Raw genomic sequence first — 57671 nt, forward strand, 5'->3', positions numbered from 1 at the left:
ACTTTGAAGGGAGCATTTCACTTCGCATTAGCTAAGGCTTTTATTTTATTTTTCGCATCTTCTTTAGCTTTCACTAAATCTTTGATGTCTTGTAATGCTTGTGCTAAACGCTCTTTTGCTTGCTCAATCTCTTCTTTAGTCATCGCATTGTTAATGCCGTTATGACCTTGTTGCAAGATTTGATTTATTCGATCTTTGAGTGCTTGTTTTTCCTTATCTGTTAGATTTGGATTTCGATCGATTTCGTCAATTAAAGCTTGTACACGTTTATCAACATCTTGCTTCGTATCTTCTTTAGCTTTCACTAAATCTTTGATGCCTTGTAATGCTTGTGCTAAACGCTCTTTTGCCTGTTCAATTCCTTCTTTAGTCATCGCATTGTTAATGTCGTTATGACCTTGTTGAAGTATTTGATTAATACGGTCTTTAAGTGCTTGTTTTTCCTTATCTGTTAGATTTGGATTTCGATCAATTTCATCAATTAATGCTTGAACTTGTTTATCAACATCTTGTTTCGCATCTTCTTTAGCTTTCACTAAATCTTTGATTTCTTGTAATGCTTGTGCAAGTTGTGCTATTGCCTGCTCAATTTCTTCTTTAGTCAGCGCATTGTTAATGTCGTTATGACCTTGTTGAAGCATTTGATTAATACGGTCTTTAAGTGCTTGTTTTTCCTTATCTGTTAGATTTGGATTTCGATCAATTTCGTCAATTAATGCTTGAACTTGCTTATCAACATCTTTATTTGCATCAATTTTAGCTTTCGGTATTTCATTGGCATGCACTTGTTCAATCGCTTGGTTGCCAGCTGTTTGAACTTGAGATACATCCTGATTACTTGTTGCTTTATTAATGTTATTAATGATGTTGTTTGCCAGTTCTTCTGCTTTATTTTTCGCAATAAGCTTGTCTTGATCCGTCGCATTTGAAGCTTCGATTTCTTTTAGCTTATTAGCTAAAGCTTGATTAATCGATTGAATTGCCTTGTCTTTAGCATCTTGTAGTCGTTGATCACCATTAAGATTTTGGATTGCATCATTGACTGATTGAATTGCGCCATTGATATCATTCACATTTGTATTATCACTATTTAGCAATGTATTTGCTAGACGTTTAGCATCATCGAAGTTTGTTTTAGCATTATCGTCAGCGTTTTGGTAATTGACAGTTTGCTCTGCATTTGGAATTTCATTGTCAACTAAATGTTTCAATGTTTCCATTGCATTATTTAAGTCAATTTGATTATTAACAATATCTGTTACATCTGATACAGTATCGGCATTGTTAATTGCATTATGTGCAAGATCTTGTTGCTGTTTATTTAATCCATTTAACGAATTAACAAACGCATTTGCTTTATCTTTGGCATTTGCAAGGTTTTGGTCTCCATTTAATGCATTTTGAGCATCGATAATATTTTGTTTCAATTGCTCTGCTTCAGCTTTTGCAATTGCATTACCTTGCACTTTATCTAACTCATGTGCTGCATTCGCAATTGCATTATCATAATTTGCTTTCAAATTATCATCTGCATTGATGTAATTTGTGCTGCTGATAACACCAAGGTGCTGTTCGTCAATATATTGTTGTACTGCACCCATTGCATTATCTAATTTAGTTGCTCTATTAATTGCTCGAGATGCTTTATTTAGCGTTTCAGCATTATTAATTTGTTGGGTTGCCAATTGTCTTTGAGCATTGTTTAGATGTGTTAATTGATCCAATCTTTGTAATGCTTCAGACTTACGATTATTAAGTCTTTCTTCACCATTTAATGCTTGCTTAGCTGCAGTGACTGCATCATTTAATTTGATAACTTGTTCTGCAGTTAAGTTTTGACCTGTCGATTTATCAAGTGCTTGTTTCGCTTTATCAACCGCTTCATCATACACTTGTTTAACTTGTGTATCTGCATTGACATAGTTCGTGCTACCTTTCGTGCGTCCTTCATTGCCAGTGATTTCTTGTGACAATTGATCCATTGCACGATTAAGTGCCTTAGCCTCATCTACAATTTGTTGGATTTGATTTAAATCGTTTGATTGATCGATGCGACCTTTAAATCCATCTTGTTGAGCATTGTTTAATGCATTCAATTGGTCGATGTCATGTTTACCATTTGTTTTAGCAAGTGCTACACGTTCATCTCCATTTAATGCTTGTTTTACATTTAAAATGTTTTGAAGTGCTTGATCCACTTGTTGCTTATTCGAATTTTGTTTTAATACATTTTCAGCTTCTGCAATAGCTTGTTTATAAGCATTTTGCTTATCTGAATCTGCTTGCGTGTAATCTACAGTTTGCTCAACGTTAGCATGTTCATTAACTGCTTGCTGTAATTGATCCATAGATTGATTCAATTGCGTTGCTTGATCTACTAATTCAGCAATTGGTTGAAGTTTCGTCGCTTGATCAATATTTTGTTTAGCAGTTGCAATTTGTTCAGCATTTAAATGTGTTAATTGGTCAATAGTTTGTTTCGCTTGTGTTTTAGCTTCAGCGACTCTCTCATTACCATTTAACTCATTTACTTTTTCTTGAAGCTTAGTTAATGCTTGTTCTACAGCGTCTTTATTCGCATTTGAACCATTAGTTGGATCTGTAATGCTTTCTGCAGCTTGTAACGCTTGATCTACTGCTTCTTTTTTATCAGTTGACGCTTCAGTGTAATTTGGTTGAGCCTTATCTGTATTCACTTGATCAACTTTATTTTTCAATGTTTCCATCGCGTGATCAAGTTCAGTAGCAGTTTGAACATGTTGTGCAACCTCTGTTCTTGTAGGCGCTGCATTTATAGCATCAGTTAAAGCTTGTTGTTGCGCATGATTTAAGTTTGGTAATGCATTAACAGTCGTTACTGCTTGTTGTTGATCACGAGCAAGTTTTTGATCACCATGTAGGTTATCTTTTGCAGTTGTTACTGCTTGTGTTAATTGTTCCACTTGTGATTTGTCGAGTGTTGGATTACCTGTTTGGTTAATTAAATCTTTGGCATGTTGTACTGCTGCTTGGTATGCATCTTTTTGTGGCTTATCTTCATTGATAAACTTGCTACCAGATTCTGTTTGTTGTTGATCTTGAATACTATTACGTAATGCTTGCATTGCTTGATCAAGCGCTTGTGCTTCAGCTAATTTTTGCGCTACTTCATCACGAGTTGCTGCGTTGTTTATTTGACTTTCAAGAGCTTGACGTTGCGGATTATTTAAACTATTTAATTGATTTAAATCAGTAACTGCATGTTGTTTATCGTCTGCAAGTTTTTGATCACCATGTAGGTTATCTTTAGCTTGGTTAACACCTTGTGTCAATTGTTCAACTTGTGCTTTATCAAGCGTTGGATTGCTAGTTTGATTAATCAAATCTTTGGCATGTTGTACTGCTGCTTGGTATGCATCTTTTTGTGGCTTATCTTCATTGATAAACTTGCTACCCGCTTCTGTTTGCTGTTGATCTTGAATGCTATTACGTAATGCTTCCATTGCTTGGTTAAGTGCTTGTGCCTCAGTTAATTTTTGTGCTACTTCGCCACGAGTTGCTGCATTATTGATTTGATTTTCAAGTGCTTGACGTTGTGGTGTATTCAAGTTAGACAAGTTATTTAACGTTTCTGTTGCACGTTGCTTATCTTGAGCTAATTTTTGATCACCATGTAAGTTGTTTTTAGCATCAGTCACTGCCTGTGTCGCTTGATCAATGATTGATTTAGCTAATGTAGGATCAGTTGTTTTGTTAATCAAATCTTTCGCGTGTTGTACTGCTTGCGTATAAGCATCTTTTTGCGCTTGATCCTCGTTAATAAATTTACTACTTGCTTCAGTTTGTGGTTGATCTTTAATACTTTCTTTTAATGCTTTCATCGCTTCATTTAATGCTTGCGCTTGTGCAATGATTTCAGCCACTTTATCACGAGTTGTTGCATTATTAATTTGATTTTCTAACGCTTGTTGTTGAGCTGGTGTTAATTGATCTAAATGATTCAGAGAATTTCCAGCTGTTTGCTTATCTTGAGCTAATCGTTCAACACCATCTAAACCATTTTTAGATGTTGTCACTGCTTGTGTCGCACTTGATACATTTCCTTTATTGATAGTCGGATTATTTAATCCTGCAATGATAGACTCAGCATTTTGAACTGCTTCATCATATGCTTGTTTTTTATTCGGTTCTGCATTGACATATGCACTACTCGCACGTGTTGCATCTTTGTCAGCAATACTTTGTTGTAATGCATCCATAAGTTGATCTAATGCTTGTGCTTCAGTCAAATCTTGCTTAACTGCTGTTCTAGTTGTTTCGTTATCAATTAACGTGTCTTCCATATGTTTTTGTGCATTGTTTAGATGTGCTAATTGACTAACCGTTTGTTTCGCATGATCTTTATCATTTTGTAACTTCACATCACCATGTAATGCTGCTTTCGTTGTATTCACAGTTGTCGCTGCTTGATTAATCACATTGTTATCTAATGTCGCTGTTTGCTCATTGATAATGTTATTTGCAGCTTGCACTGCTTGATCGTAGTTTTGTTGCTCTGGTTGATCTTCGTTGATATATTTGCTATTTGCTTTAGTTGCTGCGTTATCTTGAATACTTTCTCTTAAGCCATGCATTGCTTGGTTAAGCGTATTCGCATTTTGTTCAATTTGATGAACTGCAGTTACTAAAGTTGCAGCAGTAACTTGGTCTTTTAATGCTGTTTTTTGAGGATCATTTAAGCTTGTTAAAGCATCAATTGCTTGCGTCGCATTTGTTTTAGCAACTTGTAAGTTATGATCTCCATTTAACGCTTGAAGTGTAGTTTGAACTTTAGTAATAGCTTGTTCTACTTCTGGTTGGTTCGCATTTTGACCAGTTTGTTTGTTAATCATGGCTTCTGCTTCATTTACCGCTGTAGTATAAGCAGTTTGTTTATCAGTATCAGCATTGATGAAGTTACCACGTTGTTCAACGGCTTGATGATCTGCAATCGCATTGATTAAGTTACCCATTGCGGTATTTAAAGATTCTGCAGTTTGCTTGTGACCATTAACTGCTGCAATATCAGATGATTGCGTAATTTGTGATTGTAACTGTTGCTTTTGCGCATTATTTAAATGATCTAATTGATCAAGTCTATTGTTCGCTTGTTGCTTAGCTGCTACAAGGTTTTCATCACCATCTAATGCAACTTTCGTGTTATTCACTTGTGTCGTTGCACTATTAACTTCATCTGGATTCATCGTAGGTGACGTTGTTTGATTAATGATGTTATTAGCAGCTGTTACAGCTTGGTTATAGTCATTTTGTCTTTGTGCAGTTGCATCATGATAATCTTCAGACGCTAATGTCGCTTGGTTATCTGCAATACTATTTCTTAATAATTCCATCGCATGATCTAATGTTTGCGCTTTTTGATTAATTGTAGTGACATCTGTAACAAGTGGCGCTTGAGTAATTTGACTTTCAAATGATTGTTTTTGTGCATCATTTAAGTGTGTTAGATTCGCCAGTTGTTGTTTCGCTTGTTGCTTAGCATTCGCTAAATTATCATTACCATTTAATGCTTGTTTCGCTGCGTTCACTTCATTAGTGATGCTTTCAACTTGTGCTTGTACTTCATTAGTACCACTTTGTTTATTCAATAATGCTTCAGCTTTTGCTACGGCCTGTTTATACGCATTTTGTTTGTCAGGATCTGCATTTAAATAATTACCATCCGTTAATGTTTGAGTCTTATCATTAATAGCTTGTGATAATTGATTCATTGCTTGATCTAGGCTCGTTGCTGTTTGTTTAACTTGAGTTACTCTTGCAATTTCAGGCGATTGATCGATTTGACCTTTTAATGCTTGTTTTTGAGCATCGTTTAAATGTGTCATTGCGTTGACAGCATCTTTGGCATTTTGTTTTTCAGTTGCCAATTTAGCTTCACCGTTTAAGCCATTTTTAGCATCAGTCACTTGAGTTAATGCACGAGTAATATCATCTGGGTTAAGCGTTGGATTTGTCGTTTGATTGATAATACCTTCCGCTTGAGACACTGCATTTGTATATGCTGTTTGCTTATCGGCATCAGCATCATGATAGTTTTCACTTGCTGTGACGGTATCTTTATTTGCAATACCTTGTTTCAAGTTACTCATTGCTGTATTCACATTTTGTGCATTTTGTTTAGTTTGTTCAACTGTAGCTAACGCTTGTGCTTGGTTGATTTGATTACGTAACGCATCACGTTGTGGTTGATTTAAGTCACGTAACGTATCAAGATTTGCTATTGCATCTTGTTTCGCTTGCGCTAATTTTTCATCACCGTTTAATGCATCTTTCGCTTGATTCATAGTTGTAATTGCTTGTGTTACTGTATCAGGCGTCAATACAGGTGTTGGTGTGCCATTTGCGATTTGTTGCGCTTGGTTAGCTGCATTGTTATATGCTTGTTGTTTGTCTTGATCCGCTTGTGTAAAGTCAACTGATTGCGGTACTTGACTGTTTGCTTGAATTTGTTGTTTCAACGTACCCATTGCATTATTTAATGCATCAGCATTTTGCTTAATAGCATTAACACCTGTAACAAGTTCTGCATGTGACACTTGGTCTTTTAATGCTGTTTTTTGTGGTTGATTTAAGTTTGGTAACTGATCAATGGCAGTATTCGCATTGTCTTTAGCAACTTGTAAGTTATGGTTACCGTTTAAATCACCCTTAGCTTGAGTCACTTGTTGTGGATCCACGTTTGCATTTGGTGTACCACTAATGATTTGTTCAGCATGTGCTACCGCATTGTTGTAAGCATTTTGCTTATCAGTATCAGCATTGACAAAGTTACCATTTGCTTTAGTTTGGTCTTTATCTGCAATACCTTGTTTCAATTGTGTCATTGCTTGATTTAAATCTTGTGCTGTTTGCTTAATTGTGTTTACATTTGCAACAGTTTGCGCAGCATCGACTTGTTGTTTTAATGCATCTTTTTGCGCTTGATTTAAATCATTCGCATTTGTAATAACTTGTTTCGCTGCATCTTTTGCACGTTGTACATTGTCATTACCATTCAATGCTTGTTTCGCTTCGTTCACACGTTGCATCGCTTGTTCCACTTCAGTTTGACTTGCATTGTTGCCATTTGCTTTAGATAAAATACCTTCTGCTTGTGCAACTGCATTAGTATAAGCATCTTTCTTAGCTTGATCTGCATCAGTAAAGTTAATGCTATTTAATGTCTCAGTTTTATCTTGTAATGCATTACTTAAGTTAGTCATTGCATTATTCAGATTTTGAGCATTTTGCTTAACATTATTAACTGTTGCAATATCTGGTGCTTGTTCAACTTGTGTTGTTAACGCTTGTTTTTGAGCATCATTTAAATGATCTAATGTGCCAAGATTTGTCTTAGCAGCTTGTTTGGCATCAGCTAATTTTTGATTACCGTTAAGTGCTTGATTTGTATCATTCACTTTAGTTAATGCTTGTTGAATTGTATTTGGATCCATTGTTGGATTTGTTGTTTGTTTTAACAATTCTTCTGCTTTAGTTACTGCATTGTCATATGCTGTTTGCTTGTCAGTATCAGCATCGTGATAGTTCTCGCTACCTTTAATTTGTGCTTTATTCGCAATACCTTGTTTCAATTGTGTCATCGCATCATTAAGCGTAGTTGCCGCTTGTTGAATAGCATTGACGTTAGGTACAAGTGTTGCTTGCGTGATTTGTTTGCTGTATTCATCACGTTGCGCTTGATTCAAGTTTGGCAATTGATCAATAGCATGTTGAACATTTTGTTTCGCCGATGCTAAGTTCGTATTACCATTTAAATCATTTTTAGCTTGCGTAACTTTATTTAACGCTGCACTAATTTCGCTAGGTGTAACGACAACATCAGGCGTACCACTAATTAATGCTTCAGCTTTCGCTACTGCTTGTTTATATGCATTTTGTTTGTCAGGATCTGCATTGACAAAGTTACCATCAGCTTTTGTTTGTTCTTTATCTGCAATGCCTTGTTTTAATTGTGTCATTGCATTGTTTAACTCTTGTGCTGTTTGTTTAACATTGTTTACACCAGCAACAGTAGTTTCATTTTGAACTTGTTGTTTTAATGCGTCTTTTTGTGCTTGGTTAAGGTCATTAGAGCTATTAATTAATGCTGTTGCTTCGTCTTTTGCATGTTGAACGTTGGCATTACCATTTAATGCTTGTTTTGTTGCATTAACTTGTTGGATTGCTTGTTCAACTTCTGATTGTGTTGCATTGCCACCATTAGCTTTTGAAATGATATTTTCAGCATTTGTAACAGCAGTGTTATATGCTTGTTGTTTTGCTTGATCTGCATCAGTGAAGTTTACTGTTGCTTTCGTAGCATCTTTGTCAGCTATCGCTTGTTTCAAGTTACCCATCGCTGTATTTAAGTTTTGCGCATTTTGTTTAATTTGATTTGCTTCTTCAACAGTATGCGCGCCATTAATTTGATCAGTAACTGCTTGTTTTTGCGCATTATTTAAGTTGTCTAATGAACCTAATGATTGTGTCGCTTGTTGTTTCGCTGCCTCTAGGTTTTCATTACCATTTAATGCATTTTTAGTTGTGCTTACTTGTCCAGCAGCTTGATTGATAACAGTCGGATCTAAAGTTGGACTTGTAGTTTGATCAATAATACCTTGTGCAGTTGTGACAGCATTATTGTACGCATCCTTTTTATTCGGACTTGAATCAGTATAATTTTGGTTTTGTTTTGTTGTCGCATTATCTGCAATACTTTGACGTAATTTGTCCATTGCTGCATCAACATTGTTTGCTTTTTGTTCATTACCTTGTGCTTCTGCAACAGTAGTCGATTGTTGTACCAATTGTTTTAATGCCTCTTTTTGTGCATTTGTTAAATGGCTTAAACCGTCAATCGCTGTATTTGCGTGTTGTTTAGCTTTTTCAAGGTTTTGAGTACCATTAAGCGCTGCTTTTGTAGTATTCACTTGATTCATAGCTGCTTCAACTTGATCTTTAGGCACGTTTGTACCTGTAGATTTATTTAAAATATTTTCAGCATTACGAACCGCTTCATTGTATGCATTTTTCTTCTCTGGATCTGCATCTGCAAAGTTTTGACTGCCAAGTGTATTGTCTTTATCATTCAAGCTATTTTTCAAGTTACCCATCGCTGCATTTAGTTCCTGAGCTGTTTGAATGGCTTGCGTTACTTCGGCTACAGTGTGCGCTTGATTGATGTTTCCAGTAACAGCACCTTTTTGTGCATTGTTTAAGTTATCTAACGTAGATAATGTTTGGTTTGCATTGTTTTTAGCATCTGTTACTTTTCTATCACCATTCAACGCTTGTTTCGTAGTTGTTACAGTTGAAAGTGCTGCTTCAACTTGTGATTGGTTCGCATTTGTACCATTTGCTTGATTAATAATATTTTCAGCAGCAGTTACCGCATTGTTATATGCTGTTTGTTTTTCTGGATCTGCATCTGTAAAGTTAACACTTTGTTTCACTTGATCTTTGTCTTGGATTCCGTTGATTAAACGTTCCATTGCTTGATCTAATTGTTCAGCTTTAGTTTTCACTTGATTTACTGTGCTAATATTTGGTGCATTTGTCACTTGCGTATTTAAATCTTGCTTTTGAGCATTATTTAAATGACTTAATTGGTTGATGTTAGCAGTCGTTTCTTGCTTTTTATTCGCTAAGTTTTGTGCACCATTAAGCGCAGTTTTATTAGTGTTCACTTGATTTGCTGCTTGTGTTACTGCAGATGGATCAAGTGTCGGCTGGCTCGTTGCATTAATGATATTTTCAGCACTTGTAACAGCTGTATTGTATGCATTTTGTTTATCTCTATCAGCATCAACATATGGTTGACTCGCTTTTACTTCATCTTTATTCGCAATACTATTTCGAAGTTGATTCATTGCATTATCAAGATTTGTCGCGTTGTCTTTCACACTTTGAACGCCAGTTACTTGTGTCGCGCTATCAATTTGACCAGTAATACTTTGTTTTTGTGCATCAGATAAATGTGTCATTTGACGTAATGCATCTTTAGCTTGTTGCTTCGCAGTTGCTAAGTTTGTATCACCGTTTAAACCTGTTTCAGCATTATTAACACGTTGTGTTGCTGCTGTAACATCTGCTGCATTTGTAATCACATTAGGTGAACCATTTACAATGTTTTTCGCAGCATTATATGCATCAGTATAAGCACCTTGCTTATCAGGACTCGCGTTAGTGTAATTACCACCAGCTACAATTGTGTCATGATCAGCAATTGCTTGTTTTAATTGATCCATCGCATTATTAAGTGATGTAGCACTATTTTCCAGATCAGTTACACCTGATACACGTTGCGCAGCGTTCACTTGTTGTTTTAATGCTGTTTTTTGTGGTGTATTCAAATGTGTCAAGTTATCGATAGCTTGTGTAGCTTCAGTTTTAGCGCGTTGTAAGTTCGCGTCACCGTTCAAAGCATTTTCAGTAGACGTTACACTTTGAATTGCTTGTTCAACAGCTTGCTTATCTTTATTCGCACCGTGATCTTTATTTAAGTAAGATTCAGCTTGTGTGATAGCATTATCAAATGCTGTTTTCTTAGTTGGATCTGCGTCGATGTAATTTTCGTTCGCTTTAGTTTGATCTTTATTTGCTATAGCTGATTGTAATCGTTGCATTGCACCATCTAAGTCTTGTGCTTTCGTTTTAACACCATTTACACCGTTGACTGTTGTCGCGCCTTCGATTTGTGATGTTAAATCTTGTTTTTGTGCATTATTTAAGTGTGTTAATGTACCTAAGTTTGCTTTCGCATCTGATTTTGCTTGTCTTACATTTGCGTCACCGTTTAAAGCATTCTTAGCAGTTGTTACTTGATTTAATGCAGCTTCAACTTGTGCTTTCGTCATATTTTGACCGTGTGCTTTATCTAAAATACCTTGAGCATTCGTAACAGCATTTGTGTAAGCATCTTTCTTACCTTGGTCAGCATCTGTAAAGTTCACTTGTTGTTTAACAGTGTTTTGGTCATTAATACCATTTTGAAGTTGACCCATTGCTGTATTTAATTCATTAGCAGTATTTTGTGCAGCAGTTACGTCTGCTACTGTAGTTGCATTGTCAATTTGACTAGTTGCTGCAGTTGATTGCGCATTATTCAAGTTACTATATGAAGCTAATGCACGTTTCGCTGCTTCTTTCGCTTGAGCAACTTTATTATCACCATTCAAGTCATTTTTAGCTTGATTCAATTGGTTAAGCGCTGCTTGAACTTGTGTTTCATTCGCGTTGCTGCCATTAGCATTAGTAATTCCTTCTGCTTGTGTAACCGCAGTATCATACGCTTGTTGTTTTGGTTGATCTGCATCTGTGTAATTGACGCTTCGCTTCGTATTATCCTTTTCAGCAAGTGCATGTTTCAAATTACCCATCGCTGTATTTAACGATGTTGCTTTATTTTTAGCCGCTGTAACCGCCGCAAGGTTTGGTGCATGATCCACTTCTGCATTTGCCGCAGTTCGTTGTGCATTGTTTAAGTCTGATAAATGACCGATGTCTGATTTCGCATTTTGTTTTGCATCTGCTAATTTTTCATCACCGTTCAATGCAGACTTCGCACTGTTCACTTGGCTCGCTTTTTGATTAATCGTATCTGGATTCATTTCAGGGTTATTCGTTGCACTAATAATACCCTCAGCATTAGTTACCGCATCATTGTATGCAGTTTGTAAATCTGCATTCGCGTCTTGATAATCTTCACTTGATTTAGTCGCATCTTTAGAAGCAATACTTTGTCTTAATTGATTCATTGCTTGATCTAAAGTACCGGCATTAGCTTGAATACCTTGAACACCTTCAACAGTCGTACCGCGTTCAATTTGCGATGTTAAGTTTGCTTTTTGAGCATTAGTTAAATGTGACATTGTCGCTAATTGTTGTTTAGCTGTGTTCTTCGCTTCATTTAATCGCGCGTCACCATTTAATGCTGTTTTAGCATTATTCACACGTTGTAAAGCTTGTTCAACTGCTGTTTTATTGTCATTTGAACCAGCTGTTTTATCTAATAACGTTTTAGCTGCTGTTACAGCATCATTGTATGCAGTTTGTTTTTCTCTATCTGCATCAGTATATTTCTGAGCTGCTTTTGTAGCTGCTTCATCATTAATACCATTTTGTAAGTTGCTCATTGCAGTATTTAATTCAGATGCCGTTGTAGACACTTGATTTACACCTGCAACTGTTGTCGCACCTTCAATTTGTGATTTCAATGCTGCTTTTTGTGCATTATTAATTGATGTAAGGTTATTCAATGCATTTTTCGCAGTTGTCTTAGCGTTCGCAACATTTTGATTACCGTTCAATTCGTTTTTAGCACGTTGTACATTTTGTAACGCAGTTTCGACATTGTCTTTTGCAGTATTTGGACCTTGTGCTTTATTTAAAATTTGTTCAGCTTGCGTCACTGCATTTGTATATGCATTACGTTTCGCTTCATCTGCATCAGTGAAGTTAACACCTTGCTTAATCGTATTTTGATCTTGAATACCATTTTTCAAGTTCGTCATAGCTGTATTTAATGCATCCGCATTATTTTGTGCTTGTGTTACTTCATTAACATGCGTTGCACCCTCGATTTGACGTTTCGCTGCATCTTTTTGTGCATTAGTTAAGTCACTTAAGCCATTCAAATGTTGCTTCGCATTTGTTTGTGCAGTTCTTAAGTTTTCTTGACCATTTAACGCTTGTTGTTTAGCTGTCACTTGGTCTTTCGCTTGATCAATTTCTTGCGCATTCATCGTTGGACTAGTTGTTTGACCAATGATTGCTTTTGCTGCAGTGACTGCATTGTTGTAGTCAGTTTGTTTGTTTTGACTTGCATCCGTGTAGTTTTGACCTGCTTTAATCGTTGCTTCATTCGCAATGCTATCTCGTAGACCTTTCATTGCAGTGTTTAATGTTTGTGCATTATCACGAACAGTTTGAACATTTGGCAACGTCGTGTCTTTATCACGAATTGATGTTTCTAATTGACCCATAGCACCATCTAATTGTTGCGCTTTGGCTTTAACTGTATTAACACCATCAACATTTGTTGCTTGTGTAATTTCATTATCTAACGCATTACGTTGTGCATTATTAATGTGTGTCAATGTACCTAACGTTTGTTTCGCAGCGACTTTCGCTTCATTTAATTTTGCATCACCGTTCAACGCCGTCTTCGTACTGTTCACATTTTGTAATGCTTGTTCAACTGCTGCTTTGTCTACATTTTGACCACTAGCTTTTGTTAAAATTGCTTTTGCTGCATTTACAGCTTGATCATAAGCTGATTTCTTACTTGGCTCTGCATCTAGGTATTTCTGAGTTTGTTTTGTTTGTGTCTCATCATTGATACCATTTTGTAAACTGTGCATTGCGTTATTTAATTCTGTTGCTTTTGCAGTTTCTTGATTTACACCAGCTACTGTTGTTGCACCATCAATGCTATGCGTTAATGTATCTTTTTGTGCATTGTTAATTGATGTTAAGTTATTCAAGTTGTTTTTCGCAGTTGTCTTAGCTTGAGCTAAGTTTTGCGCACCATTTAATGCATGTTCTTTAGTTGTCGCTTGTGATGTTGCTTGAGTAATAGTATTTGGTTCCATCGTTGGGTTCGATGTTTGATTAATGATTGCTTTTGCTGCAGAAACTGCACTGTCGTACTCGTTACGATTATTTGGACTTGCGTCAGTGTAGTTTTGCCCTGCTTTAATTGTTGCTTCATTCGCAATACTATCTCTTAAGCCTTTCATCGCTGTATTCAACGTTTGAGAACTATTTTTAACAGTTTGAACGCCATCTAATGTAGTTGCACTTTGAACTTGTTCTTTTAATTTCGCTTTTTGTGCATTATTCAATTGCGCTAAGCCATCAATTGTATTATTAGCATTTTCTTTAGCAACACGTAAGTTGTTATCACCATTTAATGCTGTTTTAGCCGCATTGACTTGTGATGCCGCACTATTTACGTCATTGACTGTTAATGTCGCATTCGGTGTACCACTGATAATATTTTCTGCGTTTGTCACTTTTGAATCATACGCTTGACGTTTTTCTTGATCAGCATTGACATAATTACCGCTTGCTTTTGTTCTTTCTTTATCAGCAATAGCTGCTTTAAGTGCTGTCATCGCGCCGTTCAATTCAGTAGCTGTACGTTGAACGTTATTTGCATCAGATACACGTTGTGCATTGTTAACTTGTGTTTTTAATGCATCTTTTTGTTTTTGGTTTAAGTCATGTGCGTTGTTAATTGTGTTCGTCGCATTTGTTTTAGCTTGAGCTAAGTTTTGTGCACCATTTAACGCTGCTTTTGTTGTATTGACTTGATTTGCCATGCCATTAATCGCATTAGCATCCATATTTGGATTGTTCGTTGCATTAATAACACCATTTGCATTATTTACAGCAGTATTGTAATTATTTTTGTTGCTTTCAGATGCATCAAGATAATTTTGACTTGTTTTCGTCGTATTATCATTTTGGATACTTGTACGTAATGCACCCATGGCAGAATTTAACGTATTACCTTTATCTTTAACACCATTTACACCAGCTACATTTTGCGCTTGTTCAACTTGATGCTTCAAGTTGTCTTTTTGTAATTGTGTTAAGTTAGGTAAACCATTAATCGTATTTGTTGCTGAAGTTTTCGCATTTCTTAAGTTTTCAGCACCATTTAAAGCCGCTTTCGCTCTTGTAACTGTATTTAATGCATTATCAACGTCTGCTTTAGATGTGTTACCACCAGTTTGTTTATTTAAAATGCCTTCAGCTGCTGTGACAGCTTGAGTATATGCGTTACGTTTTGATTCATCTGCATCAAGATAATTTTGATTTCTTAATGTCGCATCTTTATCATTGATTGAACCTTGTAAGCTATTCATTGCGCCGTCTAATGTATTGGCATTTGTTTTTACAGTATTAACCCCATCTACAGTCGTCGCTTGATTGATTTGACGTTCTAAGTCATTACGTTGTGCATTCGTAATATGGTTTAAAGCACCTAAATTTTGTTTAGCTGTCGCTTTCGCTTCTGCTAGTTTCGCATCACCATTCAATGCATCTTTCGTACTTGTTACTTGTTGTAATGCATGGTCAACTGCTGCTTTATCTGAATTTGATCCAGATTGTTTATTTAAAATTGCTTTCGCAGCAGCTACAGCTTGATCATAAGCAGTTTTCTTACTTTGTTCAGCGTCACGATATTTTTGAGTTTGTTTTGTTGCATTTTCATCATCAATACCATGTTGTAATTGACCCATTGCTGTATTAAGTTCATTTGCAGTTTGTTGGATACTTGTTACATTTGCAACACGTTGCGCACTTGTAACTTGTGCTTTTAACGCATCTTTTTGCACTTTATTTAAGTTAGCAGCACCATCAATCGCATTTGTTGCTGTTTGTTTCGCTTGCGTTAAATTATGTGTACCATCTAATGCATTTTTCGTTGATGTTACTTGTGTAGCGATTTGGTTAATTGCATTAGCATCCATATTTGGATTGCTTGTTGCATTAATGACACCTTTTCGTAGCTGTGTTATCTTGAATGCTATTTCTTAACGTACCCATAGCACCATTTAATGTGTTGGCACTTGATTTAACAGTATCTACACCTGCAACATTTTGTGCTTGTTGCACTTGTTGTTTCAATTTATCTTTTTGAGCAGTTGTTAAATGTTGAAGTCCGTTTATAGTAGTGTTTGCATTTGATTTAGCTTGTTCTAAATTATGGTTACCATTTAGGGCACCTTTCGCATTTGTCACTTGTGACAACGCGTTTTCAACGGCAGCTTTGTCTAAATTTGATCCACTATTTTTATTTAAAATATTTTCTGCGTTCGTAACGGCTTGAGTATAAGCAGTTTTCTTATCTGAATCAGCATCAAGATAGTTTTCGCTCGCTAAAGTATTCGTTTTATCATTAATACCATTTTGCAAGTTAGCCATCGCTGTATTCAATTGTGTACCTGTATTAGATACCGCTTCAACACCAGCTACTGTTGTTGCTTGATCAATTTTAGTTGTTAAGTCACGTTTTTGTGCATTATTAATAGACGTTAAATTATTTAATGCATTTTTAGCTGTATTCTTCGCATTTGTGACATTTTGATCACCATTCAATGCATTTTTAGCGCTAGTAACATTTTGAATAGCCGCTTCTACATCTTGTTTAGGCGTATTTGCACCTTGCGTTTTGTTCAGAATTGTTTCTGCTCTGCTTACCGCATTTGTATACGCATCACGTTTGGCTTTATCTGCATCAGTGAAGTTAACACCTTGTTTAACTGTGTTTTGATCATGAATAGCTTGTTCCAAGTTGCCCATTTGCGTATTCAACTCAGTTGCTGCATTTTTAGCAGCTGTTACCTCACTCACATGACCCGCACGATCAATTTGTGATGAGATTGCAGATTTTTGGTTATTTGTTAAGTGTGATAACGTATTTAAGTTTTGCTTAGCAGTGTTTTGTGCATTTCTTAAGTTTTCAGCACCGTTCAAACCATTTTTAGCATTATTCACTTGTGTTGTAGCTTGGGTAATCGCACTAGCATCCATAGTCGGATTGTTAGTTTGATTAATGATACCTTTCGCATTTGACACAGCGCTATTATATGTTGATTGGTTATTCGGACTTGCGTCTGTATAGTTTTGACTTGCTTTGACTGTTGTTTCATTAGCAATACTATCTCTTAAGCCTTTCATTGCATTGTTCAATGCTTGTCCATTTGTTTGAACGGTTTGTACGTCTTCTAATCTATTGGCTTGTCCCACTTGTTCTTTTAATTTAGCTTTTTGAGGAGTATTTAATTGCGTTAATGCATCAATAGCAGTATTGGCGTTTTGTTTTGCTACACGTAATCTTTCGTCACCATTTAATTCTTGTTTCGCGCTGTTTACTTGATTAGCTGCAGCTGTTACTTCTGAAGGTGTCGTAACAACCGTTGGCGTACCGCTAATAATATGTTCAGCATTGGTAACTTTAGTTGTGTAATCATTTTGTTTAGTGCTATCGGCGTTGACATATTTACTGCTTGCTAACGTATTCGTCTTATCTGCGATGGCATGTTTTAATGTGCCCATTGCCGTGTTCAGTTCAGTCGCATTACGTTGTACATCTTGTGCATTAGATACGCGTTGAGCACCATTAGCTTGTGCTTTTAATGCATCTTTTTGTTTTTGATTTAAATCAGATGCGCCATTGATTGCTGTAATCGCTGCTTGTTTCGCATTATTTAAGTTTTGCGTACCATTTAATGCATGTTTCGCACTATTAACATTATTAAGTGCTTGTTCAACTGCAGTTTTCGCTGTATTCGGTCCAGTTTGTTTATTTAAAATTGTTTCGGCAGCTGATACAGCTTGATTGTAAGCATTACGTTTTTGCTCATCAGCATCTAGGAAGTTTTGGCTCGCTAATGTTCCGGATTTATCGTTGATAGCCGTTTGTAAGTTACCCATTGCACCATCTAAACTATTCGCACTTTGCTTAACAGATTCAACACCAGCTAAATTTGTAGCTTGTGAAATTTGATTTGTTAAATCATTGCGTTGTGCTGTAGTGATATGCGTTAAAGTACCTAGATGTTGTTTCGCTGCGTTTTGAGCTGCAATTAATTTTGCATCACCATTCAATGCATTTTTCGCAGTATTCACACGTTGCAATGCTGCCTCAACTGCATTTTGCGCAGTGTTTGGACCTGTCGATTTATTTAAAATCGCTTTCGCTGCAGTAATAGCATTATCATACTCTTGTTGTTTATTTGTATCAGCATCACGATATTTCTCAGATGATTTCACTTGAGATTCGTTGTTAATACCATTTTGTAAGTTAGCCATAGCTTGATCTAGATGTTGTGCATTTTGTTTTACAGTATCAACACCACTAACTCTTGTCGCACTACTAATTTGACTAATCAAATTGTTCTTTTGAGCATCTGTAATACTCGTCAATGAGTTTAAGTACGTTTTCGCATTTTGTTTTGCCGTAGCTAAGTTTTCATCACCGTTAAGTGCCGTTTTAGAACTATTCACTTGATTTGCTTTTTGTGTAATCGTACTTGGATTCATTTCTGGATTACTGTTCGCATTAATAATCGTTTCGGCAGCAGCTACTGCGTTGTTATATGCTGTTTGCTTATCATTATTAGCATCTACGTAATCTTCACTTGCTTTAGTTGCATCTTTGTTGGCAATGCTTTGTCTTAACGTATTCATCGCTTGATCTAATGTATTCGCATTTGATTGAACCGTATGAACACCAGCGACGGTCGTACCACTATTAATTTGATTTGTTAAATTCGTTTTTTGAGCAGTTGTTAAATGCGTCATATTATTTAACTGCTGTTTCGCTGTTTGCTTCGCTTGATCTAATAAACGCGTACCATCTAAGTTATTTTTAGCAGAATTCACTTGATTCATCGCTTCAGCAACTTGATCTTTCGTTTTATTTTGACCATTTGATTTATTTAAAATATCTTTCGCAGCTTGTACCGCATTTGTGTATGCTGTTTTCTTACTTGGTGTCGCATCTTGATAATTTTGACTATTAAGTGTCGTTTGTTCATCGTTGATCGCACCTTGCAAGTTACCCATCGCAGTATTTAAATCAGTACCTTGTTGTTTAACAGTATTTACGCCAGCAATATTTGATGCAGCATTAATTTTAGATTTAACATCTGCTTTTTGTGCATTATTTAAATGTGGTAATGCATCAATTGCTCTTGCAGCATCTGTTTTAGATTGTGCTAATTTTTCATCACCATTTAATGCATTTTTATTAGTAGTAACAGCTGAAGTTGCACGATTAACATCATCAACAGACATCGTTGGATTAGCTGTTTGATTAATGATTGTTTCAGCACTTGAAACTGCACTGTTATATGCATTTTGTTTAGCGGTATCTGCATCCGCATAATCTTCTGTACGTTTGACTTGATCTTTATCTGCAACAGCATGTTTTAAATTACCCATTGCACTATTTAAGTTAGTTGCATTTTGCTTAATCGCATTAACTGTCTCGATTTGATGCGCACCATTAATTTGCGATTGTAAGTTTTGACGTTGTGCATTATTCAAATTATTTAATTGACCTAATGCAGTGTTCGCTTCTTGCTTCGCAGCATTTAGCTTAGCTTCACCATTCAAAGCATGTTCTTTACTTGTGACATTTGATAAAGCATTGTTAACATCACTTGGTGTTATAACTGGATGTTGTGCATTACCATTAATAATGTCATTCGCATGGTTGTATGCATTGTTGTAATCATTTTTCTTATTAGTATCTGCGTTGACATAATTATCACTTTGTACGACTTGGTTATGATTAGCAACGCCACGTTTTAAACCTGTCATAGCAGTATTTAAGCTTTGAGTCGTTTGTTTAATATCATTTACTGCTTGTACATTTTGTGCACTATTTACTTGTTGTGTTAATGCATTCTTTTGAGCTTGGTTTAAATCACTTGCATGCGTAATCGCATTTGTTGCTTCTGTTTTCGCACGTTGTAAGTTTTGTTGACCATCTAAAGCATCTTTCGTCGATTTCACAGATGCTGCTTTTTGGTTCACTGTGTTAACATCCATCGTTGGATTATTCGTTTCTCCAATGACACCTTTAGCCGCATTAACTGCATTATCATACGCTTGTTTATTAGCTGGTGTTGCGTCAGTGTAATTTTGACCTGATTTAATTGTATTATTATCAGCAACGCTTTCTTTTAACTTAGTCATCGCATTATTTAAAGCTGTAATGTTAGACTTAATTGTTTCAAGCGCAGCATGATTTTGAGCAGCATTAATTTGTTGCGTGAAATTATTTTGTTGTGATTGGTTTAAGTTAGATGCACCATGTAATGTTGTTAACGCTGGCTGTCTATCTAAAGTTAAACCTTGACGTGCTGTATTTAATTGATCCTTAGCTTGGTTTGCTTCATTAACTTTATCATTGATATTTTGGACCGTTGGATTGCCATTCAACACTTGATTAATTTCAGTTAACTTTTGACGCGCTGCTTGTAATTTTTGGTTGTACGCATTTAACGAAGCGGTCGTCATACCTGTTGTATCCGTTGGTTGATTAATGCTTTGTTCTAATTGCGTTTTCGCATTTTGAAGCGGCGCTTTATCTGGTGTTAAAGCTTGACGTGCATGATCCAAATCAGATTTCGCTTGATTTGCTGCAGTCGTATTTGTATTAATTTGATCTACTGTAGGTGAACCTGCTAATACTTGATTGATTTGTTGAACCTTATTACGTGCAGCCGTTAACTTCGCATTATAAGCATTTACAGAGTCTTGTGTCATACCAGTTGTACTTGTTTGCGTGTCAATACTATGTTGTAGTTGATTTTTCGCATTTTCTAAAGGCGCTTTATCGACTGTTAAGCCATTACGTGCTTGATCCAGTGCTGTCTTAGCAGCATTCGCTGCTGTCACGTTTTGACGAATCGTTGCAACATTTGGATGAGATGCCAGTACGCGATCAATTTCTTGAATTTTAGTTCTAGCTGCTGAAAGTTTTTCATTAAATGTAGCAACAGATGCGCTTGTCATACCAGTCGTACTCGTTGGCTGATCAATATCATTTTGCAACTGAGTTTTCGCAGCTTGTAATGGTGCCAAGTCTGGTGTTAATCCAGCAATTGCTTGTTTTAAGCTATTATATTTTTCTTCTACTTTAGCTTTTTCTGCGGCAATTTGTTGATCTGTCGCATCACCATTGTTAATAACATTTTGTGCATTTGTTGATTCTGTTTGACCCGCACGTTTAGCATTTTCATATGCTTGGATTGATGATTGTGTCATACCATCAGTAGTTACTGATTTATTGATTTCTTCATCAAGTTTCGTCTTAGCTGTTCTTAAAGCACTATTATCAGCTAAAGGTACTAATTGATTAATAGCTTGCGTTAATCGCTCATTTACACGATTTACATTTGTTAATGCAGATTGTACCTCTTGCACTGTTCTTATTGGCTTCTGAATGATAGCATTGGCACTATTTTTAGCACTTGTTAAGTCACTTTGAAGTGCACGAATCGAATTATTATACGCAGTAATACTTGCTGGTTTCTTACCAGTCGTTGTACCTGTGCGATTCAATTGTTGCACTGCTTGCTCTAAGGCATGTGTATCTGCAGTTAAATCATGTTTCGCTTGGTTTAATGCTGTTAATGCGTTATCGACACGATGTTTTTCATCTGAAATTTGTTGTGCAGTTGCATCTCCATTGTCTATAACACGTTGTGCTGCAGTTATTTCAGTTTCTGCTTCACGCTTCTTCGCGTTATAGTTATCAATACTTTGTTGCGTCATACCAGCAGTTGATGGAACTTGGTTCACAGAACTTTGTAAGTTATTTTTAGATGTTACTAATTGGCTATTATCTTCTTTATTTTGAAGTAATGCTTTAGCTTCATTTATCTTAGTTTGTGCAGCTTGAACTTTAGATAATGCTGCGTTCACTTGTTGCGGTGTTGCACGATCATTATTAATAACTTGTTGCGCTTCTGTTTTCGCAGTATTGATTTGTTGTTGCGCATTATGAATTGCATTATTGTACTGCGTAATTGTACCTGGCTTTTTACCATCTGTACTCACTGGATCATCTAAATGATTTTTAGCTGTGATTAACTCACGTTTATCCGCTTTTGTGAAAATGGACTCTTGTACTTCTTCACTACTGCCATCATTGTAAGTTACTGTCACAGGAATCATCGTTGTGCTACCACCAGCTAAATTAGTAGGCATTGCTGTGCCATTTTTAATCGTTGCAGTACGTTTACTAGCAACTTGAACTGCATTGTTAATTTCAGCTGCTGTTACATTAGAACCATAATCTTTTACAATTTCAGTTGTGTTGACAGTATGAGTTGCCGGTGCAGTTAATGTACTTGGATTACTACTTGCTGAGTGACCTGTACCTGCTTTCGGTGTAATGGTAATTACTGAATTTGGCTTGATAGTATTGGCATTGAATGTCACTTTACCAGTTTGTGGATCTAACGTTACATAGTCAGGCTTATTGGCGATTGTCCATTGATTATTTTGACCACGAACAACATTAATTGTCTTACTATGTTCTGCACCATTACCCATTTTTTCAGTATAAGCAATATCCATTGCTTGAGTTGGATTAATTAAATGCCCTGATGGGTTATTAGGCGTGATATCAATATGACCATTTTGCCAAATCTTAGTAGTCGCTTGGTTCGGTTGAGGTGCGACAACTGTGAAATCATCACTACGTTGTTCGTCACTGATTGTTTCACCACTACCTTGTGTTGCAACAACTTGAATTGTATCAGCAGGATTGAAAGTACCAGCTGCAACAGTAATACCATTATTAGTTCCAGCAATACCTGCTACAGTTGCTGCAGATGCTTCTTTCACCCATGGACTCGTATTATTATGACGAGTAAATGTCGTCACAACATTACCGTTACGTTTAATAACTAATTTATCAGCGTATGTCGTTACGTTACCGGCATGTGTATTCACTGTTTGGTTTGCTCCAGGTGCGATCGTAATTGCACCTGCTGCCGATTCAGTAACAATTGGTTTCGCTGGTTGGACATTTTTTACTACAAACTTCGCTGGCAGAGATGTTGCAAATGTATGTCCATTATAGATGACATCATATTTTGCATTAACGACTTTAGCCGCATTCGGTTTATTCATTGCTGCCCAGTTTGCATCGTTTGTACCCGTTGCTGCATTATTCCATTTATACGTAAATCCATCTGTTGGTAAACCATTAGCGTTTTGCATATGTGCATATCCTGATGCTTGCGTACCACTTGCTAAAGTGCCACCAACTGTTGTTGTATAAGTAGTTTGAGGGAATTCAAATTGATATACATTAACAGTAACAGGTACACGTTTTGCAGCTGAAATACCTGGATATGTGACATCGACATTTAAATGTTGCACGCCTGCTTGTTGGTTATTAGGTTGTTGTCTATTTGCCCATGCTGCAGTGATACCATTTGTGTTTGTATTTGGATCAAATGTAATGTAGTTCATCGCATCTGTTCCATTAGTCAAATTTTGACCTTTCACATCACATGATGGCGCCTTAGCATTAGCAACTGGATAAACTTTTACTGGAACTTCAACATTACGCGTACCTTGACCACTAGGTAATGTTACAACCGCAGTTTTATGAGTGTTGCCGACTGTATTCTTCCATGTATCTGGATTATCATGCCATGCAACCGTTGCTCCATGTGGTGGGTTTTGAATAAATCTTTCTACGTGTCCGAAATCAAAACCGTCGCCACCTTTAATAAATACAGCGCCTTCAGTAGTTGCTTGTAATTGTGGTGTCACTGTTACTGTTGCACTGTCATTTGAATCAACAGATTCATTTCTTGTTACTGTAACAACTTGACCATGTTCGTCTTGCGTCGTATACGTCACATTGTTCATTGAAATTGAAGATTTTGCTTTAATTCCGCCATTTGGTAACGCGTCACTTACTGTCACAACCGAACTAAAACCACTACCATGAGTAATATTTGTGACATTTAATGGTGTATTATCTGCTTTAAATAATTTTACTGACGAGTTATTTAATACGTTATTAACTTTAATTTCTTGGTTTGTAAGACCCGCTTTGTATGTCACAGAATTTGCGTCAATTCTCGGTGGATCCGGCTTAACTTTAGATAAAATAGTTAAATCTTCTGTTTGTCTATTATCATATGTCACTCTAATAAGACGAGTAGATATTCCTACAACATCTTTGTTAGGACCATATGTTCCAACAAATTGGAAATTCATATGTTGCGCATTTGTCGACCAAGAATTATTTACTGGCTTAACATATTGTTTCGCATCATACATATCTGAAACACCTGGGTATAACACACCTCTGGCTGTTTCAAAGACATGTTTCGGTACAGTTCTTACTACTTTATATGTTGCTGTTTTCGTAATCGGCGTTGTTTCGCCATCAATTAAGATATTTGCTGTTACATTAATATCTTCACCAATACGCGTATTATCTTTATTTGGCGCTTGTCCACTTACCCATGTAATAGTTGCATCTGGAATGGCACTACCATTAGATAATTTAAAGTAATCTGCTGCACTAGAACCATTACCTGCTGGGAAGTCTTGGCCTTGTACAGTGTAATGCGAATGTGCAACGATTTCTGGAATGACATGCTTTACAGGTACAGTCACTGTTGATGTTGTTCCATCTTGATAAGTAACAGTTACTGTGACATTGGCATTATTTCCAGTACGACTGACATTACTAACTGTTTTACTAGTGATTTCATTTGCGCTTGCTGTTGCATAGTTTCTATTAGGTGCATTACTTGTAAACATCAATGAATTAATAATTGCTGTTTGATCAGCTTGTGATACTGTCGCATTATTCGAAATATTGGCAATTCTCACAGGATTAGCAGCCGTTGATGAAGTACCAACTCGATATTTATCACGCAAAGGTTTCACTGTTACATTGAATGAAGTTGTAGCTGTATTACCACTTGTATCAGTTGCTAATAAATTGATTGTCTTACTAGTTGCTGATGTCACATTTGGTGCTGTTGCTGAAACATGTTGATGGTTATTATCAACAGTACCTGTAATTTGTGATGTAGTTGGTACAGTTACCGATTGCACACCAAAGTTATCATTCGCTGTAATAGTGTTTGTAAATGTTTCACCTGAGAACACTTGATGATTAGTGTAATTACCTACTGAAATTGTTGGATTCACTAAATCACTTGGTACAAAATAAATGTTAATAGCATCAGTAGTATTTCCCGTATTTTGATTTAAATGTTCAACATATTGTTTTGGCCCATATGGCGTTAAGTATAACTGTGCTTTATAAACTGCATCACTTACATTATGTGTAGAATTACTTTTTACAACGTGGTCAATTGTAAATGCGCCAGCACCATTAGCTGCCGGTTCGTTTACGTTAACAACAGTTGCGTTACTATGGTTTGCACGAGTATTTGAATTTGTAACAGGTTGCCCACCATAACCGTTTGAAGGGTTGATGATGTCTAATATTTGAATCACTTGACCATTCAACGTATATTGTCTTTGGCCATCAGATGATGCATTTGCTTGTGAATAACCAGTTGTTCTATAGTTTGGTCTTCCACCTGCTTGTGCTTTTTCATTACCAGTAATATTATTACGCAAACCAGGCACTGTAGTAGTCGCTTTTAGCATCGTTAAAATATCATTAGTTGTAATTTGTGTGCCTAATGTAGCATCATAACGATAAATTAAAGATTTATGGTCATCGGACCATGATAAACCACCATCTGTTGGTCTGTTTGCAATTTTTGCATTCGTCCATGTCACTGTATAATCTTGTGGGAAATTAACCCAACGCAAGAAATTCATATTAGCTAGGTTAGACGCGAATGATTTCGTTAATCGACCTTTATTAATATTTACTGTAATAGTAGTTACATTAGCACCATTAGGTGTATTTGTAACTGAAATATCACCTTCGGCAAGAGTAATTACATCTCTATTTGCATTAATAAAAGCTTGTTTTACTTTTGAGATTTCATCAGTAGTTAAATCATATGTTGACGTACGATACACACGTTGATCGCCTTCAGGTTGTTTCACATCAACGATTTTTAAACTAATATAGAAATCTTCAGTGTCTTTATGATATGCATTTGAAGCAACTAAATGATATAACTGCGTACCTGCATTCATTTGACTAACTTCTTGTGCAGTTGGAATAGTTCTATCAGATGTAATATTTGTAAATGTTCCACTTGGAATAGCTTGTCCATTACTTAAAGTAAAATATTGTTTAATATCACCAATACTAAATGATTGTCCTTTAGCAATCGTTACCGTTGCTGTTTTAGCAGCATTGGCAGTTTGATATTCAGGTTTCACAACTGGTTCGTATGTCATCACATTTGTAGCATCAAGCGTTGTTGATGAGCCATCACGGTAATGTAATGTAACATTACCATTATTATCGACAGTTACTGGATTAGTTGAAGCTAAATATCCTCTTATATTTTGGTTTTTATTCATAAAGGCAGTAATTATGCTTTGCTTTTCATCATTAGATACGGCCGTCGGATTGACTACTACAACTTTCTCAGTATTTCCTAATACAATCGGATGAGCATCTTCACTAATTTTACCTACATGAATTGACACATGTTTAGATTGACTATCATTTGTCGTATTATTGGCATTATCTGTCGCTGACATTTTAAATGTAATATCACTGTTAAATGCCTGATTCATACTCACTCTACCTGTAATTGATAATGAGCCATTATTCTTATCCGCTTTTGTTAAATTTGATGTCCAACCATTCGGCAAAGTAGTAATTGTTGTATTTTTTATTCCTGTATGTCTATCAGAGACACCCATTGTAAAGTTGACTTCGTCGCCTCGATAGTATTTGGCATTTATTCCAACAGGATTATTAATTGTTGGTGGAATGTCATCTGGCAAAATAGTAACAGCATTACTCATATTAGAGGCAACCACATTATTGTAAAAAACTACCGCTCTAACTTCTTTACCTACTGGAGGTATAAATACTACATAATCTTGCGGTCGAATAGTTATTGTTGTATGCACACCATCAGGTGTACCAGTCGCCAGTTTTGTATAGCCTGATGGTATTTGATCTGCTTCACTACCTCCACTCGTTGTTTGAGACGTAGGTGTAACTAAATAAACTAATGCCGATGGATCCAATGGAATTCCTGAAATTGTTACCGGTACTTTTTGTAATGCTGTACCTCTTAATTCCTCTGCTGTCGTTGTAATTCTTGGTGTATGTGGTTTAACACGAATTTCGAATAATTGTTCTTTACGTCCAAAACGTATCGTGCCAAAGTAATCCCCTGGTAATAAGTTACCAACAAGTTCAATATTGCGTTCTCTGGCATTATTAGGTCTATTTGTCGAATTTTCAATGTGTAATGTACGCGGAATACCAGTAATTTGCCAATCTTTATCTGTAAAATTCTCATTACTTGTTAAATTAATACGTAATGGTTGAATAGATGTTACGCTACCACCTAAATTCACGGAAGCATTCCCTTGATTACCTGCGTATACATAAAAAACTGGATGCCCAGCTTGTTTTGAAAACGGCTTATCAGCAATATTTTGAGTATCGTCATTTTTAAAGAATTTAATATTATGTTGGATTTCAGGTAATACCGTTAAGTTAACAGGAACTAACGTTTCACTATTTCCATGACCATCTGGATAGTCAAATCCAATCATTAGTCGTATCGGCGTTCCAGTTCTAGCTGCCTGTTGTAATTTATCATCAGTGAATAATTGACTTAATTGATATTCATTTAATGGGTTGGTTCCACCAGGTCTAAAGCCATTTGTGTTTGCATTACTCGGGTAAAAACCTAACACTTTATTACTCGGCGTCTTAACATAACTTAAAGGATCATCAACAAAATCATCTATATTTAGGTTTGTACTTTCTAATACCTTTTTCGTTTGTACATTTCCTTGACTCACTTCTACACGTTTAGTTGTACCAATGCGATAAGTACGATTAATTACTTGTCTAAAACCATTTAGACGTTGTTGGTAGTCTTGTGTTGATTCAACGTATAATTGGCTGTACATAAATAATTGATTGTACTCTAAAGCTCGCCCACCAGCTGCATAATACAATTTATTTGTCGTTGGACCTTGCGTTCTAAACGAAATAGTATAACTTGCATCACCAGCACCAATAAAAGTATAAACTTTTGATGCACCAGGCGATTCTGTCGGTCTTTCACCATTAATATATTTAAATGTTTGTTCCCCTAATGCTTTAGTTGCAGCTGGTGCATTTGCTTCACTAAAATAATCTCCTGCACGCGCTAAGTCTCTCAAAGTATTTACATGAACATCTGCCCAATCATAAATGACTTGTCCGCTTCTATTTCTAATTTTAAAGTCTCGCGAACGAGAATCATTTACACCATAAGGCCACATTTCTGGAAGAGGCTTATACGCACCTGCCCCTGCACCATTACTCCATTGTACATTTGTACCATCTGCATTCACGGTAACAAAGTCAGTGCGTCCAACTGGTACTTGATCTGACGGTAATGCAAACCAAAATATCATATTATCATGCGGTGCATGACCTTTGTTAAATTTAATTACCCATTGATAACCGTCACCAGTTTGTTTCGCTGTCATAAGAACAATTTCTTTAGCGGCTGATGCTTTTAACGTATTCCATGGAGCTGTAGGAAGATAATATGGTGCCCCCTTATTTGAAGCGTTGATATATGTACCAACAGGATAACCCGAACCGTCATTAGCATTTTCAACATAGTATGAAGAGTCTGCATTTTGATAACTTGATACTGATCTAGGCTCTGCAGCTCTAGACTCAATAGAACGCGTTTGAATTCTACTTGAACGTCGGCTAGTCTGTTGTCTTTGAGGCATTGTACGAATTAAGGCAACAGCTTGTTCCAATTCTTTGTATGCAAGTTGCAAGTCTTTATTGTTTATTGGATCATTACTGCCTAATAACGTATTAATCTTATCAAAAATGCCTTTTACATAGTTAAATGTGCCAGAATCTGCATTTTCACGGTCAATAAAGCGATAATCATGATAATTTGCATCAAAAAATGCTTGTAATTCATTTCGGTCATGTTGTACGTTACCATTATCAGATGAATCTGAAGCTGTTACTACATTTGCTTCATGATTTTCTACATGAGCCGCTCTATTGTCGTTTCCATTTTTATTAGCAGATTGACTTTCGTTTTGTTTATGCTTACTTTTTTCTTTATCTGGTTGTGTTGTCGCAGCCGTTGCCGAATCTTTCTTTGTATTTACATTTTGAGATGCTGGTTGTTCATCATTAGTAGTAGATGATTGCGCTACTTTTTGATCTACTAAATTAGCTTGACTAATATTTGGTTGCTCATTTTCACGAGTAGCAGATAATGATTGACCATTTTGTGAATTTTGAGAATTTTGTGCTTGAGATTCTCGATTCTCAGTCTGTTCATTATTACTTTGTTGTTTCTGTTTAACCACGCTTGCTGGTTGATTTGTTTCAGCAGCATGTGCTTGTGATGTATTGAATCCTAAAAATACCAATGTCGCAATGACAGTTGAAAATGTACCAACTGTATATTTACGAATACTAAACTTTTGAATTTTATCACGATAATTCACAGCTATTGTTCACTCCTTATCTTGTTGTTATGTCTCTGTTGTGTTGTGAATGTATTTACTTTTGATTGCTTGTGTATTGTAATGCTCATTCCATTCTCATTTAAAAATTTAAAACGATGACGATTCAATACAATTTCGCAATCTATCCAAAAAGTATTGAAACACATTACAACTATGTGTTGAACAATTTATTTATGATCCAGAATATAATAACAAAAAATATATTGTAAGGTAAATTGAATTTGTGACAATTTATAATAATTATAAATAAAGTAGCGTAAAAGAGTAATAAAAAACCAACCCCTATGTTCATTTAAAATAATGACACATAAGAATCGGTTTATATTTTTGTTTAATATTGTAGCGACTTGTATGATTTCAATTTAATTCTCAATTATCATAATTGAGTGTCGTTTTGTTTAGGCACAAGTAACAAAATGATAACGAATGATAAAATTGCCATTCCTGCGTTTAACCATAATGCAATCATTGCACCTGTATAAATGTTTGTCATATTTGATACGATTGCATAAACTGCACCACTCAATGCGACGCCAAATGCTCCACCTAATGCAGAAGCCATTTTATAGATACCTGCAGCAACGCCTACTTTTTCTAACGGTGCATTTGCAATTGCTGTATCTGTTGATGGTGTAGCATATATCCCTAGTCCTAAACCAAAGAATAAATAACCTATAATACAACAAATGACATACAATATTTCTGGCAAGAAAGTTAATGAAATGAGACATTCTCCGACAATAAGAACTCCTGTTCCAATTAACATTGGTTTCTTGCATCCGAGTGTTTGAAGTAACTTTTCACCAACACGAATCATAATTAGTACCATTACTAAATAAGTGATTGATAAACTTCCTGCTTGCAATGAGGAATATCCTAAACCTCTTTGAACAAATGTGTTGGCTACTATTAATGTTCCAGCAACACCATTTAACAAAAAGTTTGAAGCTGTTGCACCTGTGTAAGCTTTATTTTTAAATAATTTAAAATCGATTAAAGGATTTGTAGCACGCTTTTCAAGAACTATAAATAAACTAAAAGTTCCAATTGCAATTGCTAATAATGTGATAAAAAGAAGTGAGGTTACACCTAATTCTGATCCTTTAGTAATTAAAATATTTAAACTGAGGAGCATAATGACTAAAAGAACCAGACCTTTAATGTCAAATTTATTTAGAGAAATCGATTTAGATTTAGTTTCAGGTGTGCCTTTAATAAGAAACAGCGCAATTAATGAAATTATAATTGATAGGATGAAAATCCAACGCCAACCTAAAAGCGTTGCAACTGCACCTCCAAAAAATGAACAAACACCAGAGCCGCCCCATGAGCCAATTGACCAATAACTTAAAGCGCGTTGTCTATCTTTCCCAATGTAATATGACTTAATAATAGACAAAGTTGCAGGCATAATACATGCTGCTGAAAGTCCTTGAATTAATCTTCCTATAATAAGTAATAAAGGAATATTTGAAATAATGATTAATAATGAACCCAATATATTTAAGATAATACCAATGTTCGTGAGTTTAATTCTGCCATATTTATCAGCAAGACCACCTGCTCCTACTACAAACATTCCTGAAAATAAAGCAGTTATACTAACGGCGATATTAACCGTTCCAATATCTGTATTGAAACTATCTTCAAGTATTGGTACAACATTAACCAATGATTGTGCAAATAGCCAAAACGTTATTACACTTAAAACAATCCCAATTAACAACTTATTATTGCCTTCAAATGCCTCTCTTGACGGCTTTTCCATCTCTATTTGCCTCCCTATACTTTTGAAAACAGACAAATTCCATAACAGAAATTTGTCTGTTCCATAGAATAATTGAATGGTTTTTGATTTTAATGTGTAAAACTTTAAATTTATTAGTAGTCCATCCATTTATTCTCAATGCTAGTTATCTTACCTTATGCTGCTTTTTGTTTCTTCTTATAGTAATAAACTGGTATACCAAGTGCTGTTATTAGAATGCCAATGATTGCTAATATAAATTGTGTAAACAGTGTATTAATTAATACAAATGATCCTGCCAAAATAGCAATTAAAGGTATGATTGGATATAACGGTACTTTATATGGTCGCTCCATATTTGGTTCGCGTTTTCTTAAAATAATTACCGCTACAAATGACATACAATAGAACAACCAAATTACGAAGATTAACATATTTGTAATCGTATCAAATGCTCCCATTGACATCATGATGATAGCGATTATAAGTTGTATAATTGCGCCAAACCATGGTGCGCCAGATTTTGTTAATTTTGCGAATAAGTGGCTAAATGGCAATAATTTTCTTTCAGCCATTGCATATGGTACGCGCATACCAGTCATAGTATAGCCATTGATCGTACCATAAACAGAAATTAATATACCGATTGTAATAATCTTACCGCCATTTTCACCAAATAATATTTTTGATGTATCTGAAGCTGCATTTAAATTACCAGCAAGTAGTTCTATTGGCAACGTTAATAAGAATGTAGCGTTAATTAATAAATACACAGCCATAATACAACCGATACCAACTGAAATCGCTAAAGGTAAATCGCGTTTAGGATTTTTAAGTTCCCCCGCAACATTTCCTACATGAATCCAACCATCATATGCAAACATAGTTGCTAATAAACCACTACCAATTGCTGTAAAGAAACCATTTCCTGAATTACCTGTAGTTGGAATTAATGAAAAAGTGATATCTCCAGATTGAAAAATACCAAAAATTACGATAACGATGATTGGAATCAGTTTAATTACTAATGTAACTGATTGTAAAATTCCGCCTGCTTTTGAACCTAGGAAATTTATCAACACAATAGATAACGCAGATGCGATTGCTATTGGTATTAACGAACCTATAGATAAATGGAATAAATTAATTAACTGTGTCGCAAATACAATAGACAATGCTGCTACGTTAGCTGGAAAATAAATAAATGATTGCGCCCAACCTGATAGGAAGCCCCAGAAATCACCGTATGTATATTCTATATACTTCGTTAAGCCACCTGTTTCAGGGATTGCAGCAACAAGTTCTGCTGCTGTTAACCCCGCACAAATGGTAATGATGCCGCCTAGGAACCATACAAACAAGGCCATTCCTGCTGTTCCTGTTACTTCTGTTACGTTTGATATTTTAAAGAATACTCCTGAACCAATAACTGTTCCCATAACAATAGCAAACGCTGAGAAGAAACCTATATTTTTTTGTAATTCTTTACCATTTGACATAATTACACCTCATTTTTAAGATTAAATGTTTTAACCTACCACACCCTTGCTTGTATCTGCAATATTCAGTCCATGTTCAATGACACCTGAAACTCTAGTTAAGTCAACATTCCCGCCTGAAACTAAAGCAACAACATTTTTATCTTCAAGCCATTTATTGTTTATTTTTCCACTTAAAATTGCAGCTGTTGGTAATGCCCCTGCACCTTCAGTAATAATTTTGGCACGCTGCATTAAATCTTTCATAGCATGTTCAATCTCTTCTTCAGTAACAAGAATAAACTCATCTACTAAATGTTTAACTACTTCATATGTTTGTTCACCAGGAACTTTTACATCACAACCATCTGCTATTGTGCTATCCACTCGATGTTCAGTTAAATCTCTCTTATAGAAAGACTCAGCCATACCATGAACATTCTCAGATTGAACACCGATAATATGAATTGAAGGGTTAAATGATTTTAATGCGGTGGCAATACCTGCAATTAATCCTCCACCGCCAACTGGTACGATGACTGTATTCACATTCCAAATATCATCTAAAATTTCTAAACCAATTGTTCCTTGGCCTGCCATTACAAACTTGTCGTCATATGGATGGACGATTGTCATGCCATTTTCTTTCGCTAATTCTTCCATATAAAGTCTAGTTTCGTTAAAGTTTTTACCTTTTAAAATAACCTTTGCCCCATAGCCTTTTGTTGCTTGTTGTTTCGCTTGTGGTGCTGTTTCAGGCATTACGATAGTTGCATCAATGCCTAATAATTTAGCTGTTAAAGCAACACCTTGTGCATGGTTCCCAGCAGATGCTGCGATAATGCCTTTTTCTTTTTGTTCATCTGTTAAGTGATTAATTTTATTGCTAGCGCCTCTAAATTTAAAAGATCCTGTGAATTGCATATTTTCTAATTTTAGAAATACATTCCCTTTAGTTATACTTTGGCTTAAATACATTGATTTAATTAGAGGTGTTCGACGAATAAATGGTTTAATGCTTGCTTTAGCTTCTTCGATATCTCCTAAACTTACAATATGTGCTGTTTGTAATGTAACTGTGTTGGTTGTCATAATAATTACATCCTTCCGTTTTGTAAATTTTTAGTCCAAACTATAATGCTATATTTAAAATATTCATTTCACTCAATTTCATTTAAATTACTATCTATTCGATAACATTTAATATTTCTTTATAATCTAGGTCATGTGATGTAGCTAATCCTTGATTTGTCACTTGTCCTTGGTAAATGTTTACACCAGTACTTAATGCTTCATTATCTTTAATTGCTTGTTCTAAGCCTTTGTCACAAATTTCTAATATATAATCAATATTTCCTTGTGCTAATGCCATTGTTGAAGTTCTTGGGACTGCTCCTGGTTGATTTGGTACACCATAATGAATCACACCTTCTTCTTCATACACCGGATCAGAAATTGTAGTTGGTCTAATTGTTTCAATAGTTCCACCTTGGTCAATAGCTATATCGATTAATACTGAACCTTTTTTCATTGATTTAACCATCTCACGAGTAACCAATTTTGGCGGTTTCGCACCAGGAATTAAAATTGTAGAAATAAATACATCTGCTTTTTTAATTTGTTCTGCTAAATTTTCTGGTGTTGATTTGACTACTGTGACATCTTTTTCTGCATACATATCTTCAAGATATTTAATGCGATCATCGTTTAACTCGATAATGATTACTTTAGCATTTAGTCCCAAGGCAACATTTGCTGCATTTGTTGCTGCTACGCCACCACCGAAAATCACATATGTACTACCAGGTATATCCACATTTTCATGTACACCAGTCACTAAAGTACCTTGACCACCATGTTGTGCTTCAGAGTAGTAAGCTCCCATAATTGCTGAGCGTTGACCCGCTATAGCACTCATTGGCGCTAATAATTCTGCTTTTCCATTTTTTATAATGGTTTCACCACTAATCGCAGTAACACCAACTTCTTGCATTTTTTCTACTATTTCTTTTGAAGATGCTAAATGTAAAAATCCCCAGATGATTTGATTCTTTTTGAAATATTGATATTCGCTTTCATGAGGTTCTTTTACTTTGATAACAAGATCTGCTTCCCATGCTTGTTCGTGAGTTACGATCTTAGCGCCTTCTTTTTCATACATATCGTTAGAAAATCCTGAACCAATGCCAGCATTTTTTTCAACAATTACTTTATGTCCTGCAGCCGTTAACTTACGCACATTTTCGGGTGTGCAAGCTACACGTCCTTCACCTTGTTTTAATTCTTTGACTACTGCAACTAACATTTGCAACACTCCTCTTTCGTTTGTGAATAATTTCACAATTATTTTATCCTTTGGTTATGAATATGTAAATACCATTAATTAATTATTCATATTTTATCTATAATTTGTTAATAAATATTTAATATATTATTCTTATTCTTAAATATTATGTGCAATTATACCACTATATTTATTTCTTATACTCCATTTGATTTATAGTTGTATTAATACATTGACTCAAAAACTAATTAATCAAATCCATTTTTTTAATGAATAAAGTTGTAACTGTACTATTTTGTAGTGTATGGTAATTTATTTGGATGAAATATAATTCTTTAAACTCTATTGATTAATCAAATATGTATCAATCAAAATTCGGCTTATTTATTCTCTTTGACATATCCAAATACGCAAAAAGACTATTTCTACCTTGTATCGATAGAAATAGTCTTTTTATACTTAATTGGTTTAATTTTTCATAAAATCTTATACTCTTTAAAAATGGGATGAAATATATTTTCCTGAAACATGTAATTCATGTTCGTTACAAATTGATAAAATATGATTAAGCGTTGTTGCAAATGACATTTTCTCAAAAAGTGCATCACTATCAATTGGTACTTGTGTGTGAATTTCAGCCAGTCGCTTCGATAAATATAGTTCATCTAAATTGTCATTAATCTTATTACGTTGCCCAGCTGATAATGCATCAATGTTTTCAACCACATTTTCAACGCTTTGATATTGCTGAATTAACTTAATAGCCGTTTTCTCACCAATTCCTTTAACACCTGCATATCCATCTGCTGTATCACCCATAAACGCTTTAATATCGATTAGTTGTTGTGGTTCAAGGGCATATTCTTCGTTAAAACGATGTAATGTATATCTATTATAAATGTTAAAACCTTTTTTAATTAGCCAAACTTCAACATTGTCATTAATACATTGCAGTAAATCTTTGTCGCCCGTAATTATATAGACATCGTTATCAGTTGAATATTGTTGTGCTAATGTACCTATAACATCATCCGCTTCATAGTTTTTAACGCCAATATTTACAAAGCCAAATTGCTCTGAAATTTCTTTAACATAATCAAATTGTGGTATCAATTCTTCTGGTGGTGCAGAACGATTTTGCTTATAACCATCAAACATATCATTTCTAAAAGTTGATTGTCCCATATCCCAACATACAGCTACATGTGTAGGGCGTATTTCATGTATTGCCGAAAAGATATGACGCACAAATCCTTGTATTCCATTTGTAGGTACACCTTGTGAATTGTACATAAATTGTTTATGAAGACTTGTAGCATAGAAATGTCTAAATAATAGCGCCATACCATCTACAAGTAATATTTTATTAGGCATTTAAAACGTTCCTTCTTTCTTAATATAAAATAGTTTTCAGTTGTTGATGTTTATCTTTCAATTGATTGATGAGTGTTGTATCTAAATCAAATGCTAATAAATCGTTTATTTGCGTTTGAATATTAGCTTCAAAACTTTCAAATTGCGATTCAGCTTCTACAGCCATTTGCTTTACATATAATTCAAGCTGTTGCCTCAATATTCCCATTTGTGGTTGTAATAATCTTAACGTACTTTGACAAATTGATTCATGTATATCTCTTTGCCCATTTGGATTCAAAATTTTACGTTTTGTTAATTGTTTAGGCAATGCATTTAGCATATCGTTGAAATCGATGTGCAATAATGGTTGCTCTATATTAGCTGATTCAAAGTTAAACTGAGGATTAACAATGACATGTAAATTTGCTAATTGTTGAACGATTGGTGCAATTTGCTCAGTGAGTTGCTTATTAAAGTATTTTTTTATACGTTCTGTAATTAAAGATTGCTCTAAAAACAATCGTTGATGAATTTGATCTAAGTATACTCTCGTAGACACTTTCTTTTCTTCATTAAAATCACTATTTTGCGTCATTTGAGAATTAAACACTGATTTAACATCGTCAAGTAGTTGTAGTTTTAAACGGGCATTTAAATGATAAACTTGTTCTTCAACTTCGTTGTCTGTATGTTGTAACGTCGCATCAATTAATTGATGTTGTAAACGCTGTTTATCTTTATAGACTGTTAACCTTTGTTGGCGACGTGAAATATCAGCTTTATTTGTTTCAAATTCTGTAATCATCTCTACATAAGAACGATCCATTTGTTGAAGCTGATGAATCATTTGTTGTTCTAAAATTGATTTAGATTCAACATCAACAAATTGTTGTATGCTTTGTTTTAATTGATCAATACCCTTATCTTCAGCTTGCAATGCATTTCGACTTGATACAGCAAAAATGTCTGATTGTAAGTGTACTTGTCTTAATGCATCTGATACATATGTTTCAACCGCTTCAAGATCATCTTGACTTTCTGCTAAATCAGCAGCATTAATTACCATTTTAAATGCTTGGTTTTCGTTCAACTGGTTCATATCTTTCATGTGTTCTATAAACGCCTTGTCATTATCAGTAAATGAATGATTAAAATAACTTACATACAATATTAAGTCTGAAGAAGTTAAAATTTGCTCGGTTTCATTTGTATGCCTTTGGTTATTTGAGTGTAGCCCTAATGAATCAACAATTATTTTACCTTTTAACCAATCATGCATTAATGCAATGTGTACTGTTTTTACAAATGTTGCGTATTCATCTTCTGCACTCCACTTTTTCAATTCTTGTTGATTAATGGCATGTTTTTCTCCATTTTCCAACATATTGACATACAAATTATAATGTTTTTCAACTGCATGAACAAAAGCGAGTTGATTTTTATTTAAATGTGATTTTAACTTTTCTAAATCTGAATTAATAAAGTCTTCTATAGTTGAAAAAGACATATTTTGGTATTCAACTACTGCATTAATTTCATCTAATAATTGCGATTGTGATTTTAGCGTTATATAACTCTCATCTCCATAAGATATTTCTGTAGTAGCTGCTGTAGTAGGATTTGGAGAACTGACTAAAATCTGCTCGCCTAATAATGCATTTATCAAACTACTTTTACCCGCACTAAATGTTCCAAATACACCTATTTTTATTAATTTATTATCTATACGTGTTAATGTTTCGTGGATATCCTGCTTTGTACGCTTGAACAAAGGCACATCCGAAATTATATCAAGTGCTTTTTGAATATCTATAGACATATTTGTTGTAGCTGTATTTTGATTTAGCTGCTGATTATCACGATTATCTTGAGCATTATCAGTAGCCACTTGATATGTTGTCTCTTGTCGATCTACTAATTTATCTAGAGATTCATCTAAATGAATATAGTAGTGACGATAATTCTTAGTCGTCAATGATTGACGCAGCTCATTTAATTCTGTATAACGTTGATATTCTTTTAAATCATCACTTTCTTCTGTTGGTAATTCATCTGCCTGCACATTTTCTATTATTTCTTTAAAAATCGGTGTTGATTGTTGTTCAACATATTTCTTAATGGCTTTAACCACTTCGTCTGAAAATGTAAGTACATAAGTATTGCTGATTGATGTTTGTGGTTGATATAAACCTTCAATCATTTCCGGCTTAACGTCATAATGCTGATTTAATACTTTATCTGAAGCTTCTTTTTTATTGATAAAACGCGTAACAAATGACATATCTTCTCGCATTGGTTGACGAATTTGTTGATTAACATGTTCTTGTAACGCATCTGTCGCTGTTAATAATCGCTGTTGTTGAATTTGTAGCTTTTTCTTCTTTTTATTAAAAAGTCCACCAACATTAAAGTCTTGAGACATACTTTCCAAATAACTTCGTAACATTTCTCTCATATTATGCGGCATAATGTATGCATTTTCTAAAATATTTTTACGCTTATTCTTTAAAAATGCCATTAATTCATCTGGATTATTTAAAAGTTGTGCCTCTTCACTAATTGCTTGATGTTGTTGACTATTTAAAAATGCTTGTTCAAACTCTGCTTCTTCGATACCTAAATCTTCTAGTACTTCCTGAATTTCAGACTGAATGTAATCTAGCTGAGCTTCGGTAATATATTCAACCGTTCTTGATGTATAATCCTCTATTGTCTCTCTATGTTGATCTAATGAAATTAGATAACTTGATAATACTTCAAGTTCATTTTCAGGGTGATCAAATTTCGATACATAAAAGGTGCGTTCTAATTTAATACCCCAATCTGCAATTGATTTTTCAACTCGTGATTTAAACGTAGAGAATGACAATTCATCGTCTTGATGCTTGTCAATTTGATTAATGATAAACACAACAGGTATTCCAACATCATTTATATGCTTCATAAACTTAAAGTTAAGTTCGGATTGAACGTGGTTATAGTCAACCGTATAAAATATCATATTACTTGTATACATATATTGTTCTGTTATTGACTGATGTGATGCAACATTTGAATCAACACCTGGTGTATCTTGCAACGTAAACCCATTTTTAAATTTAGCTGATTGAAAATTAATTTCTACAGATTCAACGTCGACATTTTGGCGATTCATTTCCCTTACTTCATCATAATTAGATAATTTGGCATACGTTTGATTCGGCAAATTAGCAATAATATCATGATTGTCTGAAACTGACACGATAGCAGTATTACTTGTCGTTGGTACAGGTGAACTTGGTAAGATATCTTGTTCAATTAATAAATTTATCAGTGTCGATTTACCTGCAGAAAAATGTCCAACGAACGAACATGTATATTGCTGCAAATATACTTTCTTAATTACTTGGTTAATTGTATGTAAAAGTGCTTCATTTCGCGACTTTTCAACTTCTTTTTTTAATTTATATAAAAGATCTAATTGTTCTTTATTAATCATGTTACTTTCCCCTTTGGTTCGTTCACATAGAAATGCTTGCTTGTTAAAACGAATTCATACAATATCGATGTCCATTTAAACATAGATCGTTAAAAGGCTCGCATTGTATTATGTTTAAATTTTATCATAGCTGCTTGATAAAACATACGAATAATCAATTTTCTTCAAACATTCCAACTTAAAAGTTCATTTTTCTAAAAATCACAAATCATCGTTAAATTTTTCTAGAAAATAAAATATTGTCACAGTTTGTTCACACACGTCACAGAATTGACACCGTATAATAGCCAATTGGGAGGGAAATATGAAAAATACATTTAATCCATTACAAAGATTACATTTCTATGCAGCAATATTTATTGCTCCACTGTTAATCACTTTAACCATTTCGGGCATTGGTTACTTGTTCTTTCCAGAAGTTGAAAATAATATTTATAAGAATGAGTTTTTTGGTGACAGTGATGTCAAAACGCATCAAACATTGAATGATGCAGTACATCAAGTTGAACGACAATATGAAGGATTCTTTGTAAGTAAAGTTAGCATACTTGATGAACCATATAACAAACGAATTACACTGAGTGATATGGCAGGAAATCAGCGTTACGTCTTTCTAGATCATAACAATCAATTTGTTGCAGATCAAAATGCGAAACATACGTATTCTAATGTGATGCGAAGTATACATAGTTCTTTGTTTACTGAAAATACTATTATTAATTATTTAGTCGAGTTAACCGCATGTTGGACGATATTCATGATTTTATCTGGTACTTATTTACTCATTAAGAAGCATTTAATTTCTAACAAAAGTAAGGCACTTCGTTGGCAAAAGTGGCACGCAATGATTGGAATTATCATTGCAATTCCAGTATTTGTATTAGTTTTAACTGGATTGCCATGGTCTGGTTTTATGGGCAGTAAAATTGCCGGTATGATGGACACAAACGGTGACCTTGGTCAAGGTGAATTAGCGATTAATCCACCTAAATCAGATTTGAATGAATTACCTTGGGCTACACGTAAAAATAAACAGCCAGCTTCATCCGAAAAAGGTTCAAGTAGTCATCATGGTAATGCAGCAATGCCTCAAACCAAATTAGATTATCAAATATCTATTGATAAGGTCGTTGAACAGGCGCAAAAATCTGGTATTAAAAAGCCCTTTTCAATCGTATATCCAAGTGATAAACATGGTACCTTTATTGTATCTAATACTAGTAATTCAGGTGTTACTGGGCTAGATGTATCACCTTACAAGGAACAAACACTTTATTTCGACCAATATAGCGGTAAAAAGCTAGGTACGATTAAATATGATGACTACGGTATTATTGCTAAATGGTTTACATGGGGCATTCCGCTTCACGAAGGTCATTTATTCGGTATTTTAAACAAAATCATTAATTTATTTGTATGTATCGCTTTATTAGTAGCCATTGGTATGGGATTTGTCTCTTGGATAAAGCGTACAAAAAATACTGCAGTAAAAGTACCACATCGCGTAAAAAAACCAGCATCTATATCACTCATTATATGTTTAATTGTATTAGGACTATTAATGCCATTATTTGGATTATCACTTATCCTAGTATTTATAATTGAATTAATATTATATATTAAAGATCGTCGTGCTAAACAATAATGCACTTAAAGTTTTGAACTGACGAAATTTACAAAATGATTCTCGACTCTCTAATTACTTAAAACGAGTTCTATAATAAATCGGACAGATAAAAAAGCATCTAAAACGTATAAGAAGATTACTTTACTTCTTCCAAATTACGTTATAGATGCTTTTTATTAATTCATATGCATGTCGTGAATTTTCATCATTAAACCGTGTGGGACGTCATCATGTTTAACAATCTCTTGTTTATAAAATGTCTTCCCATCATCTTTAGAAACTAATTTTACAAAGTCTCCTTTTTTCGGTTTAAAATCATTTGATGGTTCTACTTTGATATTATGTTTGACTAATCCATCTTTTTCACTGACAACTTTTTCTGCATTTGTATTACTATTCATATAACCAAAATAAGTCGTTTTTTGACTAGAAAAAATCATTAAACATACAACGGCAATTCCAATAACAACCAATGCTATAGATAAACCTAGACCCATTTTTTTACCCATTTATAGACTCCTCCATTTTCAAAAATACCTATTATCATGAGAACTTAATTATTACTAATTTTAGTCACGCATTAGAAACATTTTAGTTTTCAATAGTTTTACGTTCTGTCTTTTTACCCCAGTATTGATAATAAGTACATTCTATATATCCATTAAATAACTTACGTCGCTTCGTTGCTTTACGATCTACTAAATATTCAAATTCTTTATTACTTGTTAAAATGTATGTAGATAAAAATGGATGTTGTTTCATTAGTTTACCAATATAACGGTACATTTCTTCTACTTCTTCACGATCACCAATTCGTTCACCATATGGAGGATTTCCAATTAACGCCACCGGTTCTTCTGTATCAATTGTTAATGTATTGACATCTTTTACACTAAATTTAATAATATCAGACAACCCAACTTCTTCAGCGTTACGCTTAGCAATCTCTACCATTTCAGGATCGATATCAGAAGCATATACTTCGATTTCTTTATCATAATCAGCCATCTTATCCGCTTCATCACGGTAATCATCATAAATATTTGCTGGCATGATGTTCCATTGCTCTGATACGAACTCGCGATTAAAACCAGGTGCGATATTTTGAGCAATTAAACAAGCTTCTATAGCTATTGTACCCGAACCGCAAAATGGATCAATTAAAGGTGTATCACCTTTCCAGTTTGCAAGACGGATTAAACTTGCTGCCAACGTTTCTTTAATTGGTGCTTCACCTTGTGCTAATCTATATCCACGTCTGTTCAAACCAGAACCTGATGTGTCTATAGTCAATAATACATTATCTTTTAAAATGGCAACTTCAACGGGGTATTTCGCACCTGATTCATTTAACCAACCTTTTTCATTATATGCGCGACGTAATCGTTCAACAATAGCTTTCTTAGTTATCGCCTGACAATCTGGCACACTATGTAGTGTTGATTTAACGCTTCTACCTTGAACTGGGAAGTTACCTTCTTTATCAATAATAGATTCCCAAGGGAGTGCTTTGGTTTGTTCGAATAATTCGTCAAACGTTGTTGCGTTAAAACGTCCAACAACAATTTTGATTCGGTCTGCTGTGCGCAACCATAAATTCGCCTTTACAATTGCACTTGCGTCTCCTTCAAAGAATATACGGCCATTTTCAACATTTGTTTCATAGCCTAATTCTTGAATTTCCCTAGCAACAACAGCTTCTAATCCCATCGGACAAACTGCAAGTAATTGAAACATATATGATTCTCCTTTTATACAGGTATTTTATTCTTAGCTTGTGTTTTTTTATACATTTCCAACAAATTTAATCGCTGATACATTAACGCATTTGCTTATCATTTTAAAACAAGGCAGTGTCATTATATCAAGACAAGGCGTTAATTTTAAGTGTTCTTTTCATGAAAAAAGCTCTCCATCATCTAGGAGAGCTAAACTAGTAGTGATATTTCTATAAGCCATGTTCTGTTCCATCGTACTCATCACGTGCACTAGTCACACTGGTACTCAGGTGATAACCATCTGTCTACACCACTTCATTTCGCGAAGTGTGTCTCGTTTATACGTTGAATTCCGTTAAACAAGTGCTCCTACCAAATTTGGATTGCTCACTCGAGGGGTTTACCGCGTTCCACCTTTTATATTTCTATAAAAGCTACGTCACTGTGGCACTTTCAAATTACTCTATCCATATCAAAAGACTTAGGATATTTCATTGCCGTCAAATTAATGCCTTGATTTATTGTTTCATCAAGCACGAACACTACAATCATCTCAGACTGTGTGAGCATGGACTTTCCTCTATATAATATAGCGATTACCCAAAATATCACTTTTAAAATTATAACATAGTCATTATTAGTAAGACAGTTAAACTTTTGTATTTAGTAATTATTTACCAAATACAGCTTTTTCTAAGTTTGAAATACGTTTTAAAATATCTACATTATTTGAAGATGTATTTGTTGTTGTATTATTCGAAGAAAAACTTTTATTGTCCTGAGGTCTAGATGTTGCTACACGTAGTCTTAATTCTTCTAATTCTTTTTTAAGTTTGTGATTCTCTTCTGATAATTTTACAACTTCATTATTCATATCGGCCATTTTTTGATAATCAGCAATAATGTCATCTAAAAATGCATCTACTTCTTCTCTTCTATAGCCACGAGCCATTGTTTTTTCAAAATCTTTTTCATAAATATCTTTTGCTGATAATTTCAATGAAACATCTGACATTTTTTCCACCTCATTAGAAACTTTGATCTTCAGACCACTGTAAGTCATTGATGAATGCTGTTAATTCATCGAACGTCACAATATCACAAGTATAGTTTGTTTTATCCATAAAATCAACTAACATCTGCTTGAAGAACTTAGGACTCGCCTCTTGTTCCTCATCATAAATGAGCAATGTTTGATCCGAATGTTCAAGCATAAATTGATCTGCTTGTTTAAATTGAAAGGGACCTTGATACGACGTATGAAAAATACTATCAACATAATCTGCATGCTTAATTATGTTAGCATACTTACTTTGATTATGTTCATTCCACTTTTCTGTATGTCCTTGGAACGGTGTAATTACAGCAAACTTTAACGAATCATATGTTCGTTGTAATTCAATAACAACTTCTGCAGTCCATAATTCTATACCCATTTGCCCTTGTATTAACACCCATTCTAATCCTTCATCCAACAGTTGTTCAATTTTATGTTTTATAAATTGTTTTAAATAATGTACTTCAGGTGCGTCATCTTTAAAAATGTTTAATTCGAATGATTTGTAACCTGTTACATAAACTGTTTTAACCATAAGTACCCTCTTTAGTTATGCCATCTAATATATTTTGTAAATCATATTGAACACTTTTAAGCTTTTCAATAAATAACTTTCGACTTGTTCGCTTAAAATGACATTCGACAGAAAGTTGTTCAATGTTAGCAATCAGTAGCTCAAATTTCCTTGAATTCATATAAGGTACTTCTATAATAAATTCACGATGTAATTTGATCTCATTGAGCAAGCTATCAATATGTTCAGTATATGGCTTTACAGTTTGGTAAAAATCATGATCTTGTTGTTGTGATTTCACATTTTCAAAATTTTGTTGCATGTTGTTAACTTCATAAATTAGTAATTCGACTACATTATTCATGAGGACGCCTCCTACATTTTTTAATTTATCACAATATACTGTATTCGTCATGTTTTAACACTCTATATAATTTGATTTAACTATTTTTTCAAATGTGTTATCTGTTAAATCAAGTAAATCTAAAAACTTCCTATATAAATACAAAATTTTATCGTGTATGTTGTTATACGATGAAAATACTTTTAATCTAATAAAATCATTTAAATCAAATACACCTCTGCTGATTAACAACACATACTTGTACTTGCCTCAAAAATAGTAATTTCTGAGCATGATTTGACTTTTATAACAAAATTCAAAAATATTGTAATGAGCATTCATTTTTATAAGCAAAACTTTTCAATCAATTAAAATTGTGTGTAAAATTCCAACATTAACGATAAATGTATTATAATATTATTGTGTTAATGCTGAAATCACGTTAAAATAAGCTTTGGTGTATTGTGTCTTTCGCATTTATACTAATTTAAGTTTGGTGTTTCACTATAATGTTGTGTATAATAAACAACGTTTACTACCAAACTTGTGTGGTGAAATTTATGAATTATCCAAATGGTAAACCATATCGTAAAAATAGTGCTATAGACGGAGGGAAAAAGACCGCTGCCTTTAGTAATATTGAGTATGGTGGACGTGGTATGTCACTTGAAAAAGATATCGAACATTCAAATGCGTTTTATCTTAAAAGCGACATTGCAGTTATTCACAAAAAGCCTACGCCAGTACAAATAGTTAATGTCAACTATCCTAAACGGAGTAAAGCTGTGATTAACGAAGCTTATTTTCGTACACCTTCAACAACTGATTACAACGGCGTTTATCAAGGTTATTATATTGATTTTGAAGCAAAGGAAACTAAAAACAAGACGTCCTTTCCTTTAAATAATATTCATGACCATCAAGTCGAACATATGAAAAATGCATATCAACAAAAAGGTATTGTGTTTTTAATGATTCGTTTTAAAACGCTAGATGAAGTTTATCTTTTACCCTATTCAAAATTCGAAATATTTTGGAAGAGATATAAAGATAATATTAAAAAGTCTATAACAGTTGATGAAATACGAAAAAATGGTTACCATATTCCTTATCAGTATCAACCAAGATTAGACTATCTAAAAGCAGTTGATAAGTTGATATTAGATGAAAGTGAGGACCGCGTATGACGGAAAACAAAGGATCTTCTCAGCCTAAGAAAAATGGTAATAATGGTGGGAAATCCAACTCAAAAAAGAATAGAAATGTGAAGAGAACGATTATTAAGATTATTGGCTTCATGATTATTGCATTTTTCGTTGTTCTTTTACTAGGTATCTTATTGTTTGCTTATTATGCTTGGAAAGCACCTGCTTTTACCGAAGCTAAATTACAAGATCCGATTCCTGCAAAGATATATGACAAGAACGGAGAACTTGTTAAAACATTAGATAATGGCCAAAGACATGAGCATGTAAATTTAAAAGACGTGCCGAAATCAATGAAAGACGCAGTACTTGCAACTGAAGACAATCGTTTCTACGAACATGGCGCACTTGATTATAAACGTTTATTCGGTGCAATTGGTAAGAACTTGACTGGTGGATTTGGTTCTGAAGGTGCCTCAACATTAACACAACAAGTTGTTAAAGATGCATTTTTATCACAACATAAATCTATTGGACGTAAAGCTCAAGAAGCATACTTATCATATCGTTTAGAACAAGAATATAGTAAAGATGATATCTTCCAAGTATATCTAAATAAAATTTACTATTCTGATGGCGTAACAGGTATTAAAGCTGCTGCTAAGTATTACTTTAATAAAGATTTAAAAGATTTAAACTTAGCGGAAGAAGCTTATTTAGCCGGTTTACCTCAGGTTCCAAACAACTATAATATTTATGATCATCCAAAAGCTGCTGAAGATCGTAAAAACACTGTTTTATACTTAATGCATTATCATAAACGCATTACAGATAAACAGTGGGAAGATGCTAAGAAAATCGATTTAAAAGCGAACTTAGTAAATCGTACTGCTGAAGAACGTCAAAACATTGATACAAATCAAGATTCTGAGTATAATTCATACGTTAACTTTGTAAAATCTGAATTAATGAATAATAAAGCATTCAAAGATGAAAATTTAGGTAATGTATTACAAAGTGGTATTAAAATTTATACAAACATGGATAAAGATGTTCAAAAAACATTACAAAATGATGTTGATAATGGTAGCTTCTACAAGAATAAAGACCAACAAGTTGGTGCAACGATTCTTGATAGTAAAACTGGTGGTTTAGTTGCTATATCTGGTGGACGTGATTTCAAAGATGTCGTTAACAGAAACCAAGCAACAGATCCTCACCCTACTGGTTCATCTTTAAAACCTTTCTTAGCGTATGGACCTGCCATTGAAAATATGAAATGGGCAACAAACCATGCGATTCAAGATGAATCTTCATATCAAGTTGATGGATCTACATTTAGAAACTACGATGTGAAGAGTCACGGTACTGTATCAATTTATGATGCTTTACGACAAAGTTTCAATATTCCAGCTTTAAAAGCTTGGCAATCAGTTAAGCAAAATGCTGGTAATGATGCACCTAAGAAATTCGCTGCCAAACTTGGCTTAAACTACGAAGGCGATATTGGTCCATCTGAAGTACTTGGTGGTTCTGCTTCAGAATTCTCACCAACACAATTAGCATCAGCATTTGCTGCAATCGCTAACGGTGGTACTTATAACAACGCGCATTCAATTCAAAAAGTAGTTACTCGTGATGGTGAAACAATCGAATACGATCATACTAGCCATAAAGCGATGAGTGATTACACTGCATACATGTTAGCTGAGATGCTAAAAGGTACATTTAAACCATATGGTTCTGCATATGGCCATGGTGTATCTGGAGTAAATATGGGTGCTAAGACAGGTACTGGTACTTACGGTGCTGAAACTTATTCACAATATAATTTACCTGATAATGCAGCGAAAGACGTGTGGATTAACGGCTTTACACCTCAATACACTATGTCAGTGTGGATGGGCTTCAGTAAAGTTAAACAATATGGTGAAAACTCATTTGTGGGACATAGCCAACAAGAATATCCACAGTTCTTATATGAAAATGTGATGTCAAAAATTTCATCTAGAGATGGCGAAGACTTTAAACGTCCTAGCTCAGTAAGTGGTAGTATCCCATCAATCAATGTTTCTGGTAGTCAAGATAACAACACTACAAATCGTAGTACACACGGTGGTAGTGACTAGTGACACATCAGCAAACAGCAGTGGTACTGCACAATCAAATAACAATACTAGATCTCAACAATCTAGAAACAGCGGTGGATTAACAGGTATATTCAACTAATCCACTCAACATAAAATCCTCAGTTATACCATATTTATGGTGTAGCTGAGGATTTTTTTAAATTCATACGCTATTGCTATATTAGTAGAAACCGTAAAATCAGTCATTCACATACATTTTGAAACATCTAAATAGTTTTCATATTCACATCTTTAGCTATGTAAAATTATTGATATTGCAAAAATGCTTGTTCCCATTTTTAAAATTATGATTATATTTTCTCATAGTCATCTTAGCCATTGTTTTAAATTGATATGTTTATCAATTCCCTGTGTACGTTAATCAGTGAAATATCAACATGTTTGCAACGTATTTTCACAATCATAGATATAAGAAATCCACCTACGATTCGAAATAGATATCTTAAAGCATACCTCAAGATATCCATTATGATGTAGATGGACATTTTTTATATTAAGACGTTGTAATGACACGACATCTAACATAAATACAAATATGTGTGCATGAATTAGTTTTACATCTTTTCAACATTAGGAAATGATCAAACTTGTCTATACTTGCTTATTCTTTAACCTTGTTTGATAACTAGCATTCATTTTAATCAATTCAGTTTTAAAGGTCTTCATTTGTCGATAGCCCATAAAATGATATTTACGTTCAATCATATAATCATATCTTTCTTTAAAATTCATTGGCACAACAGGATATTGATTTAAATTATCAAAATCAATATTGCCAGTTATGTCATTAACCTGCTTAAAATAATCAATAATTTTACTATGGTATTGATCCAAGTATGGCTTTGCTTCACTAGAACCTAATGTCTTATTTTTGGCAAATACATCAATCTCTTGTTCTAAATTATCAAATACCTCTTTTGTAATATTTGTCATGTTATCACGCTTCTTTCAAACTAGCTTTATAACGTTTTTGTCCTTCTCTACAATCTTCTAATAGTGGACAAATATCGCATTTAGGTTTTCGGGCTAAACAGTGGTATCTTCCAAAGAAAATGAGTTGATGATGGCTCCTATTCCATCTATCTCTAGGTATGACAGAACATAAACGGTCTTCTACCTGTCTCACATTATCTTTCCAACGATTAATACCTAAGCGTTTAGAAACACGTTCTACATGCGTATCAACAGCTAATGAAGGTTCACCAAATGCTACACTCATGACTACATTAGCAGTTTTACGTCCTACACCTGCTAAACTTTCTAATTCCTTATGTGTTTGTGGTATTTCTCCATTAAATTGATCAATCAAAGATTGACAAAGTTTCTTAATATTCTTAGCTTTGTTACGATACAGACCGATAGAACGAATATCATTCATAAGTTCTTCATCACTGACTGCCAAATAATCTTCAGGCGTTTTGTATTTTTTAAACAGCTCAGTTGTTACTCTATTTACTAGAACGTCTGTACATTGCGCTGACAATAATACAGCAATAGTTAATTCGAACGGATTATCATGTTTTAATTCACATTCTGCATCCGGAAACATATTTGCTATAACATCAATCATTTCTAATGCTTTTTTCTTACTTACCATCAAGGTTCTCCCCGTTTAACCAATCAAATTTAGGTACCGTTTTAACTGTGTGCGTCATTTTCGGTTTATTAAATTTTTCTCTTATTTTTCTAGAATCGTCAATTGTTTTGACATTGTTTTTCTTCCAATTAAGTAAAATACGATCCATATATTTAAAGCTAAGTTTATTCAAACTATTCGCCTCGTCTAATGCCGCTTGTATAATTGTAGTATCGTGTTTATCAACATCAATCCATTGATTTAACGTTTCTATTTCATATGGAGATAACGGCCTTGCAAATGTATCCTCTAAAATTCTAAATAATTGTTTAAATTTTTCTTTACTATTTTGCTCTTTCGTTTCCATACTTTGTTGCTTCAATATATGACTTAATTTTTCGAAAAAAGGATCTAGATTCATATATTCAGTAAATCTACCTTCTTCATCTTTTTGAACTTGTAATTCTAGAAATTCACGTTGAATCAAATTTTGAATAACCATTGTAATATCACGTGGTTGCATAGTTGAGCCCTTCTGAAGTAATTCAATTGAAGGCTGTTTATTTGATGTTTCGGAAGCATAAATCAATTTAAGCAAAATGACTAAATCTTGCTCATCTAAACCTAAGTCACTGTAATGGTCTAATAATTCTCTTCGTATCACTACAGGTCTTGCTTTTAATTGATATTTATCCATGTTCGTGCCCCCTTTTAAATTTAACCATTACTTAATAGTATAAATCATTTTCTTTAATTTTCGACTAAAATGCTTAATATATTTAACTAGTAGCAAACAAATTTTAAATAACAGTATTTTTTTAAAACTAGTTTTTAACAATGAACTTTATGTATAATCAGATGAGCTATTTATTTTCCAAATATAGTTACTAAACAAAAGTTTGTTCATGCTTAATGAAAGCCGTTATCAATCTACATTTCCCAAGCATAAATCGCCCAGCTATTAATATAGGCTGGACGATTCTTTTTATTATCATAATATAAATTTTAAGTAACGATCCTAAAACTTATGGATATAAACGGTTTAATAATCTTGGGAATGGCGCAGTTTCACGAACGTGTTCAACACCAGAAATCCATGCTACTGTACGCTCTAAACCTAAACCAAATCCACAGTGTGGCACACTACCATAACGACGTAAGTCTAAGTAGTAACTATATGCTTCTTCGTCTAATCCATGTTCTTTAACGCGTTGTTCTAACAATTCTAAGTCATCCACACGTTCAGATCCACCTATAATTTCACCGTATCCTTCAGGTGCAATTAAGTCTGCACATAATACAGTTTCTTCATTCTCAGGATTTGGTTGCATATAGAAAGGCTTAATTTTAGTTGGATAATTAGTAATAAACACCGGTAAATCATAATGATTAGCAATGGCAGTTTCATGTGGCGCACCAAAATCTTCGCCCCATTCAATATCATCAAAGCCTTCTGCTTTTAAGAATTCAATTGCATCATCATATGAAATTCTAGGGAATGGTGTCGCAACTTTTTCAAGTTTTGATGTATCACGCTCTAAAATTTTCAACTCTAGTTTACAATTTTCTAAAACTGATTTTACTACATGTGTTACATATTGTTCTTGAATTTCTAAACTTTCAGCATGATTTGTGAAAGCCATTTCCCCTTCAATCATCCAGAACTCGATCAAGTGTCTACGTGTTTTTGATTTTTCAGCTCTGAAAGTTGGACCAAATGAAAATACTTTTCCGTGTGCCATTGCCGCAGCTTCTAAGTATAACTGACCACTTTGAGATAAAAACGCATCTTGATCAAAGTATTTAGTATGGAATAATTCACTTGTACCTTCTGGTGCACTTGCTGTCAAAATTGGTGGATCAACCTTTGTAAATCCATCTTTGCTGAAAAATTCATACGTTGCACGAATAACTTCATTTCTAATTTTCATTACAGCATGTTGTTTTTTAGAACGTAACCATAAATGACGGTGATCCATTAAGAATTCTGTACCGTGATTTTTAGGTGTAATCGGATAGTCATGCGCTTCTGAAATAACTTCAATTGATTTCACTTGCATTTCGTATCCTAAATCAGAACGATTATCTTCTGTAATTGTGCCTGTAACATATAGAGATGATTCTTGAGTAATTTCTTTCGCAAGTTTGAATACCTCTTCACCAACTTCTGATTTAACTACTACGCCTTGCATAAAGCCTGTTCCATCACGTAATTGTAAAAAGGCGATTTTACCACTTGAACGTTTATTTGTTAGCCAAGCACCAATTGTAACGTCTTGGTTTAAATGATCTTTCGCTTGTTTAATCGTTGTTTTCATAACCATTCTCCTATTTATTTTTTCGTTATACAATACTCATTCATTTTAACAAAATCCGCTTTCAAGTTCTAGAACTAGACTAAAAGATAACGTGTAAATGGTAATGATTTAAGCACAGATTTGAACATTAATTTATATTAAGACAGTGCAATCATCAGTTTCATACAAAATATATAATAAAGCCTCAATATTATTAGTATGAAGGTCGTTTTTTGTGCTAACATTCAAGTTTAATTATAAAACTCAAATTTTGACGACCAAACAAAAATTCTTGTAACAGAACATAGCACATGTCATGTTACAAGAATTTTATTTTGTATTTCACTTTTTCTTTTTTTGAATTTGTCTTAATAATTTTCCAAATTGTTGAATATCGCCTTTTTTCTGACGATAATTTTCAAGTGTTTGTTCAAAAAAGTTTTTATAATTACTGTTTATGAGTCGATCATCAAATGAAACTATTATGCCGCGATCATTTTCATTTCTAATTAATCTTCCAAGTCCTTGTCTAAAACGTGTAACTGCATCAGGTAATACATATTCCTTGAAAGTTGAAGTGAATTCAGAATCCATAAGCCAATATTTTGCATTATGCTTGTTCATAAACGGTAACTTCGCTATCATCACACATTTAATACCATTTGCTTGAAAATCAAAACCTTCAAAAAATGTTGACGTACCAAGCAGTATGGCCTTATCAAAATTATTAAACTGTTGTACTATTTTATAATTTTGGTTCTGCTGTTGTGTTAATACAACATAATCTTCAAATTCTGGCAATTCATTTAGCATATCTTGTACCATATGCATCATTTTATAACTCGTAAATAAGACTAAACATTTTGATGACGTTATAGTCGTATATTCAATAATATAGCTTACAATCGATGCTACATACTCATCTATATTTTTATATTGATAAGATGCTACATCACTCGGTATAAATACACTTGTATTTTTTGCACTTTGTAACGACGTGTTAACTTCAAATGTATTAAAGTGAACATCTTTGTTGAATAACTGTTTAAAAGCATCAAACGAATGATTAAATTTTAAAGTACCAGATATAAAAATGAGTGATTTAAATTTTTCCAATACTTGTTTCGTCAATACGTCTTTTACAGCGTAATCTTTCACATATAAACGTATTGTTGATTTTTGAGATAGATTTTTAATTGAAATGAAACTAGTATGTCCAGCTTTTAAACTTTGTTCGATATTTTTAAATTTATCTTTTAAATACAACAACTGTTTCCGTAATGATTTAACTGTTTTATGACTAATGCCATTGAATATTTCTAGCGTTTTATTTAACTTATCGATAATCGCATGTAAATCCTTCAAAATGTCTTTTGTTTCAAAAGTAAATACATTATGGAAACGATGAATATCATCATCATAAACATCAGAATCATTGATAATCGTAAATATCGTTGAGAACAATTGCTCATTTAACTCATGAATCTCATTCATACTAGCCTTCAAGCCAAAAATATCAATTGGTGCAATATCTAATTTTTCCAAAATTCGCTGTTTTTCCAGTTGATCAATTGCCTTTAACAATTTTTCATTTTCGTTTTTACCAATCAAACCAAGCTGATATTTAATATCAGCATAACTCAACTCATTTGTCACTTGATTTAAGGCATAGTCTGGTAAGCGATGTGCTTCATCCACTATACAATCATCAAACAATTGATATATTGAATTTTCAACATCAGAATGAATTAAATGTGCATGATTTGTAATACCAATTTGAATGTTCTGTGCATTTCGCTTAATAAAATTATAATAATGAACATCGTGACGTGCCGGTACATATGTTTCAATTTTCTGGTCAAAATACATCTTTTGACCACCTTTTAAATTTAATTCCTGTATATCTCCGGACGGCGTCTCTGTAATCCAAATCAGCAATTGCATTTTCAAGATATTCACTTCGTAATTACTTGTGTCATCTTTTAAAATTTGACTAATAAGTCCCAATGAAATGTAATCACTTTTACTTTTAATCAATAGTGCATTAATTTTAAAATTCAACGCTTCATTCATTGCTGGAATATCTTTTTCTAACAATTGACTTTGCAGTAATTTAGTATTGGTAGAAATCATGACATGCTTCCCAGTTTCAATATTATACATCAAGGCCGCAAGTAAATATGCTAATGATTTACCACTGCCTAGTGATGCCTCAATCATTGCTTTTTCACTATGCATGAGCTGATCTAATATAGTTTCCGCTAAATATAATTGCTGCGGTCGATATGTTAAGCCAAGTTGATCTACAGCTTTGCTATATAAAGACTTCAAGCTGCCATTATAATTTGTTGTCGGCTTTTTAAAATCAACTTGCTTACGATAGATAATCTGTTCGAACTTTTCGTACGATTTATCCAATGGCTTTGCATCATATTGCCTAACCATCTCAAAGAAAATATCATACAAATCGTATTTCAACTGTTTACTTAAATAATATAATTGCTTTAAAGTATCTAACGGTAACTTTTCAAATTTTTCAAAAGCTAATATCATCAATTTAGCAGTAGTAGCGGCATCTTCGTCAGCTCGATGGGCATTTGCTAAGGTAATACCATGTGCCTCCGCTAATTCACTTAATTGATAGCTTTTATCTGTAGGAAAAGCTATTTTAAAGATTTCTAGTGTATCTATAACTTTTTTGGGACGATATTGAATATTACAATCTTTAAATGCCTTTTTAATAAAATTTAAATCAAAATCTACATTATGAGCGACAAAAATGCAATCTTTTATCTTATCGTAGATTTCTTGTGCAACTTGATTAAAATATGGCGCTTGTTGTAGCATATTTTCTTCAATGGATGTTAACGCTTGAATGAATGGCGGAATCTCTAAATTTGTTCTAATCATAGAATGATATGTATCAATAATTTGGTTATTGCGCACAAACGTTATACCAATTTGAATGATATCGTCAAAATCTAATTGGTTGCCTGTTGTTTCTAAATCCACAACGGCATAGGTTGCCATACCCATAGCTATCTCTCCTTGCTTTAGTGTTAAAAATCTATATCTGCACTAATTAAACGGTGTGATTCACCCGCTTCATCTCTAACAATTAGATAGCCATCGTAATCTAAATCAATTGCTTGTCCTTTAAACTGTTTATCATTTTCTGTAAATAGCAACGTTCTATTCCAAATATTAGAAGCTGCAATATATTCTTCACGAATTTCAGAAAAAGGTAACGTTAAAAATTGATTATATCTTTTTTCAATTTCTTGAAGTAATCTCTCTAAAAATTGATATCTATCTAATTTATTTTTATCATGTAATTGTATACTTGTTGCTCTATGTCTGATACTTTCATCAAAGTCTTCTAGTTGTTGTGTCAAATTAATACCTATACCACATATTATTGCTTCTATACCATCATTATTAGCAACCATTTCAGTTAAGAAACCACACACTTTACCATTATCAATATATATATCATTCGGCCATTTCACTTTGACTTCATCTTGACTAAAATGTTGAATCGCATCTCTTATCCCTAATGCAATAAATAAATTAAATTTAGATATCATTGAGAATGCAACGTTAGGTCTTAACACGACAGACATCCAAAGTCCTTGCCCTTTTGAAGAACTCCAATGTCTATTAAATCGCCCACGACCTTTCGTTTGTTCATCACTCAAGATAAAAAATGAAGATTGATTTCCAACAAGTGACTTTTTCGCAGCAAGTTGTGTAGAATCTATTGAATCGTAAACTTCACTAAAATCAAACAAAGCAGAACTTTTTGTATATTGGTCTATTATACCTTGATACCAAATATCTGGGAGCTGTTGTAATAAATGTCCTTTATGATTTACTGAATCTATTTTACATCCCTCTAACTTTAATTGGTCAATCACTTTTTTTACTGCAGTGCGCGATATATTAAGTGATTCCGCAATGCTTTGTCCAGATATATAATTCGGTTTATTTTTATAGAGTAATTGAAGTACATCTTGACTATATTTTGACATGATTATCCATCCATTTCAAAATTTCAGTTTCTTCGTTGCTTACTTTACCTGTTACAATCGCTATCTCAATTTGTCTTAGCACATCTTTTAACCACGGACCACTTTTGGCATTTAAATGTGCCATAAGTACACCCCCATTAACCATCATGTCTTTTCTATTATGCATAGGTAAATGTTGTAATGTTTCATCAATCGTTTGAAGGTTAACGATTAATGGTTCATGTCCTTGAATATCATTTGCCTTTAACACGTCTGCTGCAACCATTACATTTTTAATGAGATTCGTATCATAATCATAAACAAACATTTTTAATTGTTCTTTTGTAATAATACTTGATAATGCATTCATAATTTGAATATATTGATTGATATCTTTTGCTTGTCGGTTACTTAGCTTTAAAGGCTTTAATGAGTAATTAATATCAAATTTAACTGACACTATAGCAATCAACAATTCTAAATCAATTGGTTCAGTCACATTAATTTGATTCATATCAAGATGTTCGAAATATGGCATATAATTAAATGCTTTCAGCGATTTTAAATGATTAAAACTCTCTTCAACATTAATACCTCGCATTAATTTAGTTAGTTCAATCACTATACGCTCAATCGATAAAAATTTAATATCTGCCATTTGTGTACACATCGCTTCAAATGTTTCCGTTGCAATATCAAATGATAATTGTGACTGGAATCTTAAACATCGAATCATACGTAAAGCATCTTCTTGGAATCGTTCCTCAGCTATACCTACAGTTCTTATTATTCGATTATTAATATCTTGTTGACCATCAAAATAATCATACAATTTGTATGCTGTATCCATTGCTATCGCATTCATCGTAAAATCTCTTCGTTGCAAATCTTCGTATAAATCACGAACAAATGTAACACCACTTGGTCTACGGTGATCGACATAATCTTCTTCAGCCCGGAATGTTGTCACTTCATAATTTTCATCATCAAAAACTACATTTATGGTGCCATGTTCTTTACCTACAGGTATCGTATGACTAAAGATAGATTCTATTTCATCTGGCGTTGCACTTGTTGTGATATCTATATCATGAATATTTCTTCCCATAACATAATCTCTTACAGAGCCACCTACATAATATGCTTCAAAACCATTGTCTTGAATTTGTTCTAATATAGGCCTTGCCTGTTCAAATAATGATTTATCCATATTATTACTCGCCTTTACTTTTGTTATGCTCATTTAGCATTTTTTGATAATAATACTCATATTGATCTGTAATGAGTTCTGATCCAAAACGTTCAGCAATATCTGCTAGCATGTTTTTCTGAAGTTTGTTGTATAACACCTTATCTTCAAGTAATCGGATAGCATAGTCACTCGCTGAATCACTATCACCCACATCTACGACAAATCCAGTTTCACCATGTTTAATAACCTCTTTAATTCCACCGGCATTTGAACCAATTGGAACGACGCCTGTTTTCATAGCCTCAAGTAAAGTTAGTCCAAAGCTTTCTTTTTCACTTAATAATAATACTAAGTCAGATAATTGGTAAAATTCACTTACACAATCTTGTTTCCCTAAAAATAAAACATCCTCTTCTACGTTTAACTCTTTCGTCATTTGACGCATTGGCACTAATTCAGGACCATCTCCAAGTAAAATTAATTTACTAGGT

General features: G+C 34.0%; 22 protein-coding genes, 1 other RNA gene and 2 pseudogenes (1 of these 25 running past the window's edge). 3 read left to right on the plus strand and 22 right to left on the minus strand.

Going from position 1 to position 57671, the window contains the following annotated elements; translation table 11 throughout:
• Positions 1-20: 20 nt before the first annotated feature.
• From ebh to JV528_RS01070, 7 genes and pseudogenes are all read right to left on the minus strand, one after another.
• Positions 21-29187 (minus strand): annotated as a pseudogene (gene ebh / locus JV528_RS01040) (hyperosmolarity resistance protein Ebh); the annotation flags it as partial.
• Positions 29188-29584: 397 nt separating this feature from the next.
• Positions 29585-30976, minus strand: coding sequence for a multidrug efflux MFS transporter NorB (gene norB, locus JV528_RS01045; protein ID WP_000414690.1), 1392 nt, complete (start codon positions 30974-30976; stop codon positions 29585-29587).
• Between the two features lie 155 nt (positions 30977-31131).
• Complete coding sequence (locus JV528_RS01050) at positions 31132-32454, minus strand: APC family permease (RefSeq protein ID WP_204177142.1); 1323 nt, start codon at positions 32452-32454, stop codon at positions 31132-31134.
• A gap of 30 nt (positions 32455-32484) precedes the next feature.
• A complete protein-coding gene (tdcB, locus tag JV528_RS01055) occupies positions 32485-33525 on the minus strand; it encodes a bifunctional threonine ammonia-lyase/L-serine ammonia-lyase TdcB (RefSeq protein ID WP_000210828.1) in 1041 nt (346 codons plus the stop codon).
• A gap of 94 nt (positions 33526-33619) precedes the next feature.
• The gene (gene ald / locus JV528_RS01060; protein WP_000959412.1) at positions 33620-34738 is read right to left on the minus strand and encodes an alanine dehydrogenase; all 1119 of its coding nucleotides are present in this window, start codon (positions 34736-34738) and stop codon (positions 33620-33622) included.
• Positions 34739-35212: 474 nt separating this feature from the next.
• Entirely contained in the window at positions 35213-36091 is an 879-nt protein-coding gene (locus JV528_RS01065) for a 5'-3' exonuclease (RefSeq protein WP_001133019.1), read from the minus strand.
• A gap of 19 nt (positions 36092-36110) precedes the next feature.
• Entirely contained in the window at positions 36111-39551 is a 3441-nt protein-coding gene (locus tag JV528_RS01070; RefSeq protein ID WP_000608532.1) for a dynamin family protein, read from the minus strand.
• Between the two features lie 304 nt (positions 39552-39855).
• On the opposite strand from JV528_RS01070, the gene JV528_RS01075 reads away from it, so the two are divergent.
• Entirely contained in the window at positions 39856-41196 is a 1341-nt protein-coding gene (locus tag JV528_RS01075) for a PepSY-associated TM helix domain-containing protein (RefSeq protein WP_000798996.1), read from the plus strand.
• A gap of 158 nt (positions 41197-41354) precedes the next feature.
• Here the strand turns inward: JV528_RS01075 and JV528_RS01080 are convergent, their stop codons facing one another.
• From JV528_RS01080 to JV528_RS14835, 7 genes are all read right to left on the minus strand, one after another.
• Positions 41355-41687, minus strand: coding sequence for a DUF4889 domain-containing protein (locus JV528_RS01080; protein ID WP_000516800.1), 333 nt, complete (start codon positions 41685-41687; stop codon positions 41355-41357).
• 82 nt (positions 41688-41769) lie between these two features.
• Positions 41770-42915: a THUMP domain-containing class I SAM-dependent RNA methyltransferase gene (locus JV528_RS01085; protein WP_000487150.1), complete on the minus strand. Its 1146-nt coding sequence runs from the start codon at positions 42913-42915 to the stop codon at positions 41770-41772.
• A 209-nt stretch (positions 42916-43124) separates the two neighbouring features.
• Positions 43125-43504: RNase P RNA component class B (gene rnpB, locus JV528_RS01090), an RNA gene on the minus strand.
• 62 nt (positions 43505-43566) lie between these two features.
• Positions 43567-43911 (minus strand): cell division regulator GpsB, encoded by a 345-nt coding sequence (gene gpsB / locus JV528_RS01095; RefSeq protein ID WP_001286320.1) that lies wholly within the window; start codon positions 43909-43911, stop codon positions 43567-43569.
• A 13-nt stretch (positions 43912-43924) separates the two neighbouring features.
• Positions 43925-44488 (minus strand): SLOG family protein, encoded by a 564-nt coding sequence (locus JV528_RS01100; RefSeq protein ID WP_000241308.1) that lies wholly within the window; start codon positions 44486-44488, stop codon positions 43925-43927.
• The gene (locus JV528_RS01105; RefSeq protein WP_204177143.1) at positions 44481-44831 is read right to left on the minus strand and encodes a YppE family protein; all 351 of its coding nucleotides are present in this window, start codon (positions 44829-44831) and stop codon (positions 44481-44483) included. Before JV528_RS01105 ends, JV528_RS01100 begins: the two co-directional genes overlap by 8 nt.
• Positions 44832-44885: 54 nt before the next feature.
• Positions 44886-45065 carry a hypothetical protein gene (locus JV528_RS14835; RefSeq protein WP_001788819.1) on the minus strand — a complete coding sequence of 60 codons (180 nt, stop codon included), beginning with the start codon at positions 45063-45065 and terminating at the stop codon, positions 44886-44888.
• A gap of 305 nt (positions 45066-45370) precedes the next feature.
• Here JV528_RS14835 and recU point away from each other — a divergent pair, with 305 nt between their 5' ends.
• Both recU and JV528_RS01120 read left to right on the plus strand, forming a co-directional pair.
• Positions 45371-45997 (plus strand): Holliday junction resolvase RecU, encoded by a 627-nt coding sequence (gene recU, locus JV528_RS01115; protein WP_001108885.1) that lies wholly within the window; start codon positions 45371-45373, stop codon positions 45995-45997.
• A pseudogene (locus JV528_RS01120) lies at positions 45994-48184 on the plus strand (transglycosylase domain-containing protein). Before recU ends, JV528_RS01120 begins: the two are co-directional and overlap by 4 nt.
• Positions 48185-48696: 512 nt before the next feature.
• On the opposite strand, the gene JV528_RS01125 reads toward JV528_RS01120, so the two are convergent.
• The 8 genes from JV528_RS01125 to bshA all read right to left on the minus strand — a co-directional run.
• Entirely contained in the window at positions 48697-49038 is a 342-nt protein-coding gene (locus JV528_RS01125) for a YpoC family protein (RefSeq protein ID WP_000182033.1), read from the minus strand.
• 4 nt (positions 49039-49042) lie between these two features.
• Complete coding sequence (nth, locus tag JV528_RS01130) at positions 49043-49702, minus strand: endonuclease III (RefSeq protein WP_000253768.1); 660 nt, start codon at positions 49700-49702, stop codon at positions 49043-49045.
• Complete coding sequence (locus JV528_RS01135) at positions 49692-50378, minus strand: DnaD domain-containing protein (protein WP_204177144.1); 687 nt, start codon at positions 50376-50378, stop codon at positions 49692-49694. Before JV528_RS01135 ends, nth begins: the two co-directional genes overlap by 11 nt.
• Before the next feature lie 328 nt (positions 50379-50706).
• Positions 50707-51999 (minus strand): asparagine--tRNA ligase, encoded by a 1293-nt coding sequence (gene asnS, locus JV528_RS01140; protein ID WP_000858802.1) that lies wholly within the window; start codon positions 51997-51999, stop codon positions 50707-50709.
• Between the two features lie 321 nt (positions 52000-52320).
• A complete protein-coding gene (locus tag JV528_RS01145; protein ID WP_000525073.1) occupies positions 52321-55014 on the minus strand; it encodes an ATP-dependent DNA helicase DinG in 2694 nt (897 codons plus the stop codon).
• A 23-nt stretch (positions 55015-55037) separates the two neighbouring features.
• Positions 55038-56009, minus strand: a complete 972-nt coding sequence (locus JV528_RS01150; protein WP_000049916.1) for a biotin--[acetyl-CoA-carboxylase] ligase — start codon at positions 56007-56009, stop codon at positions 55038-55040.
• A complete protein-coding gene (locus JV528_RS01155) occupies positions 55996-57198 on the minus strand; it encodes a CCA tRNA nucleotidyltransferase (RefSeq protein ID WP_204177146.1) in 1203 nt (400 codons plus the stop codon). Before JV528_RS01155 ends, JV528_RS01150 begins: the two co-directional genes overlap by 14 nt.
• A 4-nt stretch (positions 57199-57202) precedes the next feature.
• Positions 57203-57671: the 3' portion of an N-acetyl-alpha-D-glucosaminyl L-malate synthase BshA gene (gene bshA / locus JV528_RS01160; RefSeq protein WP_065315720.1), read on the minus strand. It continues 674 nt past the right edge of the window; the window shows 469 of its 1143 coding nt (coding positions 675-1143); the start codon falls outside the window, past its right edge; its stop codon occupies positions 57203-57205.

The sequence above is a fragment of the Staphylococcus sp. GDB20D11A genome (assembly GCF_016893255.1).
Taxonomy (GTDB): Bacteria; Bacillota; Bacilli; order Staphylococcales; family Staphylococcaceae; genus Staphylococcus; species Staphylococcus aureus.

Bases quoted from the DNA above. Each gene is read 5' to 3' on its own strand.
- recU (WP_001108885.1), top strand. From the start codon at position 45,371: ATGAATTATCCAAATGGTAAACCATATCGTAAAAATAGTGCTATAGAC.
- JV528_RS01065 (WP_001133019.1), bottom strand. From the start codon at position 36,091: ATGCCTAATAAAATATTACTTGTAGATGGTATGGCGCTATTATTTAGA.
- JV528_RS01105 (WP_204177143.1), bottom strand. From the start codon at position 44,831: ATGAATAATGTAGTCGAATTACTAATTTATGAAGTTAACAACATGCAA.
- JV528_RS01135 (WP_204177144.1), bottom strand. From the start codon at position 50,378: ATGGATAAATATCAATTAAAAGCAAGACCTGTAGTGATACGAAGAGAA.
- tdcB (WP_000210828.1), bottom strand. From the start codon at position 33,525: ATGACAACCAACACAGTTACATTACAAACAGCACATATTGTAAGTTTA.
- JV528_RS01155 (WP_204177146.1), bottom strand. From the start codon at position 57,198: ATGGATAAATCATTATTTGAACAGGCAAGGCCTATATTAGAACAAATT.
- asnS (WP_000858802.1), bottom strand. From the start codon at position 51,999: ATGAAAACAACGATTAAACAAGCGAAAGATCATTTAAACCAAGACGTT.
- norB (WP_000414690.1), bottom strand. From the start codon at position 30,976: ATGGAAAAGCCGTCAAGAGAGGCATTTGAAGGCAATAATAAGTTGTTA.
- JV528_RS01145 (WP_000525073.1), bottom strand. From the start codon at position 55,014: ATGGGTATGGCAACCTATGCCGTTGTGGATTTAGAAACAACAGGCAAC.
- JV528_RS01070 (WP_000608532.1), bottom strand. From the start codon at position 39,551: ATGATTAATAAAGAACAATTAGATCTTTTATATAAATTAAAAAAAGAA.
- JV528_RS01150 (WP_000049916.1), bottom strand. From the start codon at position 56,009: ATGTCAAAATATAGTCAAGATGTACTTCAATTACTCTATAAAAATAAA.
- gpsB (WP_001286320.1), bottom strand. From the start codon at position 43,911: ATGTCAGATGTTTCATTGAAATTATCAGCAAAAGATATTTATGAAAAA.
- nth (WP_000253768.1), bottom strand. From the start codon at position 49,702: ATGGTAAGTAAGAAAAAAGCATTAGAAATGATTGATGTTATAGCAAAT.
- ald (WP_000959412.1), bottom strand. From the start codon at position 34,738: ATGTTAGTTGCAGTAGTCAAAGAATTAAAACAAGGTGAAGGACGTGTA.
- JV528_RS01100 (WP_000241308.1), bottom strand. From the start codon at position 44,488: ATGGTTAAAACAGTTTATGTAACAGGTTACAAATCATTCGAATTAAAC.
- JV528_RS01085 (WP_000487150.1), bottom strand. From the start codon at position 42,915: ATGTTTCAATTACTTGCAGTTTGTCCGATGGGATTAGAAGCTGTTGTT.
- JV528_RS01050 (WP_204177142.1), bottom strand. From the start codon at position 32,454: ATGTCAAATGGTAAAGAATTACAAAAAAATATAGGTTTCTTCTCAGCG.
- JV528_RS01080 (WP_000516800.1), bottom strand. From the start codon at position 41,687: ATGGGTAAAAAAATGGGTCTAGGTTTATCTATAGCATTGGTTGTTATT.
- JV528_RS01075 (WP_000798996.1), top strand. From the start codon at position 39,856: ATGAAAAATACATTTAATCCATTACAAAGATTACATTTCTATGCAGCA.
- JV528_RS01125 (WP_000182033.1), bottom strand. From the start codon at position 49,038: ATGACAAATATTACAAAAGAGGTATTTGATAATTTAGAACAAGAGATT.